A 56,765-nucleotide genomic window follows, 5' to 3' on the forward strand; every position below is an offset into this window, starting at 1 on the left:
TGACTATGTGATTTCTCGCATGGTCACTTGTGATGCTGATAATCTTTGTGACTATCAGTCCGTACTCACAAGCACCCACACGAATTGCTTGATTCAATTTGTTAAAGAGCGATGGTTAAGAGCTTTTCGTCTCAACCGAGGCGCGCATTCTACGCTTTCCTCATTTGCTGTCAAGCGTTTATTTTGAAGTTTTTTGCGAGAAACTCGTTTAGCTTCAAACACTTGACTCGCTGCGATCTCTCGTAGCGGGAGGCGAATCATACAGCGTTTAGAAGCGCTGTCAACCACCATCTTAACCGCTGACGATCTTTCGATCGGAGCACTTCAAACTTCGTCTTGACTATTTAACTCGTTGAATCTCAAGGAGTTTTTCGTTCCGACTACGCTGGAAGTGGGGCGCATTATAAGGGGATTCGAAACCGCGTCAACCCTTAATTCCAATAAACTTTGATATCGCCGAAAAGCAAAGCGGGGAGGCCTTCGGCCTCCCCGCTATTTCCTTGCTTTATATAGCCTTAAAGCACCCCGGCACTGCGCAAGCGGTGTACCGCCTCAGCATCCAGCCCCAATACATCACTCAATACCGCCCCGGTATGCTCACCCAGCAGCGGTGGCGCCCGTCGGTACTCCACCGGTGTCTCCGACAGCCGAATCGGGCTGGCCACCTGCGGCACGCTCCCCGCCAGCGGGTGCGCGATACTCACCGCCAAGCCACGCGCCACTACCTGCGGGTCCTGGAACATTTGCGCCAGGTCATTGATAGGCCCGCAGGGCACACCAGCCGTCTCCAGCTGGCTCACCCATTCTGCAGTGGTCTTGAATACCGTTGCCTGACGAATCAACGGAATCAGCTCACCACGATTGGCAACCCGCAGCTTGTTGGTAGCGAAGCGCGGGTCATCCGCCCATTGCGGCTGCCCCGCCACCTCGGCGAACTTGCGAAACTGACTGTCGTTACCCACGGTAAGAATGAAATCGCCATCGGCCGTGGGGAAGTCCTGGTAGGGCACGATGTTGGGATGCGCATTGCCCAGGCGCCGGGGCGGGTTGCCCGTAGTCAGGTAGTTCATGGCCTGGTTGGCCAGGCATGCCACCTGCACATCGAGCAATGCCATGTCGACATGCTGACCGATGCCGGTTTGATCCCGATGGGCGAGGGCGGCCAGGATAGCCACCGTCGAATACAGCCCAGTGAGGATGTCAGTCAGCGCCACGCCAACTTTCACCGGCCCCGCGCCTTCCTCGCCCTCAGGCCGCCCGGTCAGGCTCATCAGCCCGCCCAGCCCCTGGATCATGAAGTCATAGCCTGCGCGCTTGGCATAAGGCCCCGTCTGACCGAAGCCAGTAATGGAGCAATAGATAAGCTTCGGGTTGAGTGCCTTCAGGCTTCGGTAATCCAGCCCGTAGGCCGCCAGGCCACCTACCTTGAAGTTCTCGATGACGATATCCGACTTGGCCGCTAGCTCACGCACCAGGCGCTGGCCTTCAGGCTGAGTGAAGTCGATCGTCACCGAACGCTTGTTGCGGTTGGCCGAAAGGTAATAAGCCGCCTCGCTGGTGTTCTCACCCTGGGCGTCCCGGAGAAAGGGCGGGCCCCACGAACGGGTATCATCGCCACTGCCCGGGCGCTCGACCTTGATCACGTCAGCACCAAGGTCAGCCAGGATCTGGCCAGACCAGGGGCCGGCCAACACGCGCGAAAGGTCCAGCACCCGCAGATGTGATAGCGCGCCCATGGGCTGGCTCCTTATTAATAGAAGGCCTGGATGCCGGTCTGTGCACGCCCCAGGATCAGCGCATGCACGTCATGGGTACCCTCATAGGTGTTGACCACCTCGAGGTTGACCAGGTGGCGGGCCACACCGAACTCGTCGGAAATGCCATTACCCCCGAGCATGTCGCGCGCCATGCGGGCGATATCCAGAGCCTTACCGCACGAGTTGCGCTTCATGATCGAAGTGATCTCGACAGCCGCCGTGCCTTCATCCTTCATACGCCCCAGGCGCAGGCAGCCCTGCAGTGCCAGGGTGATTTCGGTCTGCATGTCGGCGAGCTTTTTCTGGATCAACTGGTTGGCTGCAAGCGGGCGGCCGAACTGCTGACGGTCCAGGGTGTATTGACGCGCGGTATGCCAGCAGGCCTCGGCGGCGCCCAATGCCCCCCAGGAAATGCCATAGCGCGCCGAGTTCAAGCAGGTGAACGGGCCCTTGAGGCCACGCACGTCCGGGAAGATGTTCTCTTCAGGCACGAATACGTTGTCCATCACGATTTCGCCGGTGATCGAGGCGCGCAGGCCGACCTTGCCATGGATCGCCGGGGCACTGAGGCCTTCCCAGCCCTTTTCCAGCACGAAGCCGCGGATGTCGCCCGCGTCATCCTTGCCCCAGACCACGAACACATCGGCGATCGGGCTGTTGGTAATCCACATCTTGCTGCCGGTCAGGCGGTAGCCACCGTCGACCTTCCGGGCACGGGTGATCATCGAACCCGGGTCGGAGCCATGGTTAGGCTCGGTCAGGCCAAAGCAGCCGATCCATTCACCACTGGCCAGTTTGGGGAGGTACTTCTGCTTCTGCGCCTCGGTGCCAAATTCGTTGATCGGCACCATCACCAGGGAAGACTGCACGCTCATCATGGAGCGATAGCCCGAGTCGATGCGCTCTACCTCGCGTGCAATCAACCCGTAGCACACATAATTCAGGCCGCTGCCGCCGTACTGCTCGGGAATGGTCGCACCCAGCAAACCGATTTCGCCCATTTCGCGGAAGATTGCTGGGTCGGTCCGCTCATGGCGGAAGGCCTCGAGCACGCGCGGCGCCAGCTTGTCCTGGGCAAACTGATAAGCGCTGTCACGCACCATGCGCTCTTCTTCAGTGAGCTGCTGATCCAGCAACAGCGGATCGATCCAGTGGAAGCTTGCTTTACCGGCCATGAGCGAAATCCTCGATATAGAGAGAGCAAATTCTTGTGCCCTTGAGCCTAGGCCTGATCGGCTGCCGGGACAAACGAGGATTGCGCACGGATTAGTGATAATTTATCACTCCGTAAATCGGCAAAACGCCACATTGACAGCCTTACAAGTGAGGTTGACGTACATGCGCCGCAAGATCCCCAGTACCGCCGCCTTGGTCTGCTTCGAGGCGGCGGCGCGTAACGAGAGCTTTACCAAGGCTGCGCAAGAGCTTGCGCTGACCCAGGGCGCCGTTTGTCGGCAGATCGGTGGCCTGGAGGCCTTCCTTAATGTCGAACTGTTTCGTCGCTCACGGCGTGGGGTAAAGCTGACCGAGGCGGGCCTGTCTTATAGTCGCCAGGTCGCCGCGCAGCTGGATGCCGTTGAGCGCGACACCCTGTCGGTGATGCGCCAGCAAGGCGCCAACGTGATCGAACTGGCCGTGGTGCCGACCTTTGGCACCCAATGGCTGCTGCCCAGGCTCAAGGACTTCCAGCAGGGCCACCCGGACGTCACCGTCAACCTGACCAACCGCACCCGCCCGTTCCTATTCGCCGACACCGCCTTTGATGCCGCCATCTATTTCGGTGATGCCGACTGGTCAGGCACCCAGTCGCACCGGCTGATGGGCGAGAACCCTGTACCCGTGTGCAGCCCGGCCATGCTGGACGGGCAGGGCATGCTCGACGCCCGGCGCATTGCGCAACTGCCCTTGCTGCAGCAGACAACACGCCCGTATGCCTGGCGACAGTGGTTCGCCAGCCTGGGCATGAACGTGGAGCGCGACATGACAGGCCCACGCTATGAACTATTCTCCATGCTCGCGCAGGCGGCGATGCACGACATGGGCGTCGCGCTGATCCCACCCTTCCTGATCCAGCGTGAGTTGCAGGAGGGTAGGTTGGTGGTCGCTAACAGGCATGCCCTGAGCAGCGACAAGGCCTACTATCTGATGATTCCCGAGCGCAAGGTTGAGTCCGCTTCGCTGCGCGCCTTCCGCGACTGGCTGGTAGCACAAGCCAAGCAATACACGGCATCAACGTAGGAATACGGGGCAACCTGACCCCGTAGTCAATTATTTTAAACACCTACAGATATATGTATTTGTCGCATATACGTAAACTGTTATGCAAGCCTGATAATTCCCTTTAACCCTGCTGACTACGCGGCTTTCAGGGCGAAATTGCGACACTCAGCAAGTCGTAAGCGAATTACGGCCATTTTTTTTGATTTTTTCTCCTAATCTCCCAATAGCCCATGTTTGACGGGCTGCGACGGTAGGCTTGCGACATACGGTCACAGGGTGACTTGTAGTTTTAACTTCGTTTCGCTCCATAACCGGTTGTAGGCCCCCGGGTTCATCTGCAAAATGCCTGGCCCGCCTAGGACTCGGCGGGTTGACGCTCAACGACCGCACCAGCGCACCACCCGAAGTACGCTGGCTTCCACAAAGACAAAAGGTCACCGCAGGAGATAAAGTCGTGCACATTGGTGTTCCTCTCGAGACGCAGACGGGTGAGACAAGGGTCGCCGCGACCCCTGAAACCATCAAAAAACTGGTTGCTCAAGGCCATCAGGTCACCGTCCAACGGGGGGCAGGGCTAAACGCCAGCATTCCGGACAGTGCCTATGAGGCCGTGGGCGCCTCCCTGGGAAGCGCCGCCGACGCCTATGGCGCGCAACTCGTACTGAAAGTGGTCGCGCCCAATGATCAGGAGCTCGCGCTGATCAGCAGTGGCAGCCTGCTGGTGGGGATGCTCAACCCGTTCAACGGCGAACTGATCGGCAAGATGGCCGACCGCGGCATCACTGCCTTCGCCCTGGAAGCAGCGCCACGTACCTCACGTGCGCAAAGCCTCGACGTGCTGTCGTCGCAGGCCAACATCGCCGGTTACAAGGCAGTGCTGCTGGCCGCTCACTACTACCCGCGCTTCATGCCCATGCTGATGACCGCTGCCGGCACCGTTAAGGCTGCCCGCGTGCTGATTCTGGGCGCCGGCGTTGCAGGGCTGCAGGCCATTGCCACGGCCAAGCGCATGGGCGCCGTGATCGAGGCCTCGGATGTGCGCCCCGCCGTCAAGGAGCAGATCGAGTCGCTGGGCGCCAAGTTCATCGATGTGCCTTACGAAACCGACGAGGAGCGTGAGTGCGCCGAAGGCGTGGGTGGCTATGCGCGGCCGATGCCGGCCAGCTGGATGCAGCGCCAGGCCCAGGCCGTACACGAGCGCGCCAAGCAGGCCGATATCGTCATCACCACGGCACTGATCCCGGGCCGCAAGGCGCCGACCCTGCTCAGCGCTGAAACCGTCGCGCAAATGAAGCCGGGCTCGGTGGTCATCGACCTGGCGGCAGCCCAAGGCGGCAACTGCCCGCTGACCATTGCCGACCAGGTGGTGCTGGAAAACGGCGTGACCATCGTTGGCCCCACCAACCTGCCAGCCCAGGTGGGGGCCGATGCGTCGGCGCTGTACGCACGCAACCTGCTGGACTTCATGAAGCTGTTGTTCGACAAGGACAACGCGCTGGTCATCAACCTCGAAGACGATATCGTCGCGGCCTGCCTCATGTGCCGCGACGGGCAAGTCGTCCGCAAGAACGGCTAAGGAGCACGACAATGGAAGACATGCTGATTTCCCATGGCATCTACAACCTGATCATCTTCGTGCTGGCCATCTATGTGGGCTACCACGTCGTGTGGAACGTTACCCCGGCACTGCACACGCCGCTGATGGCGGTCACCAACGCCATCTCCGCCATCGTCATCGTCGGCGCCATGCTGGCCGCCGCGCTGACCGTGACACCGGCCGGCAAGGTGATGGGCACGCTCGCCGTGGCCTTGGCCGCGGTCAACGTATTCGGTGGCTTCCTGGTCACCCGTCGCATGCTTGAGATGTTCAAGAAGAAAGCCAAGAACGAGGCGAAGAAGTAAGCATGAGCATGAATCTGGTAACGCTTCTCTACCTGGTCGCCTCGATCTGCTTCATCCAGGCGCTCAAGGGCCTTTCGCACCCGACCACGTCACGCCGCGGCAACCTGTTCGGCATGATCGGCATGGGCTTGGCCATCGTCACCACCGTTGGCCTCATCTATAAGCTGGGCGCAGAGCTTGCCACCGCCGGCATCGGCTATGTGATCGTCGGCCTGCTGGTCGGCGGCACCGCTGGCTCGGTCATGGCCAAGCGTGTCGAGATGACCAAGATGCCGGAGCTGGTCGCCTTCATGCACAGCATGATCGGCCTGGCTGCGGTATTCATCGCCATTGCCGCCGTGCTTGAGCCCCAGTCGATGGGCATCGTCGCCGCCATCAGCGACCCGATCCCCACCGGCAACCGCCTGGAGCTGTTCCTCGGTGCAGCCATTGGTGCCATCACCTTCTCGGGTTCGGTCATCGCCTTCGGCAAGCTGTCGGGCAAGTACAAGTTCCGCCTGTTCCAGGGCGCACCGGTACAGTTCGCCGGCCAGCACAAGCTGAACCTGATCCTTGGCCTGACCACCATCGCCCTTGGCCTGCTGTTTACCTTCACCGGCCATTACAGTGCCTTCACCCTGATGCTGGCCCTGGCCTTCATCATGGGCGTACTGATCATTATCCCGATCGGTGGCGCGGACATGCCGGTGGTGGTGTCGATGCTCAACAGCTATTCGGGCTGGGCCGCTGCGGGTATCGGCTTCTCGCTGAACAACTCGATGCTGATCATTGCAGGCTCACTGGTCGGCTCCAGCGGTGCGATCCTCTCGTACATCATGTGCAAGGCGATGAACCGTTCGTTCTTCAACGTCATCCTCGGCGGCTTCGGTGGCGCGACGGATGTTGCAGGCCCAGCGGGCGCCCAGGAAGCTCGCCCGGTAAAATCCGGCTCGGCCGACGACGCCACCTTCCTGCTCAGCAATGCCGACACGGTGATCATCGTGCCTGGCTACGGCCTGGCGGTTGCCCGTGCCCAGCACGCGCTGAAAGAACTGACCGAGAAGCTGACCCACAACGGCGTGACTGTGAAGTACGCGATCCACCCGGTGGCAGGCCGTATGCCAGGGCACATGAACGTGCTGCTGGCCGAAGCCGAAGTGCCTTACGACCAGGTGTTCGAGATGGACGACATCAACGCCGAGTTCGGCCAGGCCGATGTGGTACTGGTGCTGGGCGCCAACGACGTGGTCAACCCGGCAGCGAAGAACGACCCCAAATCGCCGATTGCCGGCATGCCGATCCTTGAGGCGTTCAAGGCCAAGACCATCATCGTCAACAAGCGCTCCATGGCCAGTGGCTATGCAGGCCTGGACAACGAACTGTTCTACCTGGACAAGACCATGATGGTATTCGGTGATGCCAAGAAGGTAATCGAGGATATGGTCAAAGCAGTGGAATAACCCCACCGCGGTAAACCGTGCGCTATATAAGAAGCCCCGCCGAGAAATCTGCGGGGCTTTTTGCATTTGCCTGATCCAGATCAACGGCTCTACTTCCGGGCTTCTCATACGACCATGGTCGTGGGACGGCAACCGGCGAAATCTCTAGACTGCGCTCCAGTAGCTTCAGTAGCCTGAGATAACAATCCATGTACCGTGATCGTATCCGCTTGTCCTCCCTGCACAGCAAGGTAATGAGTGCGGCTGATGCCGCTGGTCTGATCGAGGACGGCATGACTGTCGGCATGAGCGGTTTCACCCGCGCCGGCGAAGCCAAAGCCGTACCCCATGCCCTGGCCGAACGTGCCAAGCAGTCGCCACTGAAAATCAGCTTGATGACCGGCGCCAGCCTGGGCAATGACCTGGACAAGCAGCTGACCGAGGCCGGCGTGCTGGCCCGCCGCATGCCCTTCCAGGTCGACAGCACCCTGCGCAAGGCCATCAACGATGGCCAGGTGATGTTCATCGACCAGCACCTTTCGGAAACCGTCGAACAACTGCGCAACCAGCAGCTCAAGCTGCCGGACATCGCGGTTATCGAAGCAGTGGCCATTACCGAGCAAGGCCACATCGTGCCGACCACCTCGGTGGGCAACTCGGCCAGCTTCGCGATCTTCGCCAAGCAAGTGATCGTCGAGATCAACCTGTCGCACAACGCCAACCTCGAAGGCCTGCACGACATCTATATCCCGACCTACCGCCCGACCCGCACACCGATCCCGTTGGTCAAGGTCGATGATCGCATCGGCAGCATGGCCATCCCGATCGACCCGGCCAAAATTGTCGGTATCGTCATCAGCGACCAGCCGGACTCGCCGTCCACCGTGTTGCCGCCTGACCACGAGACCCAAGGCATCGCCGACCACCTGATCAACTTCCTCAAGAAGGAAGTCGACGCCGGCCGCATGACCAACAAGCTCGGCCCGCTGCAGGCCGGTATCGGCAGCATCGCCAACGCGGTGATGTGCGGTTTGATCGATTCGCCGTTCGAAGACCTGACCATGTACTCCGAAGTACTGCAGGACTCGACCTTCGACCTGATCGACGCTGGCAAGCTGAGCTTCGCCTCGGGCAGCTCGATTACCTTGTCGTCCCGCCGCAACGCGGATGTGTTCGGCAACCTGGAGCGTTACAAGGACAAGCTGGTGCTGCGTCCGCAAGAGATCTCCAACCACCCCGAGGTGGTACGTCGCCTAGGCATCATCGGTATCAACACCGCACTGGAGTTCGATATCTACGGCAACGTCAACTCCACCCACGTCTGCGGCACGCGGATGATGAACGGCATCGGCGGTTCTGGAGATTTCGCCCGTAACGCCCACCTGGCTGTGTTCGTCACCAAGTCGATTGCCAAGGGTGGTGCGATTTCCAGCGTGGTGCCGATGGTCAGCCACGTTGACCACACCGAGCACGATGTCGACATCCTGGTCACCGAGCAGGGCCTGGCAGACTTGCGCGGCCTGGCGCCACGCGAGCGCGCCCGGGCGATCATCGACAACTGTGTGCACCCGGATTACCGCGCAGCGCTTAACGATTACTTCGAGCGTGCGTGCCAACGTGGTGGCCATACCCCGCACATTCTGCGCGAGGCGCTGAGCTGGCACGAAAACCTGGAAGAAACTGGGCGCATGCTCGCCAGTTGATCGGTTGGGAGGGGGCTGCTGCACAGCAGCCCTTTCGCGACTCAAGGTCGCCCCACCAGTAGCCTTAATAAACTGTACTACTGTACTGGTCATCACGCTTCAATCCCGCCTTCACAAACCTCTCTCTACTCATTAACGCACCATAAAAGTGCAGACCAGTACAGTTGCGCCTATTTCGAGTGCAACAGTAGGGTTACACAGTTAACTGAACCATCGTAATGCAACAGAACTGTATCTACTGTTATGGACAAGAGAGGAGGATCATTGGCATCAGTTAAATCACTACCTAATCCCGCCATAAGCGGAAGGATGAAACATCATGGAACGTACACTCAGTTCCGGTCTGGTTTTTGAAAGCAACGCCCAGCAATCCAGCGCTTCGATGCCTCTGCGCGCTCTGTCCACCCTGCTGCTGTGGCAGCGTCGCATGGCCAGCCGCCGTCAACTGGCTCGCCTGGACTCCCGCCTGCTGGCTGACGCCGGTATCAGCGAGTCGCAGCGTTACGAAGAGCTGAGCAAGCCTTTCTGGCGCTAAGCTCCGGCTTGCCGGCTGCGGCCGGCACCGCGAATTCCAAACCCGTTGCAGGTGACTGCAACGGGTTTTTTGTGTCTGGCCCCGTGCTAGAGCACTTGGCAGTACAACAGGTACAGTTTATTTAAAATCATAAACACACCAGCACAGTTTGTGAGCACGCCGTTCATTAACATCCAGAAACACCGGCGCGTGATACGCTTGGCTTAACAGTCTGGTAGAACCAGATGTTGAAAAAGTACCGAGGCGCGCAGTGCGAGCGTCCGATTAGCAGAATCCCCAGGAGTCCACGATCATGTCCCGTAAACATCTGATTGGCGCCGCCCTGATGCTGAGCCTGGCGGGCACCGCCAGCGCCACCAGCTTCGTCGTCACCACCGACGCAGTCGTGGGCGCTGTAGCCGCCTCGACTGACGCCACTTCCGACGTGTCTTCGTCGTTCCGCGACGACAAGATCGTCCAGGCCGCCCGTGACGACGCCGCCAGCTTCGTCGGCAGCCAAGGCGCTATTCGCGGCGCCAAGCTGGAAAGCGCCTTCCTGCACATTCGTGGGCAAATGCCGACCCTGCAGGCCAGCGACGCACAGTTGGCACAGGCCATCCTGGCGCTCTGACCTGCAACTGAGCCGTGCGGCTCGCGGGGTTCGCCCGCACAGCCGCACGCGCCTTCACGCCCACGTTTCAAGCCTTTAGAAGCCCATGCGTTATCTTTTGCCGTTGTTGTTCGCCGCCGTTGGCGTGCCCCTGAGCATGGCAAGTGCCCATGCCATGGACACCACCACACAAAGCCTGGTCATCACCGGCTATGTCACCAGCCAAGTCACCACCGCGCCGTTTGACCGCAAGCTGGTCAGCCAGGCCCGTGACGATGCAGCAGCATTCGTCGCCAGCGATGGCATGATTCGCGGTGCGCGCCTGGAAGCGGCTCTCGATTCACTGCGCCACCACTGTGCACGGCAGGCTGTCGGCGACCTGGAACTGGCGCAGGCAATTCTCGTCCAATGACTACACCTGACTCCCTGTATTTTTCGGAGATGCTCCATGCGTAAACCGCTGATCGCCGCTACCCTCGGCATGCTGCTGCTGGCCGACCTGGCCCAGGCACAGACTCTGGTGGCCACCAGCAATATCATCGTGCGCGCCTTCGGCCGCTCGATCGATTTCACCTCAGACACCACAACATCGATCCGTGACTCCAAAGTCGTGCGTGAAGCGCACGACGATGCTGCCAGCTTCGTCGCCAGCAACGGTGACATCCGTGGCGCCCAACTGGAGGCTGCCTTCAACACCCTGCGCGAGCGCCTGCCTGAAGCGCGTGGCGCCAGCGACCAGGTACTGGCCGAAGCCATCCTGGCACTGTGAACCAGGTGCGTGCCTGGCTGCTCGGCGGCGCCCTGACGCTGCTCGGCACGCCCGCCCTGGCCGACCTGCAGCTGGTGCTGCAGGCTTCCGGCCTCGACCCTCAACAAACTCAAGCCAGCCAAGCACTGCTCGACGAAGCGCTGAGCAAGCTGCCGCCGCGCTTCAAACAGCAACTGGACCGGCGTGTGCTGGTCAGTTGGAGCGCGCGCATGCCTGCCGACGCGTATGGCCAGGCATCGCTGGTTTCCACCCTGGCACTCAACAGCCGCCTGTTGCCAGGGCTGGCTGATGGCAGCGCCGCCCACGAACGTACCGACCGCCCGCATGGCACCGTGCGGGAGGAGTTGTTGGCCACTGTGCTGCATGAGCTGACCCACATTTACGACCGCGCACGGCTATGGCCCGCTACCGAGCGCTCGCTGATCGCCCGCTGCAAGCGCCAGCAGGGCACCGTGGGCAAAGTCGGCCTGCCAGAGGCGTGCCGCGGCCAGGCCGAGCGGCGCTTCACCTTGAGCGATGACCCACGCCTGCTCGACCTTGCCGGCTGGCAGCAGTATGTCGGCCGCCGTGGCGAACGCGAGCAGCACAACGGCCAGTTCGTGCGCAGCCCCGACAGCTATGAGCTGAGCAGCCCCAAGGAATTCATCGCGGTCAACATGGAGTACTTCCTCCTCGACCCGAGCTATGCCTGCCGGCGCCCAGCCTTGAACCAGTACCTGCGCGACCACTTCGGCTGGGCCCCCGAGCAACAAGCCTGTGCCAAAGGCCTGCCGTTCCTCAATGCCGGCAGCGACTTCGCCCGCCAGCCGCTGGGCGAGATCGACCCCGAGCGCGTCTATGAAGTCGACTACCTGCTGGCCGAGGCCAATCAGAACTGGGTCAGCCGCTGGGGCCACAGCATGCTGCGCCTGGTCATCTGCAAGCCTGGCCGGCCGCGCGGCCCGGATTGCCGCCTGGACCTCGACCAGCACCTGGTGCTGTCGTACCGCGCCTTCGTCAACGATGTGCAGCTGTCCAGTTGGGACGGCCTGGTCGGCGCTTACCCGTCGCGGTTGTTCGTGCTGCCGTTGGGCCAGGTGATCGACGAATACACCAAGACCGAGCTGCGTAGCCTGGCCTCGATCCCGCTCAGGCTCGACCGCCAGGAAGTCGAGAACCTGGTGCGCCAGGCCGCAGAAATGCACTGGAGCTACGACGGCAATTACTACTTCCTGTCCAACAACTGCGCGGTCGAGTCGCTGAAACTGCTACGCAGCGGCACGGCTAACCCACGCCTGAACGACCTGGACAGCATCATGCCCAACGGCTTGCTGGAGGTGCTCAAAGGGCGGGGCATTGCCGATACCCGTGTGCTCGATGACCCACGCGAAGCGCTGCGCCTGGGTTACCGCTTCGACTCCTACCGCGACCGCTACCAGGCCATGTTCGACGTGCTGAAAAAGCAGCTGCCGATCAAGCAGGACAAGGTCGAGGACTGGCTGGCCCTGGATGCCGAGCAGCGCCGCAGCTGGTTCGCCCAGGCCGACCTGCGCACCAGCGCCGCCTTGCTGCTGCTGGAACAGGCCAGCTTGCGGCGCCAGCTGTTGCTGGCCCAGGACGAGGTCAAGCAGCGCTACCTGAACGCTGCTGCACTGAAGGATGGCAGCATCGACAAGGCCAACCAGACGCTGCAGCAGATGCTCGCCAACAGCGGTTTTCTCAGCCGCCCGGCAGAACTGCTGGATGCCAAAGGCTACGGCCTGCCGCAGCCTGATGAGCGCAAGCACCTGGAGCAGGTCAGCAGCGAGCGGCAGGCCCAGTTGCTGCGGCTGAGCACTGACCTGGACAAAGAGGTGAGGGCGCTGCTGGACCCGTCGCGGGCCAAGGAAATTGCCGCGATAGAGGCCAACGTGAAGCAAGTGGGCGAGCATTTGCGGGCATTGCACAAGGCCGCAGGTGGGCTGCAGTTGTAGGAGCGGCCTTGCCGGGGCGCCGGACCGGTCGGAACACAAAAAAACTGACAGTCCCAAATCCCGGGGCCGCTGCGCAGCCCTTTCGCGACGCAAGGCCGCTCCTACAAGCTTTCCTCAGCCTCGCCCGGCAAGTCCTCGTCCAGGTGCAACCAGGGCAGCCGGCTACCAATCCAGATATGCCGGTTGGCCCGCACCCGTTCCGGGTGGTCCAGCGTCGCCACCGTCACATCGATGCTGTGCGGGCTGTGCGCAGTAACCAGCGCCACATGCGCCCCGCAATGCCCACAGAAGTACCGGCTGCAACTGGCCGGTGCCACGTAGCAGTTCGGCTCGCCCGCCAACCATTGAAAACCCGAGCGGGGCAGAGTCAGCCAGGTCACCACCAAACCACCACTGACCCGCCGACAAATCGTGCAATGGCAGTGGGCAACATCCGTCAGCGCGCCCTCCAACCGATAACGCAAGGCGCCACAATGGCAGCCACCCTCGGTCACATCCTGCATCACCTACCTCCTGTCGCCTTTGTCTCAGCGAAAGCTGGCTGAAAGCTTGCCCTCATAGGATAGCGCCCACTACCGGCACAAGACCGGTCAGCCAGGGCATCCGGAATTTTCCGCGCCCGGCCCAATCAACAACAACAATGGTGATTCTGATGTATTCCTGTGCCCGCCTTCTCGTAGTGCCCCTTCGCAAGCTCCCTGCGCAGCGCCCGACGCGCTGATCCGCCAGAATCGACTGTCCTTTCGCCGCGCCACGCCTGGAGTATTGCCATGCTGACCTTCCTCGGCTTTGCCATGGTCATCACCTTCATGTACCTGATCATGACCAAGCGCCTGTCGGCCTTGATCGCGCTGATCCTGGTACCGATCCTGTTCGCCCTGTTCGGTGGTTTTTCCGCCAAAATCGGCCCGATGATGCTCGACGGCATCAGCAAGCTCGCGCCCACCGGCGTGATGTTGATGTTCGCCATTCTCTATTTCGCCCTGATGATCGACTCTGGCCTGTTCGACCCGGCCGTGCGCAAGATCCTCAAGCTGGTCAAAGGTGACCCGCTGAAAGTCTCGGTGGGCACCGCCGTGCTGGCCCTGGTGGTCTCGCTCGACGGTGACGGCGCCACCACCTACATGATCTGCTGCGCCGCCATGTTGCCGATGTACAGCCGCTTGGGCATGAGCCCGCGGATCATGGCCGGGCTGATCATTCTCGCCGGCGGCGTGATGAACATGACCCCGTGGGGTGGCCCGACCGCCCGCGCCGCCAGTGCCCTGCACGTGGACCCATCGGACATTTTCGTGCCGATGATCCCGGCGATGCTGTTCGGCGTGCTGGCGATCCTGGCCATTGCCTATATGTACGGCAAACGCGAGCGTGCTCGTCTGGGTGAACTGCACCTGCCGACCGACGACATCGACCACAGCGAAATCACCGTTTCGCAGTACCCGGATGCGCGTCGCCCCAAGCTCCTGTACTTCAACGGCGCCCTGACCGCAGCCCTGATGGTTGCCCTGATCGCAGGCGTACTGCCACTGCCGGTGCTGTTCATGATCGCCTTCAGCATCGCCATGATCGTCAACTACCCCTGCCTGCAACAGCAGAAAGATCGCATTGCCGCCCATGCCGGCAGCGTGCTGGCCGTCACCGGGCTGATCTTCGCCGCAGGTATCTTCACCGGCATCCTGTCGGGCACCGGCATGGTCGATGCCATGTCCAAGAGCCTGCTGGCGGTCATCCCCGATGCAATGGGCCCGTACCTGGCGGTGATCACCGCGATCGTGAGCATGCCGTTCACCTTCTTCATGTCCAATGACGCCTTCTACTACGGCGTGTTGCCGGTGCTTGCCGAAGCGGCCAGCCACTATGGCATCAGCCCGGTCGAGATGGCCCGTGCGTCGATCGTCGGCCAGCCGGTACACCTGCTCAGCCCCCTGGTACCCTCCACCTACCTGCTGGTGGCCCTGGCCGGCATCGAATTCGGCGACCACCAGCGCTTCACCTTGAAGTGGGCAGTTCTGGTGTGCCTGTGCATAATGCTCGCCGCATTGCTGATGGGCATTTTCCCGCTGTTCAGTAGTCTTTAATAAACACGTATTACACTACCGCGACGCGCCCCTTGTCCGGGCGCGTCGCCTTTATCGCTCGAAGGAATACACATGGAATGGCTGACCAGCCCGGAAATCTGGGTTGCCTTTTTCACCCTCACCGCGCTTGAGATCGTGCTCGGGATCGACAACATCATCATGATTTCGATCCTGGTCAGCCGCATGCCCAAGCACATGCAGCCACGTACCCGGATCTTCGGCCTGGCCCTGGCCATGGTCACGCGCATCCTCTTGCTGCTGTCGATCACCTGGGTCATGCGCCTGACTGCCGACCTGTTCGAGGTCTTCGGCCATGGCATCTCCGGGCGCGACCTGATCCTGTTCTTCGGTGGCCTGTTCCTGCTGTGGAAGAGCTCGCAGGAGATCTACCACGGCCTGGAAGGTGAAGACGAAAGCAGCGACGAGCCCAAAGGCGCGGGCGGCAAGTTCTTCTACACCATCATCCAGATCGCCATCATCGACATCGTGTTCTCGCTGGACTCGGTGATCACCGCAGTGGGCATGGTGTCCCATGTGCCGGTGATGATCGCCGCCATCGTCGTCGCCGTGCTGGTGATGATGCTGTGCGCCGGTGCCATCAGCAACTTCATCGACAAGCACCCTTCGCTGAAGATGCTCGCGCTGTCGTTCCTGATCGTGGTCGGTACGGTACTGATCGCCGAATCGTTCGACGTGCATGTGCCAAAAGGCTACGTCTACTTCGCCATGGCGTTCTCGCTGGCGGTGGAAGCGATCAACATCCGTATGCGCACTGCCTCATCACGCAAGGATGGCAAGGATGGCAAAGAGCATGATCCGGTGAAACTGCGCAAGGACATTCCGGGTCAATAAACCCAGGAAGCGCGTTGCAGAAAAGGGCCCTTCGGGGCCCTTTTTCGTTTATGCGGCCACAGTAATACAGGGCAATGATTGATGCGCGGTGTGTTTCAAATGAGTGACAGCCATGCGAAGCTGGCAACAACTGCACAAAACAACTAAAGCTTTGAGTGGGCACTGAAATTTCTCAAGCGCCCACGCTCCACTTCTTGGCCCGCATGGGCCATCGGCAACAGGGGGCTTCGCCATGCTGACCCTGCTCAACCTGCTCTCGGCCGTGACGCTATTGGTCTGGGGTACACATATCGTGCGTACTGGCATTCTGCGGGTATTCGGGTCCGACCTGCGCCGCATCATCAGCCAGAACATGAACAAGCGCCCCCTGGCGTTCATCGCCGGGATCCTCGTCACCGCCATGGTGCAGAGCAGCAACGCCACCGCCATGCTGGTCACATCCTTCGTCGGCCAGGGCCTGATGGCCATGACGCCAGCCCTGGCGATCATGCTCGGCGCCGATGTCGGCACCGCGCTCATGGCCAGGGTGCTGACCTTCGACCTGTCGTGGCTGTCACCGCTGCTGATTTTTCTAGGGGTGATCTTCTTCCTTTCCCGCAAGCAGACCCGGGTCGGCCAATTGGGCCGGGTAGGGATCGGGCTTGGCTTGATCATCCTGGCCCTGGAGCTGATCGTGCAGGCCGCTGCACCCATCACCCATGCCCAGGGGGTGAAAGTGCTGTTCGCCTCGCTGACCGGCGACATCTTGCTCGATGCCCTGGTCGGCGCGCTGTTTGCCATGATTTCCTATTCCAGCCTGGCGGCCGTGCTGCTCACCGCGACGCTGGCCGGCGCCGAACTGATCAGCCTGCCGGTGGCCATCGGCCTGGTGGTCGGTGCCAACATCGGTAGCGGCTTGCTGGCGTTCATCAGCACCAGCATGCAGAACGCCGCCGGGCGGCGTGTGGCCCTGGGCAGCTTGCTGTACAAGCTGATCGGCCTGGTGCTGATCATTCCGGTGCTGCACCCACTGGTGACGTGGATGGACACACTGAGCTTCAGCCCTCAGGAGCTAGTGATCGGCTTCCACCTGCTCTACAACACCTTGCGCTGCCTGATCATGCTGCCCACCGTCAAACCTATGGGCCGGCTGTGCAACAGCTTGCTGCCCGAACGCGAAAACGGCAACGGCCAAGTGCGCCCTCGCCACCTCGATGCCTCGGCGCTCGACACCCCCAGCCTGGCACTGGCCAATGCCGCCCGCGAGACCCTGCGCCTGGGCGATATTGTCGACAACCTGCTCGAAGCCATGCTGGGCGCCCTGCGCGGCACCCAGACAGCCCTGCCACAGCAGGTGCGCGCCTTGGCCGAGGACGCCGAGGCCTTGTACAGCGCCATCAAACTGTACCTGGCGCAAATGACGCGGGAGGACCTCAGCGAGCGCGACAACCGGCGCTGGGCCGAAATCATCGAACTGGCGATCAACCTCAAGCTGGCCTGCGACCTGGTCGAGCGCATGCTGCGCAAGGTCCAGCAGCAGAAAACCAGCCAACGCCGGGCGTTTTCCCAGGTCGGCCTGGAGGAACTGACCGGCCTGCAAGAACAGCTGTTGTCGAACCTGCGCCTCGGCCTGTCGGTGTTTCTCAGCGCAGACCCCGAGAGCGCACAGCTGCTGCTGCGTGAAAAACGCCGTTTCCGTGCGCAGGAAAGGCGCCTTGCCCACGCGCATGTCAGCCGCCTGCAACGCAAGGTGGTGCAAAGTATCGAGACCAGTTCGCTACACTTGGAGCTGATTGCCGACATGAAGCGGTTGAACTCTTTGTTCTGCAGCAGTGCCTATGTGGTACTAGGCGGTTCGGACACCGGCGGGCTGATGCTCGACACTGTGCCGGACGAAGCCCGCTTGCCGTGATTTCGCCTACCAGGAGAGCCAAGCTCGCCCATGCGTTGCCTGATGTTCGTTTGCCTGCTGATCTGCAGCCTGCCCACCCTGGCCCTCGACCGCTCGCGGGTAGAGGGGTACCTGTTGCCCAACGGTCTGCAGGTCATCCTCAAGGACGGCTATGAACGTGACCACGTGGCCATCCGCCTGGTGGTCGGGGTTGGCCTGGATGACTTCGACTGTGAGCAGAAGGAGCTGCCACACCTGCTCGAGCACCTGCTGTTCAGCGGTATCGACGAAACCGGCGAGGGCGGACTGGAAGAGCGCCTGCAAGCCTTGGGTGGCGAGTGGAACGCCTATACCAGCAGCGCCGACACCACGTTCGTGATCGAGGCACCTGCGCGTAACCAGCGTAAAGTGCTCGACCTGCTGCTGGCGGTGATCCGCGACACCCCTATCGACGCCAAGGCCCTGGCCACGGCGAAAAGGATCATCGAGCGCGAGGACGGCGGCCACTATGGTCACCTGCAACGCTGGTTGGACCGCCAGGACATCGGCCACCCTGCCAGTGACCAACTGGCGACCGAACTGGGCCTCAAGTGTGCCGAGCGCTCGAACATCGACGACATGACCCTGGAGCAGGTGCAGGCCTTGCGCGACCGCTGGTACGCGGCCAACAACATGACCCTGATCATGGTCGGCGGCCTCGACCGCCTGCTGCCGGCGTACCTGGAGCGCACCTTTGGCGAGCTGCCTGCCACCGAGCCGGAAGAGCGCCGCAACCTCGAAAGCATCAGCCAGCAGGCCGAGCAACGCCGCGACCTGACTCGCGGCTGGCTGGGCGACAGCGTCAAGCTGCACTGGCTGTTCATCGAGCCGGTGCTGGACAACGACCATCAGCCGACCCTCGACCTGCTGTCACGCTACCTGGATTGGGCGCTATACGACCAGCTGCGCCTGCGCAAGGGCTTGTCCTACGGGCCGTCGGTACAGCGCGAGAGCTTCGGTGACAGCGGCATGCTCAGCCTCAACGCCGACCTGGAACGCGACGACGTCGACCAGGCGGTCAAGGTGATGCAGGGGTTGTTCGACCACCTGCGCAAGGAAGGCCTCGACCCGGATACCTTCGCCCGCATCAAGGGCGCCAGCATGGCCCGGGAAAGCTGGAGCACCCAGGGCAACAGCGCCTTGGCCGACTACTACTGGGGGGCGTTGAACGACTACAACGACGGGCGCTTTGCCAACCCGGTGCGAAAGTTGCGGCAGGTCAGCCTGGCGCAGGCCAACGAAGCGTTGCAGGCACTGCTCAAGGACCAGGGCTACCTGCGCATCGAGAAGCCCCTGCTGGGTTATGACGAGCTGTACGGGTTACTCGCCTTGCTGCTGGGGCTGATCCTGGCGGCCGGGTTGCTGCGTTGGCGCCGGCATACCCCGCAACCACCGAGCGGTGCTACACGCAAAGCGTGATTCGGCGGTATCCTTTAGCCAGTACCGGCCTCTTCACGGGGTTGCCCGAAAAGAGGCCGGCACAGCCACCCTATCTCTCCCTGTTGTAGACCCATGCCCCCAATTCCCCGCATCGTCCAGCGCGTCATCGAACTGCTTAAACGCTACCCCGGCATCATCGCGCTCGGAGGCTTCCTCTCCGGCATCGGCAGCTTCATCCTGGTCGACCGCCAGGCCGGCCTGGCCAGCTGGGTGGCGATCCTGATGCTGGTCAGCTGGGTCTGGCTGATGCTGGAAAACACCCTCACCGGCCTGTTCGCCCGCACCTTCAACCGTGAGATCCCGCAACCGTTGCTGCGCTACGCGACGCAGATGATCCACCAGGAAACACTGTTCTTCGTCCTGCCGTTCTTCTTCATCACCACCACCTGGAACAGCGGCCAACTGGTATTCACCGGCCTGCTCGCCGCCGCCGGGCTGATCTCGATCGTCGACCCGCTGTACTACAAGTGGTTGGCGCCGCGGCGCTGGCTGTTCCTCGCGCTGCACACGCTGACCTTGTTCGCGGCGCTGCTCACCGCGCTGCCGATCATTCTTCACCTGACCACCGCGCAAAGCTTCAAGCTGGCGTTGATCATTGCCATGGCCCTGTCGTTCCCGAGCCTGGCCAGCAGCTTCCCGGTCAATACCTGGCGGCGCGGCGTGGCGCTGGTTCTGGTGACCCTGTCGGTGGGCGGCGGGGGGTGGTTGCTGCGCTCGTGGGTACCACCGGCGACGTTGTGGATGACCGAAGTGGCCGTCAGCACCGAAGTGCTCAATCGCCAGCCCGGCGAGTCACTGGACGAGATTGCCGCCAGCCGCATCAAGACCAGCGGGCTGTATGCGTACACCTCGGTCAACGCCCCCCGGGGCCTGAACGAGCGCATTTACCACGTGTGGCAAAAAGACGGCAAGGAAGTAGACCGGATTGCGCTGGATATTCATGGCGGGCGCAAGGAAGGCTACCGGGCCTGGACCCACAAGCAGAACTTCCCGCCTAACCCGGTCGGTAAATGGCAGGTGAGGGTACTGACCGAGGACGGCCAGGTGATCGGGGTGCTGCGGTTCAAAGTGGTCGACGATGCGCCGAGCCCATAGCTTCCTGGTTTGAGCACACAATCAATAAACCGCCCCATGCCCTCTGCGCTATGATCAGCCCCTAAGCCTTAGCGCCGAGTCAGTTGCATGGAGCCTATGACACCCCCCAGCGCCACCTTGGACACCAGCCACCAACCGCCCTGCCTGCGTATTACCGGTGACTGGACCCTGGCCCACTATGCCAGCCTCAAGCGCGACAGCGAACGCCTGCGTACGCAATGCAGCAACGACGCCGTTGCCGACCTCAGCCAACTGGGCCGCCTCGACACCGCCGGCGCCTCGCTGCTGGCCGAACTGCTCGGTGCCGAACGCCTGTCGCACTGCACCGATGGCCTGCCCGACGCCAGCCGTGCCCTGCTCAAGACCGTGTACTGCTCGGTGCAGGACTACTGCATTCCGGTCAAGGAGGCCGAACGCCCGGTGCTGCTGTTGCTGCTCGAGCGTATCGGCCGTGCCGTCAGCACCCTCTGGCAAGACACCCGGCAGTTGCTCGGCTTCGTCGGCCTGATTCTCGAAACCTTGCTGCGCCGGGCCTTCCAGCCCCACCGCTGGCGGCTTACGCCGGTCGTGGCGCACATCGAACAGACCGGCCTGGATGCTGCGCCCATCGTCGCCTTGCTGACCTTTCTGGTGGGCGCGGTGGTGGCGTTTCTGGGCGCAACGGTGCTGGCCGCATTCGGCGCGACCCTCTTCACCGTCGACCTGGTGGCGTTCTCGTTCTTGCGTGAGTTTGCCGTGCTGTTGACCGCCATCCTCATGGCCGGCCGCACGGCCAGTGCCTTCACCGCGCAGATCGGCTCGATGAAGGCCAACGAAGAAATCGACGCCATCCGCACCCTGGGCCTCAACCCCATGGAGCTGCTGGTGGTGCCACGGGTATTGGCGCTATTGATTTCGTTGCCGCTGCTGACCTTCCTCGCGATGATCTGCGGCATCGTCGGCGGCGCGGTGGTGTGTGCCCTGTCGCTGGATATCTCACCCGCCATGTTCCTGTCGCTGCTGCAGACCGACATCGGTGTGCAGCACTTCCTCGTCGGCCTGGCCAAAGCACCGTTTTTTGCCTTCCTGATCGCCGCCATCGGCTGCCTGGAAGGCTTCAAGGTCAGCGGCAGCGCGGAGTCCGTGGGCGCCCACACCACCTCGGCAGTGGTGCAGTCGATTTTCGTGGTCATCGTGCTGGATGCGGTGGCGGCACTGTTCTTCATGGAGATGGGCTGGTGAGCGGCCGGGAAACCGTGATCGAGGCACGGGGCATCTGTAACCGCTTCGGCAGCCAGAGCGTGCATGAAAACCTCGACCTGAACCTGTACCGGGGCGAGATCCTTGCCGTGGTCGGTGGCTCGGGTAGCGGCAAATCGGTGCTGTTGCGCAGCATCATCGGCCTGCGACGGCCTAACGAGGGGCAGATCAAGGTATTTGGCCAGGACCTGGCCGAGTTGCGTGAAGAACAGCGTTCGTTGGTCGAGCGACGCTTCGGCGTGCTGTTCCAGAAGGGCGCGCTGTTCTCGTCGCTGACCATCACCGAAAACGTCGCCTTGCCGCTGATCGAACACGCCGGCTTGTCCCGCGCCGACGCCGAGCACCTGGCCGGGGTCAAGCTGGCCCTGGCCGGCCTGCCCATCTCGGCTGCCGACAAATACCCCGCCTCGCTGTCCGGCGGCATGATCAAGCGCGCAGCGCTGGCACGTGCCCTGGCACTGGACCCGGACATCCTGTTCCTCGACGAGCCCACCGCAGGCCTCGACCCGATCGGCGCCGCCGCGTTCGACCAGTTGATCCTGACCCTGCGCGACGCACTCGGCCTGTCGGTGTTTCTCATCACCCACGACCTGGACACCCTCTACACCATCACTGACCGAGTGGCGGTGCTGTCGCAGAAAAAGGTCCTGGTGGCCGGCCCCCTGGCCGAGGTCGAGCAAGCCGACGACGCCTGGATTCAAGAATACTTTCACGGCCCACGCGGGCGCGCAGCCGAACAGGCCGCCGCCCGCCCGGGCCAGGAGCGCTGAACGATGGAAACCCGAGCACATCACGTCCTCATCGGCCTGGTCACCGTCCTGGTGGTGGCCGGTGCCATGCTGTTTGGCCTGTGGCTGACCAAGTCCAGTGTCGACGATGCCTTCAAGGATTACGAAGTGGTGTTCAACGAAGCCGTCTCGGGCCTGTCCCGCGGCAGCCCGGTGCAGTACAACGGCATCAAGGTGGGCGACGTGTCGACCCTGCGCCTGGACCCGAAGGACCCTCGCCGCGTGCTGGCCCGGGTACGGCTGAGCGGCGACACGCCGGTCAAGGAGGATACCCAGGCCAAGCTGACCCTGGCCGGGGTCACCGGCAACGCGTTCATCCAGCTCAGCGGCGGCACGCCGCATAGCCCCGAGCTCAAGGGCAAGGATGGCAAGCTGCCAGTGATCATCGCCTCGCCTTCGCCAATCTCGCGCCTGCTCAACGACAGCAGCGACTTGGTGACCAACATCAACCTGCTGCTGCACAACGCCAACCTGATGTTCTCGGAAGACAACATCGGCCACCTTAGCAGCACCCTGGCCAATCTCGACAAGACCACCGGTGCCTTCGCCGGCCAGCACGGCAGTATTGCCGAGGCCATCACGCAGCTGGTGCAGGTCGGCAAACAGGCCAGCGCCACCCTGGCCGAAACCCAGGCGCTGATGCGCAACGCCAACAGCCTGCTCGGCAGCGAGGGCAAACAGGCCATCGGCAGCGCCGAGCAGGCCATGCAGTCGCTGGCCGAAAGCACGGCGACCATCAATGCGCTGCTCAAGAACAACAGCGAGGCCATCGGTGACGGTGCCCAGGGCCTGAACCAGCTAACCCCCGCCATCCGCGAGCTGCGCGAAACCCTCAACGCACTCAAGGGCATTTCCCGGCAGCTGGAGGCCGACCCGAGCGGCTACCTGCTCGGACGCGACAACAACAAGGAGTTCCAGCCATGAAAGCATCGCTGCGCCTGTTGGCCCTGGCGGCCGCGGTGAGCCTGGCCAGTGCCTGCTCAATCCTGCCGCAAAGCGAACCTGTGGACCTGTATCGCCTGCCGGTGAACCAACCCAGCCGCGTTGCCGCGCCGCTGGACTGGTCGCTGCGGCTTAACAAACCGCTGGCCAGCGAAGTACTGGCCGGCCCACGGATCGCGGTGATCCCACAGGGAGACGTGGTCAGCAGCTACAAGGGCGCACGCTGGAGCGACGCCGCGCCAGTACTGCTACGCAACCGCCTGCTCGATGGCTTCCAGCGTGACGGCCAGGTTCAACGCCTGAGCGCCGATGACAGCAACCTGCAGGCCGACTACGAGCTGGCCGGCGAGCTGCAGGCGTTTCAGAGTGAGTACCGCCCGGACGGGGCAGTGGAGGTGGTGATTCGCTACGATGCGCGTCTGGTCCAAGGGCGCAGTCAGCGTATCCTCGCCAGCAAACGCTTCGAGATCCGCCAACCGCTGGCCGCCAGGGAGGTTTCGGCAGTGGTGGCAGGCTTCGGCGGCGCCAGCGACCAACTGGTCGGGCAGGTAGTCAGCTGGACCGTCGCCCAGGCCACGCAGGCCCAAGCTCAGGTCCAGGCTCAGCCGAAGAACCAGTAGCAGACCAAGATCGCCGCGACCACGCCGGAAAATTCGGCCAGCAGGGCGCAACCGACCGCGTGGCGTACCCGCTGGATGCCCACGGCACCGAAGTACACCGCCAGCACATAGAAGGTGGTCTCGGTACTGCCCTGAACGGTCGCCGCGACCAGTGCCGGGAAGCTGTCCACACCGTGGGTCTGCATGGTCTCGATCAACATGGCCCGCGCTGCACTGCCCGAGAACGGCTTGACCAGCGCGGTGGGCAGGCCTTCGACGAAGCGGGTATCCATGCCCATCCAGTTCACCGCATGGCGAATGCCGTCCAGCGCCAGCTCCAGCGCGCCCGAGGCGCGCAGTACGCCGACTGCCACGAGCATGGCCACCAGGTAGGGCAGCAGGCTCTTGGCCACATCAAAGCCTTCCTTGGCGCCTTCGACAAAGGCTTCGTACACCTTGACCCGCTTCAGCGCACCGATCACCAGGAACAGGATGATCACACCGAACAGCGTGAGGTTGCCCAGGATCGACGACAGGCCCGCCAGCGCAGCGGCCGACAAGGTGCCGAGAAAGGCCATGAAGCAGCCCAACAGCAACGCACCGGGGATCAGGTAGGCCAGCACCACCGGGTCCCACAGGCGCAGGCGCTGCATCACCGCCACCGACAGCAGGCCCACCAGGGTCGACACGCTGGTAGCCAGCAGGATCGGCAAAAATACCAGCGTCGGGTCGGTCGCGCCTTGCTGCGCGCGGTACATGAAGATGGTCACCGGCAACAGGGTCAGCGACGACGCATTGAGTACCAGGAACAGGATCTGTGCGTTGCTTGCGGTGCTGCTGCTGGGGTTCAGCTCCTGCAGCGCGCGCATGGCCTTAAGGCCAATCGGCGTGGCCGCGTTGTCCAGCCCCAGGCCATTGGCCGCGAAGTTCATGGTGATCAGGCCCAGGGCCGGGTGCCCCGGCGGCACCTCGGGCATCAGCCTGGCGAACAGCGGGCCGAGGACCTTGGCCAGCCACTCGACGATACCGGCCTTCTCGGCGATTTTCAGAAAGCCCAGCCACAGGGTCAGGGTACCGAACAACAGGACCATCACCTCCACCGACAGCTTGGCCATGGCGAAGATGCTCTCGACCATGGCGGCGAAGATGCCGGCGTTGCCGCCGATCAGCCACTGGGCCAGGGCGGAGACGGCCGCCACCAGGAAAAAGCCGAGCCAAAGGCCGTTGAGCATCCGATTGTTCCCCCTGAAAAGTGCCCGAATGATAACGGAGATTGCAGGCGCCCACGCAAGACGCAGTCCCTAGAAAGGGGCGCAACGCGCCCCCCACAATCCGCCACACAACAAAAAGCCCCGACAAGTCGGGGCTTTTTGTTCAACGCATCAGCTCAGCGCTTGGCGGCTTCGCCAACCACCACAGCTCCCTGCTTGTCGGCCATCAGCGAAGCATAGTACTGCTCGCCCTTGGCAGCGTCGTACATGCCTTCCCAGCGTGCGATGACCAGCGCGGCCAGGGCGTTGCCGACCACGTTCAGCGCAGTACGGGCCATGTCCATGATGCGGTCGACACCGGCGATGAAGGCCAGGCCTTCCAGCGGGATGCCCACGCTGCCCAGGGTCGCCAGCAACACCACGAACGACACGCCCGGTACGCCGGCAATACCCTTGGAGGTGACCATCAGGGTCAGCACCAGCAGCAGCTGCTGGCTCCACGACAGGTCGATGCCGTACAGCTGGGCGATGAAGATTGCCGCGATGCTCTGGTACAGGGTCGAACCGTCGAGGTTGAACGAATAGCCGGTCGGCACCACGAACGAGCAGATCGACTTCGGCGCGCCGTACTTCTCCATCTTCTCGATCACCCGCGGCAGCACGGTTTCGGAGCTGGAGGTGGAGTAGGCCAGGATCAGCTCATCTTTCATGATGCGCATGATCTTGATCACCGAGAAGCCAAACACGCGTGCCACCAGGCCCAGCACCATGAAGGCGAAGAAGGCGATGGCGAAGTACACCAGCAGCACCAGCTTGGCCAGCGGCAGCAGCGAGCTGAAGCCGAAGTTGGCGACGGTGACGGCGATCAGGGCGAACACGCCGATCGGGGCGTAGTTCATGATCATGTGGGTGACCTTGAACATGGTCTCCGACACGGCCTGGAAGGTACGCACCAGCGGGTCGCGCAGCTCTGCCTGAAGGCTCGATAGGCCCAGGCCGAACATCACCGAGAAGAAGATGATCGGCAGCATTTCGCCACGCATCAGCGCCGCGAAGATGTTCGACGGGATCAGGTTGAGCAGGGTTTCGATGAATGCATGCTCATGCTGCACTTCGGCCGCAGTGGCCTGGTACTTGGAGATGTCCACGGTACCCAGGGTGCTCATGTCGATGCCGGCACCCGGGTGGAACAGGTTGGCCAACACCAGGCCGACGACGATGGCGATGGTGGTCACCACCTCGAAGTAGATGATGGTCTTGAGGCCGATGCTGCCCAGTTTCTTCGCGTCGCCAACTCCGGCGATGCCCACGATCAGCGACGAGATCACGATCGGGACGACGATCATCTTGATCAGGCGAATGAAGATGTCACCAGCGGGCTGGAGGACGTTGCTGATCCACCATGCCTTTTCTGCACTGAAATGATTCAGTAGCGCGCCGATTGCAACGCCCAGGACCAGACCGATCACGATCTGCCAGGCGAGGCTCAGTTTTGCCTTCTTCATGTCTTTACCCTTTGTTCTAGTGGTCATGGGCGCCGGACGAAAACGCGCGTAACAGAGCCGTTGGCAACGTCACGGTGAGCGAAAAGCTTCCGTCCGGTGGCCTCATGTAAGGACACCGCGAGCGAGCGACTGGGCGCTCGGGCCAGCGAAAAGGCGGCAACTATTGCGATGGGAAAGGGGGAAATCTAATGCCTGAAACGTATACCCCATGCCGAAACTGCATAATGATTTACGCTAAAAATGGCATGTCGCAAGTGCTTGATTTATAACGTTCGGAATCCCGAACAAGACCAAAGCGCCATTTTTAGGCAGATTTGGCAGCGTCTTCGGAGGGGGCTAGATGGCTTGTTCGACAATCCGAATGGCCGAAATGCCACTTGCGAGGGGACCCTGGCGGGCGAAAAAAAGTTGATGTACGGTCGAGACAAAATGTGTCTTTGAGGGAAAAACACGCAAGAAGGGTAATTTGCCTGATTGCCTTGACTGTTCCTCGTTGGCTCCTCGGAAGTCAGGTCGGCACAGGGTATCCCTGATGACACCACCGACCTGAGGCTTCCGATTCCGCCTTTCCTGACCCGACCCATTGCTGGAGGCACTCCCTGTACCCCTAGGCCACTCCGACCCTGCAACAGTCAGAACAGCCCGGCCCCTTGGTCATGTGCTGCCCCTCCTCGGGGCGGCGCATCATAGAAGGCTGAAATATAAAAAGGTTCAGCTTCTATTACGTGACAGCGCATAACCGTTCATCGGTAACGGCTTATAAAAGCTCAGTACCACTTCGGGTCACGCTTGAGTTGCTCGCGCAACATCGCCTGCATGCCATCATCCGGTTCGCCAATAAAGCGGTATTGCGCATGACGGGTAGGCGACTTGTCGCTCGGCAAGGCTTCGGGCACCTCTACGAGCATCCCGTAGGCTTGGTCCTTGTCCCAGCTAAACGCCACGATCAGACGCTTGTAGGTGCAGTTTTGCGCCGTTTCACACAAGGGCCCGACCAGATACTGGTCGCCGTCCTCGGTGACTGCCGACATCTGCTCCTGGGCACTGCCGGTGAGGTTGACTACCCAATCGGGCAAGCGCTCCTCGCCCTTGATCGTGTCCTGCCAGGTTTCCTGGTATTCAGGGTCCGAGCCGAGCAACTGATCGACCCGGACCTGGCCGTCATTGGCCGCCATCGCCGCTGCACTGCCGCCCAGCAAGCAGGCGGCAGCCAGGGCTGTGCAAAGCTTCCTGCGCATCTTCAACCTCGACCACGTCCAAAGAAGAAGGAGGCTACGAACAGGACCAGGAAGACGATGAACAGGATCTTCGCGATACCCGTGGCCGCGCCAGCGATACCACCGAAGCCCAGTACGGCGGCGACAATGGCGATGATGAGGAAAGTGATAGCCCAACTCAGCATGGTGGTTCTCCTTTCTTTTTTGAAATCAATCCGGCTTTGGGGTACAGCACAGGCTCAGAACACCCAGCGATCCTGTGGTACGACGTTTTCCAAGGTGGCCGGTGAAGCGGTGGCATTGCTCGATGGCAGCGGGTCGGCCGCCTTCACGAGGCTGGTGGCACGGGTTGCCTGAATCTGCGTCAGAAGTGCGGTCTGTGCCGCCACTTGCTCCGCCAGACGCGCGGTCTGCCAGCTGTAGTAGAAGAGGCCAGCGGCCAAGGTCAGCAGCAGCGCCATCCCCAGTAACAGGAACTGGCGCAAAGGCAGTGCGACGTTCTGCGAGCGGTTGACGGATTGGCGGTTCATGCCGGCTCCTCCTGCTGTAATTGTTGTTCAAACCTGAACAGGTAATTGCAGCCTGCATGCCAGCCTTTGTATCAATAAAAAATCCTTTTAAATCAAACACTTAAACCAATCACACATTGCACCGAAGGACGTATCCTGCACGATGGCCCCTGGGGCGTCGTGCGAATTGCACGATCAGCCCTCGACCTTGGTCGCCACCTTGAGCAGATCGGCGTCCACACCGCGCACGCCAATGATCTGCCGGGCAATCTCGACAGCAATGGTTTTCTGCTCGCTGCTGACCACTTCGCCCGACAGCCGCACCAGGCCCTCCTCACTGGCGACCTTGAGGTTCAGGCCATCGAGGTTGCGGCTGAAACGGAAGCTGTTCTGGATCTTGTCGACGATCCAGCTGTCGCTAGGTTGCGGCCCGGTCGGCGCGCCTACCGGGTTGTCGCGTGCCTTGGCCATGGCGGCGGTGTCCAGGCTGACCAGGTTGTTGACCAGGTGCACACCGTCGGTGGTGCGCGCCACTACGCCGGCCAACTCCTTGGCCTCTGCGCTGTCGACCCTGCCGCGCAGCGTCACTACGCCTTCGCTGCTTTGCACTTCTATAGGCGCCTTCTCGGTGGTGCGGCTCCACAGCAGCCGTGCACGTATCACCGCCGCCAACGTTGCGTCCTCCAGCCGCTGGGCATAGGCCCGCAGCTCGAGCGGGCGTTCCACCAGCTGAGCATTGACCTGCAACTGGTTGTCGACCTGTTCGATGCCGCGGGTGGCCAAGGCGACATGCTCGGCCAACTGGCGCTCGACAGCGTTTTCGACCTCACCCGATAGCCGCGCCTGCTTGCCATCCACCACCACCTCGATACGAAAGGGGTTGAGCATGCGGTTGAGCGACAGGGCGGTTTGCAGTGAGCCCTCCAGGCGGGCGTCCTGCACAGGGTCAGCAAATGCCGGGGTCAAGACCGGCAGCAAAGTGGCCGCCAACACGGCCAGTCGTGGGAAAAAGGGCATGGCTATGCCTCCTTTGTTGGCAAAAACAGAAAATAGTCGCAACCAATGTGCCATCGCGCACCTCTAAGCAAATCATCGAGATATCGCGGCTCAAGGGCATTGTTTGGCCATTGGCTAGCATGCAAAGGACAGAATCCTTCAGAATTGACCATGCAACTTGCCCGATTTTTCCCACACTAATTGAAGATCTATCCTAAGGAGCGCAGGAAATGGAATCAGCCCAGGACAAGCAAGGCCGCATTCTGCTGGTGGATGACGAGTCCGCGATCCTGCGCACCTTCCGCTACTGCCTCGAAGACGAAGGCTATAGCGTGGCCACCGCCAACAGCGCCGCGCAGGCCGAAACCCTGCTGCAACGCCAGGTGTTCGACCTGTGCTTCCTCGACCTGCGCCTGGGCGAGGACAACGGCCTCGACGTGCTGGCCCAGATGCGTATCCAAGCCCCGTGGATGCGAGTGGTGATCGTGACCGCGCATTCGGCGATCGACACGGCGGTGGATGCCATCCAGGCCGGTGCCGCCGACTATCTGGTCAAACCCTGCAGCCCCGATCAACTGCGCCTGGCGACCGCCAAGCAGCTGGAAGTGCGCCAACTGTCGGCGCGCCTCGAAGCCCTTGAAGGCGAGGTGCGCAAGCCCAAGGACGGCCTCGACTCGCACAGCCCGGCCATGATGGCGGTGCTGGAAACCGCGCGTCAGGTGGCCACCACCGACGCCAACATCCTCATCCTCGGCGAGTCCGGCACCGGCAAGGGTGAACTGGCCCGTGCCATTCATGGCTGGAGCAAGCGGGCGCGCAAAGCCTGCGTCACCATCAACTGCCCGTCGCTGAATGCCGAACTCATGGAAAGCGAGCTGTTCGGCCATACCCGCGGCGCCTTCACCGGCGCCAGCGAGAGCACCCTTGGTCGCGTCAGCCAGGCCGACGGGGGCACGCTCTTCCTCGATGAAATCGGCGACTTCCCGCTGACCTTGCAGCCAAAGTTGCTGCGCTTCATCCAGGACAAGGAGTATGAGCGTGTCGGCGACCCGGTCACCCGCCGGGCCGATGTGCGCATTCTCGCCGCCACCAACCTCAACCTTGAAGAGATGGTGCGCGAAAGCCGCTTCCGCGAAGACCTGCTGTACCGCCTCAACGTCATCACCTTGCACCTGCCGCCCCTGCGCGAACGCAGCGAAGACATCCTGACCCTGGCCGATCGTTTCCTGGCCCGCTTCGTCAAGGAATACTCCAGGCCCGCCCGTGGTTTCAGCGATGAGGCCAGGGCTGCCCTGCTCAACTACCGCTGGCCCGGCAACATTCGTGAACTGCGCAACGTCGTGGAGCGCGCCAGCATCATCTGCCCGCAGGAACGCGTGGAGATCAGCCACCTGGGCATGGGCGAACAGCCGGCAGGCAACGCACCCCGCGTGGGCGCGGCATTGAGCCTGGATGAGCTGGAGCGCGCGCACATCGGCGCCGTGCTGGCCGCCAGCGATACCCTCGACCAGGCCGCCAAGACCCTGGGCATCGATGCCTCGACCCTGTATCGCAAACGCAAGCAGTACAACCTATGAAGTGGCAGATGAAGCTGCGCACGCGGCTTTTCCTCAGCATTTCGGCGCTGGTCACAGTGGCCCTGCTGGGCCTGATGCTGGGGCTGGTCAGCGTGCTGCAGATGGCCACGGTGCAGCAGCAGCTGGTACGGGACACCACCCACGCGCTGGAAGTGGGACTGAAACTGCGGCAAAACCTCGGCGAACAGCTGACCCTGATACTCGATGAGAACACCGCGCCGCAGAACCTGCGGCTGTTGCAGGACAACTTCCAGGCGCTGCTCGACCAAGGGCTCGAACAAGGCGGTGAACGCACCGGTTTCAGTAAGGCCAGCAGCAATTACCAGACCTTCCTCCAGGCCTACCGCGACAGCCCAGCACCTGCGCGCAGCATGGGCAGCGACGAGCCACTGGGGGCAGCCTTCAACCAGCTACGCACCGACCTCATCGATTCGCACAAACAGGCGCTGGAACACATCACCCGCAGTGAAGAACGTACCCGTGATCGCGCCTTGCTGATCAGCGGCGTGCTCGGCCTGATGGGCTTGGCGATACTGGTATTGGGCTTTGTCACCGCGCACAACATCGCGCGACGCTTCGGCCAACCGATCGAAGCCTTGGCCAAGGCGGCCGACCAACTCGGCAAGGGCAACTTCGACGTCACCCTGCCAGTCACCCAGGCCAGCGAGCTCAACCAGCTGACCCGTCGCTTCGGGCTGATGGCCGACGCCTTGCGCAAGCACCAGGCCACCAACGTCGATGAGCTGCTGGCCGGCCAGCAACGCCTGCAGGCCGTGCTCGACAGCATCGACGATGGCCTGCTGATCATTGACCGGCAGGGCCGCCTGGAACACCTCAACCCTGTGGCCCAACGCCAGCTGGGCTGGAACGACAGCCGCCTTGGCAGCACCCTGGCCGAAGCCTTGCAGCGCCCGGAGCTGGAGCAGCAACTGCGCCAAGTGCTGCGCGGTGGCAGCCTCGATCGCCCGCCAGACGACCTGAACATCGACGTCGATGAAGAAACCCGTCTGCTGACCTATAGCCTGACACCGGTCAGCCACCCTCAGGGGCCGATTCTGGGCGCGGTGATGGTGCTGCACGATGTGACCGAGCAGCGGGCCTTCGAGCGCGTGCGCAGCGAGTTCGTTCTGCGCGCCTCGCACGAACTGCGCACACCGGTCACAGGCATGCACATGGCGTTCGGCCTGCTGCGTGAGCGGGTGAAGTTTCCACCCGAGGCGCGCGAGTACGACCTGCTCGAAACCATCGGCGAAGAAATGCAGCGCCTGACCCAGCTGATCAACGACCTGCTGAACTTCTCTCGTTACCAGAGCGGCTTGCAGAAGCTCGAACTCGCCCCTTGCGCCATCGATGAGCTGCTGGAGCGCGCGCATCTGCGTTTTGCCGAACAGGCCGCACACAAGCAGATCGAGCTGATCAAGGAACTGGAGCTGCCGCTGCCTCGCATCCAGGCCGATGTCGCCCAGCTCGACCGGGTACTGGACAACCTGCTGCACAACGCCGTGCGCCATACCCCCAGTGGTGGCCGCATACGCCTGCACGCAAGGCGCCATGTCGAGCGCGTGATTATCAGCGTCGAGGACAACGGTGAGGGCATCGCCTATGGGCAGCAGGGGCGTATCTTCGAGCCCTTTGTGCAGGTGGGGCGCAAGAAGGGCGGTGCAGGGCTGGGCCTGGCGTTGTGCAAGGAGATCGTGCAACTGCACGGCGGCCGAATGGGCGTGTTTTCCCGCCCGGGGCAGGGCACCCAGTTCTACATGGCGTTGCCGGTGTAGCCAGCGGGGCGGGCCTCAGGACTCATCGTCGGCCCGCCGTCCAGCCCCCTCGCGCCGGCCGCGGGTGACCAGTTCGGCAAACTGGCGGGCATTCAACGGGCGGGCGAACAGCCAGCCCTGGCCATAGTTGACCCCTTCGCTGTTGAGCAGTACTGCCTGGTCTTCGCATTCGATGCCTTCGGCAATCACCCTCAGGTGCAGGTCATGGGCCATGCGGATGATGTGCGGGGCCACGCCGCTGCTGGCGGCGTCATGCCCCAAGGCATCAATGAAGGCCTTGTCGATCTTCAGGCAGTCGACGGGCAAGGTCTGCAGATAGGCCAGGCTGCAATAACCCGTGCCGAAATCGTCGATCAACACCTGATGGCCCAACGCACGCAGGGCCTGCAGGTTGTCACGGGCCACCACCACGTCGATCAGGCCGCGCTCGGTGACCTCGAAAGCGATCTGGCTGGCCGAGACCCGGTGCTGGGCCAGCAACCGCGCCGCGACCCGGCCGATACGAGGGACCATCACGTCGCACGCTGCAAGGTTCACCGAGATGTACAGGTTGCGGTGCGAACGCAGCAACTGGCCAAGCTGTTCGAGCACACGTTGCAGGACAAAATCGGTGATCTGGCGGATTTGCCCGGTATTTTCGGCCAGGGGTATGAACAGGTCCGGGCTGGTCAGGGTGCCGTCAGGGCGGCGCCAGCGCACCAGGGCTTCGGCGCCGACACAGCGCCGGGTGTCGAGCTCGATGATCGGTTGGTACAGCACCTGCAGCTCGCCTCGGCGCAGCGCGTTCTGCAACTCCGAGCTCATCGACCGGCGCTGCAGAATCAACTGCAGCACCAGCCAGCCGATGCAACAGGCGGCCAGCACGCTGCCGGGGAACAACAGCCAGAGCATGCCGTTCATGCGCAAGGGCAGGCTGGCACGCGGCGCGATCAGCACCAGTTGATAGTCCGGTGATTTGGTTGGCATGCGGTAGATGAGGCGGTCGCTCAGCTCCAGCAGCGACTTGTGGCTGGCCGTCCAGGCCGAGGGCGGGGGCCAGACCTGCGGTGGGCCCAGTACCGGGATTGCCCGCGTACCGTTGTCCAGCACAACCACCAGGCTGCCGCCGGGCGGCAGGTGGACCACATCGGTCAGGTGCCCGCGCGAGGTGGACACCACGAAATTGCCACGCCCTAGCATCAAGGCCGCCAGGTTTTCGTTGGGTTCGGTAGTGGTATTGAGCCAATAGCTGTAGGTCGGGCCCTTGATGTCAGGCGCCCGCAGGGGTTCGAACGCCCGCTCATCACCCCGGTTGGAGCAGGCGACATTGGCATCCACGTAGGCCGCCTCATAAATGAAGCGCGAGCTCAGGCCAACTTGCTGCAACGCCGCCAGCATCTGCGGGCTGCAACCTCGCAAGGGCTGCGCCTGCAAGATATCCACCCCTTCACGCAACTGGCCGAACACCTGTTCGAGGCGTTCGAGAAAGCGCTCTCCCCGGGCATTCATCTGTGCGCTCTCGCTTTGCTTCATCTGCTGCAGGGCAATGCCGATGCTGGCGGTCAGCAACAGCGCGGCGCTGGCCAGCGCCGCCAGTGAGGCCAGCATCCAGGGACGGTAGAAAATTTGGCGCAGCGTGGAGATGAGGGCTGACATCAAGGGCATCCAGTTGATTACTAAGGTATAGCAACTGGATCAGGAATCGCCCTCGCCGTTGGGCGCCTCAGCTCAACGCATGCGGTTGAGCACCTGCAGCATGGCGGCCGTTTGCGCGTCGGGCATGCCATCGAAGCGTTGTGGCCGGAAACGCATCTGGAACGCGGCGATCACATGCCGCGTGGCAACGTCCAGCTCACCGGTTTGCGCGATGGCGTAGCCGAACCGCGCCAGTTCCTGCTGATACCAGCCCACGCTTGGCGGGTTGACGCTGAAGAAGGCTTGTTGACGGGCGACGGCGTTAGCCTCGGGCCAGATACCGATGCCGGCATCAGCCAAACGCTTCCACGGGAACAACGGGCCCGGGTCGAGCTTGCGCAAAGGTGCGATATCGCTATGGCCAACGATGTGCCGGGGGTCGATCTTGTTGCGCGTGACGATGTCCTTGAGCAGTGCGATCAAGGACTGCACCTGGGCTTCGCTGTAGGGGTGCCAGACCCGGCCATTGGGAGTGTCGGTGAACCCTGGGTTGACGATTTCGATGCCAATAGAAGTGGAGTTCAACCAAGTGCGCCCCTGCCACTGGCTGTCACCGGCATGCCAGGCACGGCGGCTTTCATCCACCAGCTGATAGACCGTGGCCGGGCCGTCGCCAATCAGGTAATGGCTGCTGACCTCGCCGTGGGTCAACAGCGCCAATGAGCGCTCAAGCGAGGCATTGGTGTAGTGCAGGACGACGAACTGGATACGGTTGTCCTGGTTGACCGAAGGGTGGCTGCGGTCGATGCGCAGGCCCGTCGAGCAGCCGGTCAATATCATCAGTAAAAGCGTTGCTAAAAGGGTCTTCATCGAAAGGGCACGTCAACGTGAATAGATAAGTTAGCCACAGTATAACGAGCCCCTTTCAGACGGCGCGGCTCAAGCAGCCTCAACGCATGCACATCAGCATGAACGCCAGCGAATTGTCTCCACTGGCGCCGTTGACGTCTATCAGCTGGGTGTTAATGGTAACGCCCCCGTCAACACTCGGCATACCAACAACTTTGGCGTGGCCATGCAACAAGCGGGTCTGCGTGCTCCCATCAATCGGCGAAACAGAACAAAACCTGGGGTCCTGCTGAACGATGTGCTTGTTGAGGTGCATCTTGTACTGCGTGAAGTAATTGGATTGCGGTGTCTTTTCTACTTTTTCGATCCATTTCGGCCAAGATCGCAGTACTTCACCCTCGGCGCTGATATGCGCCGTCCAGTGATCATCTGCGGCCATGGCACTGACATGGAATGTCAGGCTCACTATCAGTGGCAGTGTCCATCTGGTCATTTTCGACTCCTGAGTAAGTAGTTCAATCGACCGCTGCTGGTGATTCAGCATCACGGCAAGCCAGTCTCGAACACTTCTCAGCCCGCAACGCGGTACATATTTACCCCTGCTCCACTCGATTTCGCCCCAAATCCTTGGCCCGGTACAACGCGGTGTCGGCGCGCTTGAGCACCTGGTCGCCGCGCTCGCCCGAGCGAAACGCGCCCAGCCCGATAGAGGCGGTGATCACCACGCGTTCACCCTTGAAGTGGAACGGGCACGCTTCGATGGTCGCACGCAGTACCTCGGCCATCTGGGCGGCGGCCGCTGGCGAGGTCTGCGGGAACAGCAGCACGAACTCCTCACCGCCGTAGCGCGCGATGAAATCGCGCCCTCGCAGGCGTTTGCGCAGCTGGTCGGCGACGATCTTCAACACCTTGTCCCCCGCCAGGTGCCCATAGTTGTCGTTGATGCGCTTGAAGTGGTCCAGGTCGAGGATCGCCATGGCCAGATGGCCGCCACTTTCATGCCAGTCGAGCATCTCGCGTTCCAGGTGCTCGCTCCAGGCCGCGCGATTGGGCAGGCCGGTCAGCGGGTCCAGCAACGCCTTTTGCCGCTGCTCTTCGAGGTGCTCACGATAACCGAGCGCCTCGTGTTCCATGTTCGCCACCCGCTCGGACAGGCCTTGCAGGCGCCCGGCGAGCTCCTGCTCGCGACGATCACGCTCGTGCTTGTGTTCGTCCATGGTTACCAACAGGCCTTCGAGGCGGTTTTCCAGGATGTGCTTGAGGCTGTCCACATCGGCGGCACCTTGCACACTGCTCTGCAGCCCATCGACCTGCTTGCGCAGCTGGGTATCGAGCGCCTGGGCGGCGCTGCTGTTGTCGGCATGCCCGGCACTGGCTTCGTGCAGGTGACTCTGGAAGCTTTCCAGGCGCTCGTTGATCTGTTGCAGGTAGGTCTCGAATTCGTGCTGGCCGCTATCGGTTATCGCCAACATCAGCACCGCTAGGTCATCCAGCACCGGGATCAGCTCATACCAATTCAGCCCACGCGCCACCCGCCCGCGCATTTCCTGGGCCTGGGCCTTGTGCCGTTCGGGCAGGCTGAGGTCGTCGAGCAGACCGATCAGGGTCTGTTCGATGTGTGCGGCCACTTGGCTGTAGGGCGGCTCTACCGCATAGGGCAGGGCATAGGGGCCGTCTTCGCCGAAGGTGTCTTCGAGCGCCTGCGCAGGTTCTGCCTCAGCCGCGGGAGAGATGAGGGTAGTAGCCAGCTCGGGCGCCTCGTCCGGCAAGGACTCAGGTTGTGGCGTGGCCGGCGTGTCTGTGGTTTCGATCAGCGCCGGGCCCTCGGGCGCCTGTGCCTCAGTCAGCGGGGCTGGCAACGGCAGCAGGGCGTCCACATCGTCGGGCTGCGGGTCCTCGGCTGTGCGCTGTACGGGGGCTGCTGCCGGCTGCGGCACTGCGTCTGCCATCACGCCCGCAGGCGCTGCTACCAGCGTAGCCTCGGCGTCGGCGTCAGCTTCGCCGGGTTGCTCGTTCTCACGCCCGCCAAACAAACGCTGCAAAAAGCCCGGCCGCTCTTCCTCGGGCTTGCCCAAGGCAGAGAGTGCGCGGCCTTGCAGGCCACTCAGCTCGCCCAGCAGCGGGGGCAGTTCACGTGACTGGGCGACCCCAACATCAAGCTTCTTCGCCAGCTTTTTCAGCGGCCGCGAGATGTCGCTCGGCAACGGCAGGCCTTGCAGCTGGCTCACCAGCGATGTCAGCGCATCACTGACCTGGTTCATGCGGGTTTCACGGCGCTGCTCGGAGTCCAGCACCGCCTTTTCCAGGCGCGGGATCAGCCCGGCAAGGCCCGCGTCCATATTGTCGCTGCGGATGACCTCGCGCATTTCCTTCATGCACGCGTCCACCACCTTGTCGCTACCTTCGGCGGCCAGGGTGCTGCGCACGAGCCCGCGACGCAGCAGGTCGAGACGTGCGTCCCAACGGCGCTCAAGCTTCTCTTGCTGCTCGATGCTCTTAAGGTATTTCTCTTTCCAGCGCTCAGCGTCGTCAGTCATGCCCAGGTCCGCAAACGGTGATGGCAATTAGCTCAAAACCGGCAGCGTATCCACAGTCAATGCATCAGGCAATCGAATCTCGACGGCAACGGGAAGGTGATCGGAAATTGGCTGCGCCAACACCTCGACACGCTCAAGCGTAAGGGTTGGGCTGAGCAGGATATGGTCCAGGCAACGCTGCGGTCGCCAGCTGGGGAAGGTGGCCTCGACCTGAGGGGCAACCAGGCCCAGATCGCGCAGGGGCGAACGCTCCAGCAGGTCGGTGGCATGGGTGTTCATGTCACCCATCAACACCTGATGGCGGTAGCCGCCGATCAGCTCGCGAATATAGCTGAGCTGCAGGGCACGGGTCTTGGCGCCGAGTGCCAGGTGCATCATCACCACGATCAGCGCATCTTCACCTTCGCCGAAACGCACCAGGATTGCACCGCGACCGGACGGGCCGGGCAAAGGGTGGTCTTCAAGGTGTTGCGGCTTGAGGCGGCTGAGCACGCCGTTGCTGTGCTGGGCAAAACGCCCAAGGTTGCGATTGAGCTGCTGGTACCAATAGGGGAAGGCACCCAGGTGAGCCAGGTGTTCGACCTGGTTGATGTAGCCTGAGCGCAGGCTGCCACCATCGGCTTCTTGCAGGGCCACCAGGTCGAAGTCACCGAGCAGTTGGCCGATCTTCTGCAGGTTGCCGGCACGCCCGGTATGCGGCAGCAGGTGCTGCCAGCTGCGGGTCAGGTAGTGCCGGTAGCGTTCGGTGCTGATGCCGACCTGAATGTTGAAACTGAGCAGCCGCAGGCGACCATCCTCTGGCAGGCCGGGAGCCTGCAGGTGATGCTCGTTGACCTGCGGCTGGTGCAGGCCAATGCCACGCGTGGTTCTGAAGCGGGGCATGGGTACGCCGCTTACTTAGCGGCGCGCTCCTTGTCGATCAGCTGGTCGGCCACTTTAAGCACGCCTTCAGGCCCGCCTGCAGTGCCCAGGTCGAAGCGGTACTTGCCGTTGACGACCAAGCTCGGTACGCCGGTGATTTCGTACTTCTTCGCCAGTTCCTTGGCCTGGTTGACCTGGCCTTTGATGGCGAAGGAGTTGAAGGTGGCGAGGAACTTGTCCTTGTCCACGCCTTGAGTGGCGAGGAAGTCGGCCATGTCCTCTGGGTCGGTCAGGCGTTTGTTCTGGTTCTGGATGGCATCGAACACTGCCGCGTGAACCTTGTGCTCGACGCCCATGGCTTCGAGGGTCAGGAACATCTGGCCGTGTGCGTCCCACGGGCCACCGAACATGGCGGGTACGCGCTTGAAATTGACGTCTGCTGGCAGCTTTTCGGCCCACGGGTTGATGGTCGGCTCGAAGTGGTAGCAGTGAGGGCAGCCGTACCAGAACAGCTCGACCACTTCGATCTTGCCGGGCACGGAAACCGGAACAGGGTTGCTCAGCTCGATATATTCCTTGCCGGCAACAGGCTCGGCGGCCTGAACGGCGGTCATACCGAATACGCTGGCGGCGACCAACGCAGCGCTGAGAATCAGTTTACGCATGCTTTACTCCTGAGCATTCATGGGTCGCCTCGACGCGACCTGTACCTGAGACAGGTCGGGCCAGGCCCGAGTTCTGTAGTGTAACGGCTGCGGACGCAAAAAAGGGCGGTCCGGCCGCCCTTTCATCTTTGGCTTACAACATTAACCGAATGTTAATGCGCCAATTTCTTCGCGGGTTCAGCCGCGAAGAAATCGACAACCACCTCAGTGCAGGCCCTGGATGTAGCTGGCCAACGCTTCGATATCGTGGTTGCTGAGCTTGCCCGCGATGGTGCGCATGGTCGTGGCGTCGCCATCGTTGGTACGCACGCCTTCACGGAACTCGGTCAGCTGCTTGGTCACGTACTGCGCGTGCTGCCCGCTCAGGTGCGGGAAGCCGGCCAAGGCGATACCTGCGCCGTTGGGCGAGTGGCAGCCGGTACAGGCAGGCAGGCCTTTTTCCAGGTCGCCGCCGTTGAACAGGGCACGGCCACGTTCGACCAGCTTGGGGTCGGCCGCCCCGACGCTGCCCTTCTGGCTGGCAAAGTACGCGGCGATATCGGCCAAGTCCTGGTCACTGAAGGCGGCCAGCATGCCGGTCATCTCCAGCACGGTGCGCTTGCCGGACTTGATATCGTGCAGTTGTTTTTCGAGGTAGCGCTGGCCCTGGCCTGCCAGTTTCGGGAAGTTCGGTGCCAGGCTATTGCCGTCGGGGTTGTGGCAGGCACCACAGACGGCCGTCTTGGCCTGGCCGGCGGCGGCATCGCCTTTGATAGGTTGCGCAGCAGTGGCCGCACCTGCGACACCCATGGTCAACAGCAGACTCACGACTAGTTTGTTCATCAGCTAATCCAACACGGCTAAGGGTGAAATGTTATGTATCGGGACTGCCGCTCATCCAAAGGATGACCAAACGGTAGTCCTCGGCACTGCAGTCCATGCACAATCCACGCGGCGGCATAGCCTTGAAACCCTGGGTCACATGCCTCACGAGTACATCCACACCTTGCGCCAGCCTTGGCTCCCACGCTGCCCGGTCACCCCGCTGGGGGGCCTGTGGCAACTGCCCGGCGTGACAGGCCGCACACGTGCGGTTGTACAACACCTCGGGATCCTGTGTAGCCTGTGCGCTGAAAAACGGCAGGAACATACCGACAGCAAGCAGCCATTTCGCCATGCGGAACGACCTTCAGGGTTGGGGGCCGCGCTGCGTTCTGATGCGCGAGCTATTGTTCGACACCCCATGCTCGCTCTCCTTCGCTGGGAGAATGAGCACACAAAAACTGGGGCATTATATACTTCCGCCATCCAAACGGAAACGACACCGCTTGCCAGGCTCGAGCCTTCAGAGTCAGGCAACACCCACATCGGATATCCCATGCAAGTCAAGAACCCCATCCTCGGCCTCTGCCAGAAAGCCACATTCGCCCTCAGCGCTGCCAAGGTCGAACAATGCCCGGACGACCAGGGTTACGAGGTGGCTTTCGCCGGCCGCTCCAACGCCGGCAAATCCAGCGCCCTCAATACCCTGACTCATGCCAGCCTGGCGCGTACCTCGAAAACCCCGGGGCGCACCCAGCTATTGAATTTCTTCAGTCTGGACGATGAACGGCGTTTGGTCGACCTGCCGGGCTACGGTTATGCAAAAGTACCGATTCCGCTCAAGCAGCACTGGCAGCGCCACCTGGAAGCCTACCTGGGCAGCCGCGAGTGTCTGCGCGGGGTGATCTTGATGATGGACGTGCGCCATCCGATGACCGACTTCGACAAGATGATGCTCGACTGGGCCAAGGCCAGCGGCATGCCGATGCACATTCTACTGACCAAGGCCGACAAGCTGACCCACGGCGCGGGCAAGAACACCTTGCTCAAGGTGCAGTCCGAGATCCGCAAGGGGTGGGGCGACGCGGTGACCATCCAGTTGTTCTCGGCGCCCAAGCGCCTGGGGCTCGAAGAGGCCTACCGCGTGCTGGCGGGCTGGATGGAACTGGAAGACAAGCCTGCGGAATAAAGGCTGATCACTGATCCTGGAGCCTTGCCGAAAGGCCGCTCCAGGGATCGTAGGGTGGTCAAATCCCAGGCAAAAAAAACCCCGGACTTCGTATGGGGAGGGGGAAGTTCGGGGTCCAAGTCCGGACCGCTAGGGCGGGGTCCAGATATCTGCCAACACTTAACACAACATAGGAGCATCGAAGGGCTTCACCAGCCATTCAGTTACTCTGAGTTCCGCTTCACCGGTTTAGTTCCGAGGCCTTGAAAACTATTTGCGATAGTTTCATGAAACCCCAGCACTAATGGCATCTAGCCATGCCAGGATCCGCGTCACTACGTCGCAGATCCTACACAGCTTTGCAGGCTCAATCAGTGAGCTTCGTCCCAATTCGCGCCAATTCCTGCTTCGACCAACAACGGCACATCCAGCTGCGCGGCACGGCTCATGTGCAGGCGGATTTCATCTTTCACCTGCTCGACCAACTCCTCACGCACCTCCAGCACCAGTTCATCGTGCACCTGCAGGATCACCCGGGCATCCAGGCCGCTCTCGGTCAGCCAGTTGTCCACGTTGACCATCGCCCGCTTGATGATATCGGCCGCAGTACCCTGCATCGGGGCGTTGATCGCCGTCCGCTCGGCGCCTTTGCGCAGGGCCGGGTTCTTGGCGTTGATATCCGGCAAGTACAGCCGGCGGCCGAACAGGGTTTCGACGAAGCCTTGCTCGGCCGCCTGGGCGCGGGTGCGCTCCATGTAAGCCAGCACGCCTGGGTAACGGGCGAAGTAACGGTCGATGTAGTCCTGGGATTGCTTGCGGTCGACGCCAATCTGCTTGGCCAGGCCAAAGGCACTCATGCCGTAGATCAGGCCGAAGTTGATGGCCTTGGCGCTGCGGCGCTGGTCGGTGGTGACATTTTCCAGCGCCACACCGAACACTTCGGCAGCAGTGGCGCGGTGCACGTCGAGGTTGTTGCGGAAGGCATGCAGCAAACCTTCGTCCTTGGCCAGGTGGGCCATGATGCGCAGTTCGATCTGCGAATAGTCCGCCGCCAGCAGCTTGTAACCGGGGCTGGCCACGAAGGCCTGACGGATACGCCGACCTTCGGCGGTGCGGATCGGGATGTTCTGCAGGTTCGGGTCGCTGGACGACAGGCGCCCGGTGGCGGCCACTGCCTGCTGGTAAGAGGTGTGAATGCGCCCGGTGCGCGGGTTGATCTGCCCCGGCAGCTTGTCGGTGTAGGTGCTCTTGAGCTTGCTCAGGCTGCGGTACTGCATCAGTACCTCGGGCAGCGGGTAGCCTTGCTCGGCCAGCTCGTCGAGTACCGCCTCGGCGGTGGACGGCTGGCCCTTGGCAGTCTTGCTCAGCACCGGCATGCCCAGCTTGTCGTAGAGGATCGCCCCCAGCTGCTTGGGCGAGCCAAGGTTGAACGTCTCGCCAGCCAGTTCATAGGCCTGGCGCTCCAGTTCAGCCATTTTCACGCCCAGTTCGCCGCTTTGCACGTGGAGCAGTTCGGCATCCACCAACGCGCCTTGGCGCTCGATCTTCGCCAGCACCGGCACCAGCGGCATCTCGATGTCCATCAGCACCGGTTGCACGCTTGGGGTCTTGGCCAGGCGCAGCTGCAGTGCCTGGTGCAGGCGCAGGGTGATGTCGGCATCTTCGGCAGCATATGGGCCGGCCTTGTCCAGCGGGATCTGGTTGAAGGTCAGCTGTTTCGCGCCCTTGCCGGCAATCTGCTCGAAGGTGATGGTGGTGTGGTCGAGGTACTTCTGCGCCAGGCTGTCCATGTCGTGACGGGTGGCCGTGGAGTCCAGCACATAGGACTCGAGCATGGTGTCGTAGGCCACGCCGCGCATCTGGATGGCCGGGGCGCCGTTGGCCAGGATGTTGATATCGTACTTGGCGTTCTGCCCGACCTTGGCTTTGGCCGGGTCTTCCAGCAGGGGTTTGAGCGCCAGCAGCACGGCCTCGCGGTCCAGCTGGACCGGGGCGCCTTCGTAGTCGTGGGTCAGCGGTACATACGCCGCCTCATGCGGCTCGACCGCGAACGACAGGCCGACCAGCTGCGCCTGCTGGGCATCGAGGCCGGTGGTTTCGGTGTCGAACGCGAACAGCGGGGCCTGGCGCAGCTTGGCCAGCCAGGCATCGAAGCGGGCCTGGTCGAGCACCGTCTCGTACTTGGGTTCGACCTTGGCTGCCGGCGCGTCCTCCGGCACGGTCACGGTCGCCCCGGCCCTCGCGGCTTCGCGCTGAACGTCGGCGACCCAGCTCTTGAATTCCATCTCGGTGTACAAGGCCAGCAGTGCATCACGATCTGGCTCGCCGCAGACCAGCGCCTCGACTTCGATATCCAGCGGCACGTCGAGCTTGATGGTGGCCAGCTCATAGGACAGGAACGCCGCCTCACGGTGCTCTTCAAGCTTGGCCGGCAGGGTCTTGGCGCCGCGGATGCTCAGGGTCGGCACCTTGTCGAGGTTGTCGTAGACCTCGCGCAGGCCGCCACCAATACCTGTCAGCAGGCCGGCAGCGGTCTTCTCGCCCACGCCCGGCACGCCGGGGATGTTGTCGACCTTGTCGCCCATCAGGGCGAGGAAATCGATGATGTGCTCAGGGCCGACACCAAACTTTTCGTGCACCCCGGCAACATCCATCACGCTACCGGTCATGGTGTTGACCAGGGTGACATGCCCGTCCACCAACTGCGCCATGTCCTTGTCGCCGGTCGAAATGATCACCGACCGGCCCTGCGCCGCACTGCTGCGCGCCAAGGTGCCGATGACATCGTCGGCCTCCACGCCCTCGACGCACAGCAGCGGGTAGCCCAAGGCCTTGACGCTGGCATGCAACGGTTCGATCTGCACCCGCAGGTCGTCAGGCATGCTCGGGCGGTTGGCCTTGTACTCGGCGAACATGGCATCGCGGAAGGTACCGCCCTTGGCGTCGAACACCACCGCAAACAGGCTGTCGGGGTATTGCTTGCGCAGGCTCTTGAGCATGTTCAGCACACCCTTCACCGCGCCGGTAGGCATGCCCTTGGAGGTGGTCAGCGGCGGCAATGCGTGGAAAGCGCGGTAGAGGTAGGAGGAACCGTCCACCAGGACGAGGGGCGCTTGGCTCATGAGCAGAATCAACCTTTTCGGCGGGTCCGGAGCTAGAATAGCCGGATCAATGACGACAAAGGGACAAGGTTATCATGCGTACACTCAATCGCCTGTTACTGCTCGGTCTGTTGGCAACCATGCCAGTCGTCACCCTGGCGGCGGACGACGCCCCCTCGGCCGATCCCGAGGTGACCATTCGCACGGAAGGCGATAAAACCATCCAGGAATACCGCCAGAACGGCTTCCTGTATGCGATCAAGATCACGCCGAAAAACGGCAAGCCTTATTTTCTGGTACGCGCCGATGGCACTGATGCCAATTTCATTCGTTCCGACCAGCCGGACATGCTGATTCCGTCCTGGAAGATCTTCGAGTGGTAAGCTGACGCGTATCGTTCACATCAACCCGGCACTTCCCGGCGGAAGTGCCCGTATGGGCATTTTTTCATCATGTCAGTCTTCACCCCTGTGACCCGGCCTGAGCTGGAAACCTTTCTGGCGCCGTACCAGCTGGGCCGTCTGCTCGATTTCCAGGGCATCGCCGCCGGCACCGAAAACAGCAACTTCTTCGTCAGCCTGGAACAGGGTGAGTTCGTCCTGACGCTGATCGAACGTGGCCCGAGCGAAGACATGCCGTTCTTCATCGAGCTGCTCGACGTGCTGCACGCCGCCGACATGCCGGTGCCCTACGCCCTGCGTGACCGCGACGGCAATGGCCTGCGCGAACTGTGCGGCAAGCCTGCACTGCTGCAGCCGCGCTTGTCGGGCAAGCACATCAAGGTGCCGAACAACCAGCACTGCGCGCAGGTAGGCGAATTGCTCGCGCACATTCACCTGGCTACCCGTCACCACGTCATCGAGCGCAAGACCGACCGCGGCCTGGACTGGATGCTGGCCTCGGGAGCCGAGCTGATGCCGCGCCTCACGGCCGAACAGGTTGCGCTGCTGCAGCCTGCGCTGGACGAAATCAACGCGCACAAGGCGCAGATCCTGGCCTTGCCACGGGCCAACCTGCACGCCGACCTGTTCCGCGACAACGTGATGTTCGAAGGTACCCACCTGAGCGGGGTGATCGACTTCTACAACGCCTGCTCGGGCCCGATGCTGTATGACATCGCCATCACCGTGAACGACTGGTGCATCGATGAGCAGGGCGCGCTCGATGTGCCACGGGCCCAGGCGCTGCTGGCGGCCTATGCGGCGCTGCGGCCGTTCACCGCAGCCGAGGCCGAATTGTGGCCGGAAATGTTGCGGGTCGGCTGCGTGCGCTTCTGGCTGTCGCGCCTGATCGCGGCGGAGTCGTTTGCCGGGATGGATGTGATGATCCATGACCCGAGCGAGTTCGAGGTGCGCCTGGCGCAGCGCCAGCAAGTGGCGTTGCACCTGCCGTTCGCGCTCTAGAACCTCGCCGGCTTCTTCGCGGGGCAAGCCCGCGAAGAAGCCGCTACAGGTTTACAACTGCTCCAGGCACCCGGCCAGATCACCCCCCAGCTTCTCCAGCAAGCGCTCATAGCCCTTGCCGTCCACCGGGTCGGTGCCGCCCAGGGCATCCAGCTCGGCCAGGCGCACCGGCAGCCCGGCGGTCAACGTCTCGGCCAAGCGCGGGCGCAGCGGCGGTTCGCTGAACACACAGGTCTTGCCCACTTCCTGCAGGCGTTTGCGCATGGCCGCCACATGCTGGGCGCCCGGCTGCACCTCCGAAGCCACGCTGAATACCCCGGCGTGCTTCAGGCCATAGGCGGCCTCGAAGTAGTCGAAGGCTTCGTGGAACACGAAGTACGGCTTGTCGGCGATGCCGGCCACACGTGCCTTGATGCGCCCATCCAGAGCATCCAGGCGCTCGACGAATGCCTTCAGGTTGCTCTGATAGCGCGTGGCATTGGCCGGGTCGACCTCGACCAGGTCCGCCGCCATCTTCGCCGCGATCACCCGGGCATTGACCGACGACAACCACAGATGCGCATCCAGGCTACCGGGGCGGTGGTCGTGATCATGGTCGTCCTGGTCGGTTTCTTCATGCGAGTGGCTGTCTTCGCCAAAATGCCGCAGCTGCATGCCGGTCAGCGACTGAACCGCGATGGTGGCCTTGTCTCGGCCTTTGAGCACCCTGGGCAGGAAGCTCTCCATGTCCGGGCCGATCCAGTACAGCAGGTCGGCGTCCGCGACGCGCCGTACGTCGGAGGGGCGCAGGGCGTAATGGTGCGGCGAGGCGCCAGGCGGCAGCAGCACATCCGGGCTGCCGACCCCGTCCTGAACGGCGGCGGCGATCTGCTGCAGCGGTTTGATGCTGGTCAGCACACGCACGTCGGCCTGGGCTGAAAATGCGATGAAAGCGACAAAAAGGGCTAGGAATCGGGACACGGTGAATACTCGGCTCGCCAGAAACAGGTAACATAATAACGTCTCCATCCAGAACCGTCGCTGCCCATGTCCATCACGCCGCTGGCCAACCGCCCCCACGATCACTCCCATTGCGTACACAGCGCACTGGCCGAAGCCGATGCCTTGTGCACCCGCCAAGGGTTGCGCCTGACTGCGCTGCGCCGCCGTGTGCTGGAGCTGGTATGGCAAAGCCACAAACCGCTGGGCGCCTACGACATTCTTGCCGTGCTCAGCGAGCAGGACGGCCGCCGCGCCGCACCGCCAACCGTGTACCGCGCTCTGGACTTCCTACTCGACAACGGCCTGGTGCACCGCATCGCCTCACTCAATGCGTTCATTGGCTGCAGCCACCCCGAGCACGTGCACCAGGGCCAGTTCCTGATCTGCCGCGCCTGCCATGTGGCCATCGAGCTGGAGCAGGCCAGCATCAGCGACGCCATCATCAACAGCGCCAAGGGCGTCGGCTTCAGCGTCGAAACCCAGACCGTGGAAGTGGTAGGCCTGTGCGGCAGCTGCCGGAGCGCGGCATGAGCGACGCGCTGATCCGCCTGGAGCAGGTCGGTGTGACCTTCGCCGGCGAAGCGGTGCTCGACAGCATCGACTTGTCGGTGGCGCCGGGCCAGATCGTCACCCTGATCGGCCCCAACGGGGCAGGCAAGACTACCCTGGTACGCGCCGTGCTGGGGCTGCTCAAGCCGCACCGGGGCAAGGTATGGCGTAAACCGCGCCTGCGCATCGGCTACATGCCGCAAAAAATCCAGGTCGACGCCACGCTGCCGCTGTCGGTGCTGCGCTTCTTGCGCCTGGTACCGGGCGTCGACCGGGCAGCGGCGCTGTCGGCGTTACAGGAAGTGGGCGCCGAGCACGTTATCGACAACCCGATCCAGACCGTTTCCGGCGGCGAAATGCAGCGCGTGCTGCTGGCCCGGGCCCTGCTGCGCGAGCCGCAACTGCTGGTGCTCGACGAACCGGTACAAGGCGTCGATGTGGTCGGCCAGACCGAGCTGTACAACCTCATCACCCGCCTGCGCGACCGCCACGGCTGCGGCGTGCTGATGGTCTCCCACGACCTGCACCTGGTCATGAGCACCACCGACCAGGTGGTCTGCCTCAACCGCCACGTGTGCTGTTCCGGCCACCCGGAGCAAGTCAGCGGCGACCCGGCCTTCGTCGAGCTGTTCGGCCAGAACGCGAAAAGCCTGGCCATCTATCACCACCATCACGACCACAGCCACGACCTGCATGGCTCGGTGGTCGCCCCTGGCACCCATGTTCACGGAGAGCACTGCAAGCATGGCTGATTTTCTTCTCTACGCCCTGCTTGCCGGTCTGTCCCTGGCGCTGGTGGCCGGCCCACTAGGGTCTTTCGTGGTGTGGCGGCGCATGGCCTATTTTGGCGACACCCTGTCCCACGCCGCCTTGCTCGGCGTCGCCCTGGGTTTCGCGCTGGACGTCAGCCCAGCCCTGGCAGTGACCGTGGGCTGCCTGCTGCTGGCGATCCTGCTGGTGACTTTGCAGCAACGCCAACCGCTGGCCTCCGACACCCTGCTCGGCATCCTTGCCCCCAGCACGCTTTCCCTGGGCCTGGTGGTGCTGAGCTTCATGCACGACGTGCGCATCGACCTGATGGCCTATCTGTTCGGCGACCTGCTGGCCATCAGCACCACCGACCTTGCCTGGATCCTCGGTGGCAGCGCAATGGTGCTGCTGTTGCTCGCCGCACTGTGGCGGCCCTTGCTGGCGGTGACCGTGCACGAGGAACTGGCCATGGTCGAGGGCTTGCCCGTGGCGGGCCTGCGCCTGGCATTGATGCTGTTGATTGCGGTGGTGATTGCCGTGGCGATGAAGATCGTCGGCGTGCTGCTGATCACCTCGTTGCTGATCATCCCGGCCGCTGCGGCGCAGCGCCACGCCCGCTCGCCCGAACAGATGGCCCTGGGTGCCAGCCTGCTGGGGGTGACCGCGGTTTGTGGCGGCCTGGCCATGTCCTGGTTCAAGGACCCCCCAGCCGGCCCTTCGATCGTGGTCTGCGCGGCAGTGCTATTCTTGCTGAGCCTGGCCTTGCCGAAACGCTGAAAGCCAGGGCGCCCGAAGGCGCGCCCTGCAACCTTTTCACGGGTAAAGGGTCTGTAAGACTTGTTTTCGAGCGTGCGCACCTGGGTGTAGACTTGCTCGCTTTTTGCGCAAATAGAGAGTCGCAGGAATGAAGCCGTTCGCCTCCCGTTATCTGCTTGTTGCCGCGTTTTCCCTGTTCCTGGCTGCCTGTTCCAGCGCACCGGTCGAACAAGCCGATGCACCTGCTCAAGCCGATGCCTGGCAGCAGTTGCAACAAAACATTGCCAGCAATGAGCTGGCCACCGCCGAAGACCAACTGGCTGCATTGCAGGCACAGTCGCCGGTAGACCCGCGCCTGGAGCAATACCAGCGGCAGTTGGCCGAGGCGTATCTGCAGCGCAGCCAGATCGTCCTGCAGAAGGGCGATGTCAACGCTGCGGCCACCGCCCTGGCCCGCGCCCGCGCCCTGATGCCGCAAGCCCCGGCAGTAACCGGTGGTGATGCCGTCAGCCAGGCGCGCAAAGCCGAGCTGGAGAAAGCCGAGGCGGCGTTGAAAGCTGCCGAGGCCAAGCCCCAGGCGCGGGTCATCGACCCGACTGCGCCAAGCACGGTGATTGCGCTGAAGACTACGGACATGGCTGCCATGCGCCGTCAGCTCGATGAAATTGCCAAGGACGTGGTCAATTACCAGTGCGAGGTGGTGTTTCAGGTACCACGCACCGAGGACGCGCCTTGGCTGAAGACCCTGCTGGAAAAGCGCGTTCACAAGCTCGACAGCAGCTTTGCGCTGAAGCAGAAGCATGAAATCCAGCGCAAATTGCCGGCGCAGGTGGTACTGGTCCCGCACCAGCGCTGAATGCTTCGCGGGGCAAGTCGGATTGCCCCGCGAAGCGGCCCTGTCAGGCTGGTACTGCTTCAGCAGCCGCCTCCCGCTCCCACACCCGATGCCCTTCAACCGCTTTCACAAAGGCATCCACGGTCTTCTGGTCATCCCCCAGCAGCAGGCCCTTGTCTTCCTTGAGCCCCAAGCTGTCCAGCAACGCCTTGCCTTCCTTGGCCAGCGCGATCGCCTTCAGATGCTTGTAACCCTCTAGCAGGAAGTGCTTGGCCAGCCCACTGGCACCCAACGCATCCAACGACGCCTTGCCAGCCGGCACCACAATGCCGTCGAACATGATCGATGGCATGCCCTCCATCGACGCATCCACCGGCAGTGGCTTGCCTTGGGCGGTTTTAACCGGCGCCGACGTAGGCCCGAGCACCATGATGCGAGCACTGTGCGCTTCCAGCGCCTTGACCTGTTGATCGACGCTGGCACCGTCCACGCCGTCAGCCACCAGCACGGCAATCTTGCGGCCCTTGATGCCTACATCGCCGGGGTGGTTCATCTGGCTCAAGGCGGGCGATTTCGCCAGCTTGCTGCCTTTGACCTGAACCGTGCCGGCCTTGGGCGCAGGCAGGCCGAGGTTGGCCGCCACGGCCGCAGCCAGTTTCAGGTCGATGTTGGCCAGAATCTCATTTACCTCACGCACCCGGATATGCTCACGCTCAACCTTGCCCAGCTCGAAGCTGTAGGCCTTGATGATGTGCTGCTGCTCATTCGGGCTCATGCTCTGGAAGAACAACCGCGCCTGCGAGAAGTGATCACCGAACGACTCGCTTCGTTGGCGTATCTTCACCGCATCGATACGCTCCTGGTAGCTCTCGAAGCCGCCATCCTGGGCTGCGGCAGGGGTTTCTTTCGGCCACCCGCCATCGATCGAGTTCGGCTCGTACGAGGCGCGGCCCTTGTGGATAGTCTGCCGGTGCAGCGCGTCACGTTGGTTGTTATGGTTCGGCGCAACCGGGCGGTTGATCGGGATTTCATGGAAGTTAGGCCCGCCCAGGCGGCTCAGCTGGGTGTCGGTATAGGAGAACAACCGCCCCTGCAGCAGGGGATCGTTGGAGAAGTCGATGCCAGGCACGATATGCCCAGGGCAGAAGGCAACCTGCTCCACTTCGGCAAAGAAGTTGTCGGGGTTGCGGTTGAGCACCATCTTGCCCAGCGGCGTGACCGGCACCAGTTCTTCGGGGATGATCTTGGTGGGGTCGAGCAGGTCGAATTCGAACTTATGCTCGTCGGCTTCGGGCACGATCTGCACGCCCAACTCCCACTCTGGGTAGTCACCCATCTCAATCGCTTCGCTCAGGTCGCGGCGGTGGAAGTCGGTGTCCTTACCCGCCAGTTTCTGCGCCTCATCCCACAATACCGAGTGCACCCCTTGGCGTGGTTTCCAATGGAACTTGACGAAGCTGGCCACCCCTTCGGCATTGATCAGGCGGAAGGTGTGGATCCCAAAGCCTTCCATCATCCGCAGGCTGCGGGGGATGGCGCGGTCGGACATGGCCCACATGACCATGTGCGCAGACTCTGGCACCAGCGAAACGAAGTCCCAGAACGTATCGTGGGCCGAGCCGCCCGTAGGCATCTCGTTGTGTGGCTCGGGTTTGACCGCATGCACGAAGTCGGGGAACTTGATCGCGTCCTGGATGAAGAACACCGGCATGTTGTTGCCAACCAAGTCGAAATTGCCCTCATCGGTGTAGAACTTCACCGCGAAGCCACGTACATCTCGCACGGTGTCGCCCGAGCCGCGTGGGCCCTGCACGGTTGAAAAACGCACGAATACCGGGGTGATCTTCTCTGGGTCCTGCAGGAAACCGGCCTTGGTCAGGGCAGCATGGTTGCCGTAGCTCTGGAAATAGCCATGGGCACCGGTGCCGCGTGCGTGGACGATCCGCTCCGGGATGCGCTCATGGTCGAAGTGGGTGATCTTCTCGCGCATGATGAAGTCTTCGAGCAGCGAAGGCCCGCGGTCACCGGCCTTGAGCGTGTTCTGGTTGTCGGCGATGCGCACGCCTTGGTTGGTCCGCAAAGCCTGGCCCGTCGCATCGCTGCGCACAGCCTCGAGGCTCTGCAGTTTGGCATTGGTATTGGCCTTGTCGGGCGTCTGGGTACCGGCGGCCTGGCTCTCTTTGGGCGCGTCCGTTTTCTTGCTGGGCATGGTCAGCTTTCCTCATCAGTCTTCAGGCTTGCCCGTGTGGGCTTGTTCTAGTAGTGACTGGAGCCCGATTGGCTACGTTCAATAAGCTTTACCGGTTGTCGCGTTATGCCCGCTGGGTTGGTGCATGACGAAATAAATGCTAAGAACAGCTATGGGAAAAGGCTAAAATGCGCGACCCCAGCTAACCGCTGACCCAAAATTCCATGCGCCCCACAAGGTTCGCTACGTGATCGAGTTCCAACATGTCCATAAGACCTACCGCGTCGCCGGTAGGGAAATCCCCGCCCTCAACCCGACCAGCCTGACCATCGAAGACGGCCAGGTGTTCGGCCTGATCGGCCATTCCGGCGCCGGCAAAAGCACTATGCTGCGCCTGATCAACCGCCTCGAAGAGCCCTCGGGCGGCACGATCATCGTCGATGGCGAGGACGTCACTGCGTTCAACGCCAACCAACTGCGCGGCTTCCGCCAGCAGGTCGGGATGATTTTCCAGCACTTCAACCTGCTGGCATCCAAGACCGTGGCCGACAACGTCGCCCTGCCGCTGACCCTGGCCGGCGGGCTGTCGCGCAGCGAGATCGACAAGCGCGTCACCGAGCTGCTGGCCCGCGTCGGGCTATCCGACCACGCCAAGAAGTACCCGGCGCAGCTGTCCGGCGGCCAGAAGCAGCGCGTGGGCATCGCCCGTGCCCTGTCCACCAACCCGAAGATCCTGCTGTGCGACGAGGCCACCAGCGCCCTCGACCCGCAGACCACCGCGTCGGTGCTGCAACTGCTGGCCGAGATCAACCGTGAGCTGAAGCTGACCATCGTCCTGATCACCCACGAAATGGACGTGATCCGCCGGGTCTGCGACCGCGTGGCGGTCATGGACGCCGGGCAGATCGTCGAGCAGGGCTCGGTGGCCGATGTGTTCCTGCACCCGCAGCACCCGACCACCAAGCGTTTCGTCCAGGAGGACGAACAGGTCGATGAAGGCGAACAGCGCGACGACTTCGCCCACGTACCGGGGCGCATCGTGCGCCTGACCTTCCAGGGCGAGGCGACCTACGCACCGCTGCTGGGCACCGTGGCCCGCGAGACCGGCGTCGACTACAGCATCCTGGCCGGGCGTATCGACCGCATCAAGGATGTCCCCTATGGGCAGCTGACCCTGGCCGTCACCGGCGGCGACATGGAAGCGGCGTTCGACCGCTTCAAGGCAGCTGACGTACATATGGAGGTACTGCGTTGATGGACGCCCTGAATTTCTTCGCCAACGTCGACTGGGCCGAAATCTGGCTGGCCACCGTCGACACCATGGTCATGCTGTTCGGCTCGTTGTTCTTCACCGTGCTGCTGGGCCTGCCGCTGGGCGTGCTGCTGTTCCTTTGCGGCCCACGCCAGATGTTCGAACAGAAGGGCGTGTACGCGCTGCTGTCGCTGGTGGTCAACATCCTGCGCTCGCTGCCGTTCATCATCCTGCTGATCGTGATGATCCCGTTCACCGTGCTGATCACCGGCACCTCGCTGGGCGTTGCCGGGGCCATTCCGCCGCTGGTGGTAGGGGCCACGCCGTTCTTCGCGCGCCTGGTCGAAACCGCCCTGCGCGAGGTCGACCGCGGCATCATCGAGGCCACCCAGTCGATGGGCGCGACGACGCGCCAGATCATCACCAGTGCCTTGCTGCCGGAAGCCCGCCCGGGCATCTTCGCAGCCATCACCGTCACCGCCATCACCCTGGTTTCGTACACCGCGATGGCCGGTGTGGTGGGCGCAGGCGGCCTGGGCGACCTGGCCATCCGTTTCGGCTACCAGCGCTTCCAGACCGATGTCATGGTCGTGACCGTGGTGCTGCTGCTGGTGCTGGTTCAAGTCCTGCAAAGTGTGGGCGACAAACTGGTCGTGCATTTTTCCCGTAAGTAACCCCAATGGGGTCGGCCTGGCCGACCCGTTCGGGGGCCGTCGCGGCCCTCACAAGGAGTGATTCATGAAGAAGCTGCTTGCTGTCGCTGCCGCTGTCGCGGCCTTTTCGGCCCACGCCGATACCCTGACCGTTGCCGCCACCCCGGTGCCGCACGCCGAGATCCTCGAGTTCGTCAAACCACAACTGGCTAAAGAAGGCGTGGACCTGAAGGTCAAGGTATTCACCGACTACATCCAGCCGAACGTGCAGGTCGCCGAAAAGCGCCTGGACGCCAACTTCTTCCAGCACCAGCCGTACCTGGATGAGTTCAACAAGGCCAAGGGCACCGCCCTGGTCAGCGTTGCCGGCGTGCACATCGAGCCGCTGGGCGTGTACTCGTCCAAGTACAAGAAGCTCGCCGAGCTGCCTTCGGGCGCCACCGTGGTCATTCCCAACGACGCCACCAACGGCGGCCGTGCTTTGCTGCTGCTGGCCAAGGCCGGCGTGATCACGCTCAAGGACAACAGCAATATCCTGTCGACCGTGAAGGACGTTGCCGAGAACCCGAAGAACATCAAGTTCCGTGAGCTGGAAGCGGCCACCATCCCGCGCGTGCTGACCCAGGTCGATGCTGCCCTGATCAACACCAACTACGCGCTGGAAGCCAAGCTGAACCCTGCGAAGGACGCGCTGGCCATTGAAGGCAGCGACTCGCCTTATGTGAACATCCTGGTTGCCCGCCCGGACAACAAAGACTCGGATGACATGAAGAAACTGGCGGCTGCACTGCACTCGCCAGAGGTGAAGCAGTTCATCAACGAGAAGTACAAGGGCGCTGTAGTACCCGCTTTCTGATCCGAAATCCATGGGGCCGCTTTGCGGCCCTTTCCGACCGGTCCGGCGCCCCGGCAAGGCCTGCGCAGCAGGCCCAAAATCTCAATCCCGCTTCACCAGCCCGGACAACTGCGCCAGCAGCTTCTGGTTGTTGAACGGCGCACGAATGAACCCACGCTGACGCCCATCCGGCCCGACAATCGCCAGGTTACCGCTGTGATCCACGGTATACCCCGGCTTGCTGGTATCCGCCGGGATGAACGGAATGCTCAAGGCATTGGCCAGCTTCTGGGTGTCCTCGATCGAGCCCGCCACCCCGACGAAATCCTTGTCGAAGTAACCCAGGTACTGCTTGAGCTGGTTCGGCGTGTCGCGGTTCGGGTCCACGCTCACCAGCACCACTTGCAACCGGTCCACCGCCTCCTTGGGCAGTTCGCTCTTCACCTGGCGCAACTGGGCCAGGGTGGTCGGGCAGATGTCCGGGCAGTAGGTGTAGCCGAAGAACAGCAGCGACCACTTGCCCTTCAGGTCATTCAGCGCCACCGGCTGGCCGTCCTGGTTGGTCATGGTCACATCTGCCACCGTGCGGCTCTGCGGCAGCAGGATGATGCCGGCGTCGATCAGTTCGGTGGGGTTGGGCTGGTCGCGGCCATTGAGCACCTTGTTGACGGTCAGGCCCAGGATCAACGCGACCAGGGCGACGAGGATGAAGACGGTTTTCTGGGTTCGGGTCATAGATTCAGCAACAGGTAGTGGTCAAGGAGCAACGCGACGAACAGCGCGAACAGGTAGCCGATAGAGTACTTGAAGGTGCCGATTGCCGCGTGCGGGCGGCTGCCACGGTACAACACCCAGGCCCAATGCAGGAAGCGCAGGCCCAGGGCCAGGGCACAGGCCAGGTACAACGGGCCGCTCATGTGGATGGCATAGGGCAGCAGGGTGACGGCCAACAGTATCAGGGTGTAGAGCAGGATGTGCAGCTTGGTGTAGCGCTCGCCGTGGGTCACCGGCAGCATCGGGATATCGGCCTTGGCGTATTCCTCCTTGCGGTGGATGGCCAGGGCCCAGAAGTGCGGTGGCGTCCAGGCGAAGATGATCAGCACCAGTAACAAAGGCTCGGCGCTGACATGGCCGCTGACCGCCACCCAGCCAAGCAGCGGCGGCGCCGCGCCGGCCAAGCCACCAATCACGATGTTCTGTGGTGTTGCACGCTTCAGAAAGCCGGTGTAGAGCACCGCATAGCCCAGCAGCGAAGCCAGGGTCAGCCAGGCGGTGAGAGCGTTGGTGAACACCAGCAACAGCGCCATGCCCAGCAACGCCAGGGCCAAGGCAAAGGCCAGCGCCGGCAGCGGCGCGACCCGGCCTGCAGCCAACGGCCGTTTGTGGGTGCGCGCCATCAAGGCGTCGATACGCCGGTCCACCACATGGTTGACCACCGCAGCACCGCCCGCGCACAAGCCAATGCCCAGGTTGCCGAACAGCAGTACGCTCCAGGCAACGCCTGCGCGGCTGGCGAGGAACATCCCTGCAAGGGAAGTGATCAGCATCAGCACCACCACCTTGGGCTTGGTCAGCTCCAGATAGTCGCGCCAGCCTGCCCGTTGTGCGCCTAGAAGCGTCGCCACGAATCGTTCCTCATTGGGTGCGAGATATCCACGCCCACCACCGGCGTCAGGCGCCAGCCGTGGCCGACGCGCACTTTGTCGACCACGCGGATGCGGTAGTTCACCAGCACCATGCTCAGTAACAGCATGGCCCCGCCAGCGTTATGGGCCACTGCCACGCCAAGCGGCAGGTGGAACAGCACGTTGCTGATGCCTAGCCCGACCTGCACCGCCAGGGCCAACAGCACCAGCCGCGCCAGGCCAGCGAGGCCACAGCGGTAAAGCTTGAAGCTCAGCATCAGCAGCACGGCACTGACCAGCAACGCACCCAACCGGTGGCTGATGTGGATGGCCGTGCGCGCATCGCTGTCCAGTTGCCCGCCCAGGTAGTTGGGGCCGACGTGCTGGGTCAGGTGGAAGCCGTTGCTGAAGTCCGCCGCCGGCCACCACTGGCCATGGCAGGTGGGCAAATCGATACAGGCGACCGCCGCATAATTGGCGCTGACCCAACCGCCCAGGGCGATCTGGCCGACCACCACCAGCAGCGCCAGAGCCGCGATGCGGCGTAGGCTCAGCGGTAGCTTAGGCAGCGGCGCAAAGGCCCGGGACAGCCGCAGGCACAGCAGAAACAGCAGGCTCAAGGTGGTGAACCCACCCAGCAGATGCGCGGTGACGACTTGCGGCCAGAGTTTCAGCGTCACTGTCCACATGCCAAACGCCGCCTGGGCCAGCACCACCGCCAGCAACAGCACGGGCAAGCGGTAGGGCTGGCCATCACGCGCATGG

General features: G+C 62.6%; 54 protein-coding genes and 1 pseudogene (1 of these 55 running past the window's edge). 32 read left to right on the plus strand and 23 right to left on the minus strand.

What is annotated here, in order from left to right:
* A pseudogene (locus tag HU770_RS27045) lies at positions 1-187 on the plus strand (hypothetical protein); the annotation flags it as partial.
* 328 nt (positions 188-515) lie between these two features.
* Here HU770_RS27045 and HU770_RS10930 read toward each other — a convergent pair.
* Both HU770_RS10930 and HU770_RS10935 read right to left on the minus strand, forming a co-directional pair.
* The gene (locus tag HU770_RS10930; RefSeq protein WP_186663667.1) at positions 516-1,736 is read right to left on the minus strand and encodes a CaiB/BaiF CoA-transferase family protein; all 1,221 of its coding nucleotides are present in this window, start codon (positions 1,734-1,736) and stop codon (positions 516-518) included.
* A 14-nt stretch (positions 1,737-1,750) separates the two neighbouring features.
* Positions 1,751-2,932, minus strand: a complete 1,182-nt coding sequence (locus HU770_RS10935) for an acyl-CoA dehydrogenase (RefSeq protein ID WP_047583850.1) — start codon at positions 2,930-2,932, stop codon at positions 1,751-1,753.
* A 163-nt stretch (positions 2,933-3,095) separates the two neighbouring features.
* Here HU770_RS10935 and HU770_RS10940 point away from each other — a divergent pair, with 163 nt between their 5' ends.
* From HU770_RS10940 to HU770_RS10985, 10 genes are all read left to right on the plus strand, one after another.
* Positions 3,096-3,995 carry a LysR family transcriptional regulator gene (locus HU770_RS10940; RefSeq protein ID WP_033702564.1) on the plus strand — a complete coding sequence of 300 codons (900 nt, stop codon included), beginning with the start codon at positions 3,096-3,098 and terminating at the stop codon, positions 3,993-3,995.
* Between the two features lie 436 nt (positions 3,996-4,431).
* Positions 4,432-5,553, plus strand: coding sequence for a Re/Si-specific NAD(P)(+) transhydrogenase subunit alpha (locus tag HU770_RS10945; protein ID WP_186661716.1), 1,122 nt, complete (start codon positions 4,432-4,434; stop codon positions 5,551-5,553).
* 11 nt (positions 5,554-5,564) lie between these two features.
* Positions 5,565-5,879, plus strand: coding sequence for an NAD(P) transhydrogenase subunit alpha (locus tag HU770_RS10950; RefSeq protein ID WP_033702562.1), 315 nt, complete (start codon positions 5,565-5,567; stop codon positions 5,877-5,879).
* 2 nt (positions 5,880-5,881) lie between these two features.
* On the plus strand, positions 5,882-7,318 hold the full coding sequence (locus HU770_RS10955) for an NAD(P)(+) transhydrogenase (Re/Si-specific) subunit beta (RefSeq protein ID WP_186661708.1): 1,437 nt from the start codon (positions 5,882-5,884) through the stop codon (positions 7,316-7,318).
* Positions 7,319-7,506: 188 nt separating this feature from the next.
* Positions 7,507-9,000 (plus strand): acetyl-CoA hydrolase/transferase family protein, encoded by a 1,494-nt coding sequence (locus tag HU770_RS10960; protein WP_033702560.1) that lies wholly within the window; start codon positions 7,507-7,509, stop codon positions 8,998-9,000.
* A 319-nt stretch (positions 9,001-9,319) separates the two neighbouring features.
* Positions 9,320-9,535, plus strand: coding sequence for a DUF1127 domain-containing protein (locus HU770_RS10965; protein ID WP_186661706.1), 216 nt, complete (start codon positions 9,320-9,322; stop codon positions 9,533-9,535).
* Positions 9,536-9,827: 292 nt separating this feature from the next.
* Positions 9,828-10,145: a DUF2388 domain-containing protein gene (locus tag HU770_RS10970; protein WP_033702558.1), complete on the plus strand. Its 318-nt coding sequence runs from the start codon at positions 9,828-9,830 to the stop codon at positions 10,143-10,145.
* 85 nt (positions 10,146-10,230) lie between these two features.
* Positions 10,231-10,536, plus strand: a complete 306-nt coding sequence (locus HU770_RS10975) for a DUF2388 domain-containing protein (protein WP_186663668.1) — start codon at positions 10,231-10,233, stop codon at positions 10,534-10,536.
* Between the two features lie 36 nt (positions 10,537-10,572).
* Entirely contained in the window at positions 10,573-10,893 is a 321-nt protein-coding gene (locus HU770_RS10980) for a DUF2388 domain-containing protein (RefSeq protein ID WP_027591949.1), read from the plus strand.
* On the plus strand, positions 10,890-12,845 hold the full coding sequence (locus tag HU770_RS10985; protein WP_186661702.1) for a DUF4105 domain-containing protein: 1,956 nt from the start codon (positions 10,890-10,892) through the stop codon (positions 12,843-12,845). Before HU770_RS10980 ends, HU770_RS10985 begins: the two co-directional genes overlap by 4 nt.
* A 101-nt stretch (positions 12,846-12,946) precedes the next feature.
* Here HU770_RS10985 and HU770_RS10990 read toward each other — a convergent pair whose 3' ends face one another.
* Entirely contained in the window at positions 12,947-13,348 is a 402-nt protein-coding gene (locus HU770_RS10990; RefSeq protein ID WP_033702555.1) for a GFA family protein, read from the minus strand.
* Between the two features lie 267 nt (positions 13,349-13,615).
* Here HU770_RS10990 and HU770_RS10995 point away from each other — a divergent pair, with 267 nt between their 5' ends.
* The 9 genes from HU770_RS10995 to HU770_RS11035 all read left to right on the plus strand — a co-directional run bounded on the left by HU770_RS10995 (position 13,616) and on the right by HU770_RS11035 (position 23,808).
* Positions 13,616-14,923, plus strand: a complete 1,308-nt coding sequence (locus HU770_RS10995; RefSeq protein WP_186655266.1) for a CitMHS family transporter — start codon at positions 13,616-13,618, stop codon at positions 14,921-14,923.
* A gap of 72 nt (positions 14,924-14,995) precedes the next feature.
* Entirely contained in the window at positions 14,996-15,775 is a 780-nt protein-coding gene (locus HU770_RS11000; RefSeq protein ID WP_186655270.1) for a TerC family protein, read from the plus strand.
* Positions 15,776-16,007: 232 nt separating this feature from the next.
* The gene (locus HU770_RS11005; protein WP_186663669.1) at positions 16,008-17,666 is read left to right on the plus strand and encodes a Na/Pi cotransporter family protein; all 1,659 of its coding nucleotides are present in this window, start codon (positions 16,008-16,010) and stop codon (positions 17,664-17,666) included.
* Positions 17,667-17,696: 30 nt separating this feature from the next.
* A complete protein-coding gene (locus tag HU770_RS11010; RefSeq protein ID WP_186663670.1) occupies positions 17,697-19,103 on the plus strand; it encodes a pitrilysin family protein in 1,407 nt (468 codons plus the stop codon).
* A gap of 93 nt (positions 19,104-19,196) precedes the next feature.
* Positions 19,197-20,219 carry a DUF5924 family protein gene (locus HU770_RS11015; protein ID WP_186655278.1) on the plus strand — a complete coding sequence of 341 codons (1,023 nt, stop codon included), beginning with the start codon at positions 19,197-19,199 and terminating at the stop codon, positions 20,217-20,219.
* A gap of 87 nt (positions 20,220-20,306) precedes the next feature.
* Positions 20,307-21,440 (plus strand): MlaE family lipid ABC transporter permease subunit, encoded by a 1,134-nt coding sequence (locus HU770_RS11020; RefSeq protein WP_186655280.1) that lies wholly within the window; start codon positions 20,307-20,309, stop codon positions 21,438-21,440.
* Complete coding sequence (locus HU770_RS11025; RefSeq protein ID WP_186655291.1) at positions 21,437-22,228, plus strand: ATP-binding cassette domain-containing protein; 792 nt, start codon at positions 21,437-21,439, stop codon at positions 22,226-22,228. Before HU770_RS11020 ends, HU770_RS11025 begins: the two co-directional genes overlap by 4 nt.
* Before the next feature lie 3 nt (positions 22,229-22,231).
* Entirely contained in the window at positions 22,232-23,170 is a 939-nt protein-coding gene (locus HU770_RS11030; protein WP_033702547.1) for an MlaD family protein, read from the plus strand.
* Entirely contained in the window at positions 23,167-23,808 is a 642-nt protein-coding gene (locus tag HU770_RS11035) for an ABC-type transport auxiliary lipoprotein family protein (protein WP_095065507.1), read from the plus strand. The genes HU770_RS11030 and HU770_RS11035 overlap by 4 nt, the downstream gene beginning before the upstream one ends.
* Here HU770_RS11035 and HU770_RS11040 read toward each other — a convergent pair.
* The 6 genes from HU770_RS11040 to HU770_RS11065 form a co-directional block, all read right to left on the minus strand.
* Entirely contained in the window at positions 23,790-25,019 is a 1,230-nt protein-coding gene (locus tag HU770_RS11040; protein ID WP_033702545.1) for a spore maturation protein, read from the minus strand. The two genes, HU770_RS11035 and HU770_RS11040, sit on opposite strands and share 19 nt — an antisense overlap.
* A gap of 155 nt (positions 25,020-25,174) precedes the next feature.
* Positions 25,175-26,503, minus strand: coding sequence for a glutamate/aspartate:proton symporter GltP (gltP, locus tag HU770_RS11045; RefSeq protein WP_186655293.1), 1,329 nt, complete (start codon positions 26,501-26,503; stop codon positions 25,175-25,177).
* 767 nt (positions 26,504-27,270) lie between these two features.
* Complete coding sequence (locus HU770_RS11050; RefSeq protein ID WP_186655295.1) at positions 27,271-27,741, minus strand: inhibitor of vertebrate lysozyme family protein; 471 nt, start codon at positions 27,739-27,741, stop codon at positions 27,271-27,273.
* Between the two features lie 2 nt (positions 27,742-27,743).
* Entirely contained in the window at positions 27,744-27,905 is a 162-nt protein-coding gene (locus tag HU770_RS11055) for a DUF1328 domain-containing protein (protein ID WP_003252966.1), read from the minus strand.
* 54 nt (positions 27,906-27,959) lie between these two features.
* A complete protein-coding gene (locus tag HU770_RS11060) occupies positions 27,960-28,250 on the minus strand; it encodes a hypothetical protein (RefSeq protein ID WP_033702541.1) in 291 nt (96 codons plus the stop codon).
* A 174-nt stretch (positions 28,251-28,424) separates the two neighbouring features.
* On the minus strand, positions 28,425-29,246 hold the full coding sequence (locus HU770_RS11065) for a BON domain-containing protein (protein ID WP_186663671.1): 822 nt from the start codon (positions 29,244-29,246) through the stop codon (positions 28,425-28,427).
* Positions 29,247-29,455: 209 nt separating this feature from the next.
* Here HU770_RS11065 and algB point away from each other — a divergent pair, with 209 nt between their 5' ends.
* Positions 29,456-30,802, plus strand: a complete 1,347-nt coding sequence (gene algB / locus HU770_RS11070; protein ID WP_186655300.1) for a sigma-54-dependent response regulator transcription factor AlgB — start codon at positions 29,456-29,458, stop codon at positions 30,800-30,802.
* Positions 30,799-32,577, plus strand: a complete 1,779-nt coding sequence (locus HU770_RS11075) for a KinB sensor domain-containing domain (protein ID WP_186663672.1) — start codon at positions 30,799-30,801, stop codon at positions 32,575-32,577. Before algB ends, HU770_RS11075 begins: the two co-directional genes overlap by 4 nt.
* Before the next feature lie 15 nt (positions 32,578-32,592).
* On the opposite strand, the gene HU770_RS11080 is transcribed toward HU770_RS11075, so the two are convergent.
* The 8 genes from HU770_RS11080 to HU770_RS11115 form a co-directional block, all read right to left on the minus strand.
* Positions 32,593-34,212 carry an EAL domain-containing protein gene (locus HU770_RS11080; RefSeq protein ID WP_186663673.1) on the minus strand — a complete coding sequence of 540 codons (1,620 nt, stop codon included), beginning with the start codon at positions 34,210-34,212 and terminating at the stop codon, positions 32,593-32,595.
* A 72-nt stretch (positions 34,213-34,284) separates the two neighbouring features.
* A complete protein-coding gene (locus HU770_RS11085; RefSeq protein WP_186663674.1) occupies positions 34,285-35,061 on the minus strand; it encodes an N-acetylmuramoyl-L-alanine amidase in 777 nt (258 codons plus the stop codon).
* Between the two features lie 79 nt (positions 35,062-35,140).
* Complete coding sequence (locus HU770_RS11090; protein ID WP_033702535.1) at positions 35,141-35,533, minus strand: hypothetical protein; 393 nt, start codon at positions 35,531-35,533, stop codon at positions 35,141-35,143.
* Positions 35,534-35,633: 100 nt separating this feature from the next.
* Positions 35,634-37,577 carry a GGDEF domain-containing protein gene (locus HU770_RS11095; RefSeq protein WP_186655328.1) on the minus strand — a complete coding sequence of 648 codons (1,944 nt, stop codon included), beginning with the start codon at positions 37,575-37,577 and terminating at the stop codon, positions 35,634-35,636.
* Positions 37,578-37,604: 27 nt separating this feature from the next.
* On the minus strand, positions 37,605-38,459 hold the full coding sequence (locus HU770_RS11100; RefSeq protein ID WP_033702533.1) for an endonuclease/exonuclease/phosphatase family protein: 855 nt from the start codon (positions 38,457-38,459) through the stop codon (positions 37,605-37,607).
* A gap of 11 nt (positions 38,460-38,470) precedes the next feature.
* Positions 38,471-39,103: a thiol:disulfide interchange protein DsbA gene (gene dsbA / locus HU770_RS11105; RefSeq protein WP_186655330.1), complete on the minus strand. Its 633-nt coding sequence runs from the start codon at positions 39,101-39,103 to the stop codon at positions 38,471-38,473.
* Between the two features lie 204 nt (positions 39,104-39,307).
* A complete protein-coding gene (locus tag HU770_RS11110; protein WP_033702531.1) occupies positions 39,308-39,925 on the minus strand; it encodes a c-type cytochrome in 618 nt (205 codons plus the stop codon).
* A 31-nt stretch (positions 39,926-39,956) separates the two neighbouring features.
* Positions 39,957-40,259, minus strand: coding sequence for a c-type cytochrome (locus tag HU770_RS11115; RefSeq protein ID WP_186655332.1), 303 nt, complete (start codon positions 40,257-40,259; stop codon positions 39,957-39,959).
* A gap of 201 nt (positions 40,260-40,460) precedes the next feature.
* Between HU770_RS11115 and yihA the strand changes: the two genes are divergently transcribed.
* The gene (gene yihA / locus HU770_RS11120) at positions 40,461-41,093 is read left to right on the plus strand and encodes a ribosome biogenesis GTP-binding protein YihA/YsxC (RefSeq protein WP_033702529.1); all 633 of its coding nucleotides are present in this window, start codon (positions 40,461-40,463) and stop codon (positions 41,091-41,093) included.
* Between the two features lie 350 nt (positions 41,094-41,443).
* On the opposite strand, the gene polA is transcribed toward yihA, so the two are convergent.
* Positions 41,444-44,194, minus strand: a complete 2,751-nt coding sequence (gene polA, locus HU770_RS11125; RefSeq protein ID WP_186655334.1) for a DNA polymerase I — start codon at positions 44,192-44,194, stop codon at positions 41,444-41,446.
* A 74-nt stretch (positions 44,195-44,268) separates the two neighbouring features.
* Between polA and HU770_RS11130 the strand changes: the two genes are divergently transcribed.
* Together HU770_RS11130 and HU770_RS11135 are read left to right on the plus strand one after the other, a co-directional pair.
* The gene (locus HU770_RS11130) at positions 44,269-44,556 is read left to right on the plus strand and encodes a DUF2782 domain-containing protein (protein ID WP_010951520.1); all 288 of its coding nucleotides are present in this window, start codon (positions 44,269-44,271) and stop codon (positions 44,554-44,556) included.
* 69 nt (positions 44,557-44,625) lie between these two features.
* A complete protein-coding gene (locus tag HU770_RS11135) occupies positions 44,626-45,576 on the plus strand; it encodes a homoserine kinase (RefSeq protein ID WP_033702527.1) in 951 nt (316 codons plus the stop codon).
* Between the two features lie 51 nt (positions 45,577-45,627).
* On the opposite strand, the gene HU770_RS11140 is transcribed toward HU770_RS11135, so the two are convergent.
* Entirely contained in the window at positions 45,628-46,584 is a 957-nt protein-coding gene (locus HU770_RS11140) for a zinc ABC transporter substrate-binding protein (RefSeq protein WP_186655350.1), read from the minus strand.
* An 18-nt stretch (positions 46,585-46,602) separates the two neighbouring features.
* Between HU770_RS11140 and zur the strand changes: the two genes are divergently transcribed.
* The 4 genes from zur (at position 46,603) to HU770_RS11160 (ending at position 49,468) form a co-directional block, all read left to right on the plus strand.
* Complete coding sequence (zur, locus tag HU770_RS11145; protein ID WP_033702526.1) at positions 46,603-47,088, plus strand: zinc uptake transcriptional repressor Zur; 486 nt, start codon at positions 46,603-46,605, stop codon at positions 47,086-47,088.
* Entirely contained in the window at positions 47,085-47,858 is a 774-nt protein-coding gene (gene znuC / locus HU770_RS11150; RefSeq protein ID WP_033702525.1) for a zinc ABC transporter ATP-binding protein ZnuC, read from the plus strand. The genes zur and znuC overlap by 4 nt, the downstream gene beginning before the upstream one ends.
* On the plus strand, positions 47,851-48,633 hold the full coding sequence (znuB, locus tag HU770_RS11155) for a zinc ABC transporter permease subunit ZnuB (RefSeq protein WP_186663675.1): 783 nt from the start codon (positions 47,851-47,853) through the stop codon (positions 48,631-48,633). The genes znuC and znuB overlap by 8 nt, the downstream gene beginning before the upstream one ends.
* Positions 48,634-48,760: 127 nt before the next feature.
* On the plus strand, positions 48,761-49,468 hold the full coding sequence (locus HU770_RS11160) for a PA5502 family lipoprotein (RefSeq protein WP_033702523.1): 708 nt from the start codon (positions 48,761-48,763) through the stop codon (positions 49,466-49,468).
* Between the two features lie 43 nt (positions 49,469-49,511).
* Here HU770_RS11160 and katE read toward each other — a convergent pair whose 3' ends face one another.
* Complete coding sequence (katE, locus tag HU770_RS11165; RefSeq protein WP_033702522.1) at positions 49,512-51,656, minus strand: catalase HPII; 2,145 nt, start codon at positions 51,654-51,656, stop codon at positions 49,512-49,514.
* A 226-nt stretch (positions 51,657-51,882) separates the two neighbouring features.
* Here katE and HU770_RS11170 point away from each other — a divergent pair, with 226 nt between their 5' ends.
* From HU770_RS11170 to HU770_RS11180, 3 genes are all read left to right on the plus strand, one after another.
* Positions 51,883-52,890, plus strand: coding sequence for a methionine ABC transporter ATP-binding protein (locus HU770_RS11170; protein ID WP_033702521.1), 1,008 nt, complete (start codon positions 51,883-51,885; stop codon positions 52,888-52,890).
* A complete protein-coding gene (locus HU770_RS11175; protein ID WP_033702520.1) occupies positions 52,890-53,561 on the plus strand; it encodes a methionine ABC transporter permease in 672 nt (223 codons plus the stop codon). The genes HU770_RS11170 and HU770_RS11175 overlap by 1 nt, the downstream gene beginning before the upstream one ends.
* A 64-nt stretch (positions 53,562-53,625) precedes the next feature.
* Complete coding sequence (locus HU770_RS11180; protein ID WP_033702519.1) at positions 53,626-54,396, plus strand: MetQ/NlpA family ABC transporter substrate-binding protein; 771 nt, start codon at positions 53,626-53,628, stop codon at positions 54,394-54,396.
* 81 nt (positions 54,397-54,477) lie between these two features.
* On the opposite strand, the gene HU770_RS11185 is transcribed toward HU770_RS11180, so the two are convergent.
* The 3 genes in view from HU770_RS11185 to HU770_RS11195 are tightly spaced (each overlapping or abutting the next) and all read right to left on the minus strand, a layout consistent with a single transcriptional unit that may run on beyond the window.
* Entirely contained in the window at positions 54,478-55,110 is a 633-nt protein-coding gene (locus HU770_RS11185) for an SCO family protein (RefSeq protein ID WP_186663676.1), read from the minus strand.
* On the minus strand, positions 55,107-56,000 hold the full coding sequence (cyoE, locus tag HU770_RS11190) for a heme o synthase (RefSeq protein WP_033702517.1): 894 nt from the start codon (positions 55,998-56,000) through the stop codon (positions 55,107-55,109). The genes HU770_RS11185 and cyoE overlap by 4 nt, the downstream gene beginning before the upstream one ends.
* Positions 55,985-56,765: the 3' portion of a COX15/CtaA family protein gene (locus tag HU770_RS11195; protein WP_047583839.1), read on the minus strand. 293 nt of this gene lie beyond the right edge of the window; only the last 781 of its 1,074 coding nucleotides appear in the window; the start codon falls outside the window, past its right edge; it ends in the stop codon at positions 55,985-55,987. Before HU770_RS11195 ends, cyoE begins: the two co-directional genes overlap by 16 nt.

The sequence above is a fragment of the Pseudomonas sp. SWRI68 genome, from assembly GCF_014269165.1.
In the GTDB taxonomy this organism is placed as follows: domain Bacteria; phylum Pseudomonadota; class Gammaproteobacteria; order Pseudomonadales; family Pseudomonadaceae; genus Aquipseudomonas; species Aquipseudomonas capeferrum.

Bases quoted from the DNA above. Each gene is read 5' to 3' on its own strand.
- HU770_RS11005 (WP_186663669.1), top strand. From the start codon at position 16,008: ATGCTGACCCTGCTCAACCTGCTCTCGGCCGTGACGCTATTGGTCTGG.
- HU770_RS11020 (WP_186655280.1), top strand. From the start codon at position 20,307: ATGGAGCCTATGACACCCCCCAGCGCCACCTTGGACACCAGCCACCAA.
- HU770_RS10975 (WP_186663668.1), top strand. From the start codon at position 10,231: ATGCGTTATCTTTTGCCGTTGTTGTTCGCCGCCGTTGGCGTGCCCCTG.
- znuC (WP_033702525.1), top strand. From the start codon at position 47,085: ATGAGCGACGCGCTGATCCGCCTGGAGCAGGTCGGTGTGACCTTCGCC.
- HU770_RS10980 (WP_027591949.1), top strand. From the start codon at position 10,573: ATGCGTAAACCGCTGATCGCCGCTACCCTCGGCATGCTGCTGCTGGCC.
- HU770_RS11010 (WP_186663670.1), top strand. From the start codon at position 17,697: ATGCGTTGCCTGATGTTCGTTTGCCTGCTGATCTGCAGCCTGCCCACC.
- HU770_RS11015 (WP_186655278.1), top strand. From the start codon at position 19,197: ATGCCCCCAATTCCCCGCATCGTCCAGCGCGTCATCGAACTGCTTAAA.
- HU770_RS11050 (WP_186655295.1), bottom strand. From the start codon at position 27,741: ATGCGCAGGAAGCTTTGCACAGCCCTGGCTGCCGCCTGCTTGCTGGGC.
- HU770_RS11060 (WP_033702541.1), bottom strand. From the start codon at position 28,250: ATGAACCGCCAATCCGTCAACCGCTCGCAGAACGTCGCACTGCCTTTG.
- HU770_RS11160 (WP_033702523.1), top strand. From the start codon at position 48,761: ATGAAGCCGTTCGCCTCCCGTTATCTGCTTGTTGCCGCGTTTTCCCTG.
- katE (WP_033702522.1), bottom strand. From the start codon at position 51,656: ATGCCCAGCAAGAAAACGGACGCGCCCAAAGAGAGCCAGGCCGCCGGT.
- gltP (WP_186655293.1), bottom strand. From the start codon at position 26,503: ATGAAGAAGGCAAAACTGAGCCTCGCCTGGCAGATCGTGATCGGTCTG.
- HU770_RS10935 (WP_047583850.1), bottom strand. From the start codon at position 2,932: ATGGCCGGTAAAGCAAGCTTCCACTGGATCGATCCGCTGTTGCTGGAT.
- HU770_RS10990 (WP_033702555.1), bottom strand. From the start codon at position 13,348: ATGCAGGATGTGACCGAGGGTGGCTGCCATTGTGGCGCCTTGCGTTAT.
- HU770_RS11100 (WP_033702533.1), bottom strand. From the start codon at position 38,459: ATGCCCCGCTTCAGAACCACGCGTGGCATTGGCCTGCACCAGCCGCAG.
- HU770_RS10930 (WP_186663667.1), bottom strand. From the start codon at position 1,736: ATGGGCGCGCTATCACATCTGCGGGTGCTGGACCTTTCGCGCGTGTTG.
- HU770_RS11040 (WP_033702545.1), bottom strand. From the start codon at position 25,019: ATGCTCAACGGCCTTTGGCTCGGCTTTTTCCTGGTGGCGGCCGTCTCC.
- HU770_RS10965 (WP_186661706.1), top strand. From the start codon at position 9,320: ATGGAACGTACACTCAGTTCCGGTCTGGTTTTTGAAAGCAACGCCCAG.
- HU770_RS11135 (WP_033702527.1), top strand. From the start codon at position 44,626: ATGTCAGTCTTCACCCCTGTGACCCGGCCTGAGCTGGAAACCTTTCTG.
- HU770_RS10995 (WP_186655266.1), top strand. From the start codon at position 13,616: ATGCTGACCTTCCTCGGCTTTGCCATGGTCATCACCTTCATGTACCTG.
- HU770_RS11130 (WP_010951520.1), top strand. From the start codon at position 44,269: ATGCGTACACTCAATCGCCTGTTACTGCTCGGTCTGTTGGCAACCATG.
- HU770_RS11030 (WP_033702547.1), top strand. From the start codon at position 22,232: ATGGAAACCCGAGCACATCACGTCCTCATCGGCCTGGTCACCGTCCTG.
- HU770_RS10955 (WP_186661708.1), top strand. From the start codon at position 5,882: ATGAGCATGAATCTGGTAACGCTTCTCTACCTGGTCGCCTCGATCTGC.
- HU770_RS10960 (WP_033702560.1), top strand. From the start codon at position 7,507: ATGTACCGTGATCGTATCCGCTTGTCCTCCCTGCACAGCAAGGTAATG.
- yihA (WP_033702529.1), top strand. From the start codon at position 40,461: ATGCAAGTCAAGAACCCCATCCTCGGCCTCTGCCAGAAAGCCACATTC.
- HU770_RS11095 (WP_186655328.1), bottom strand. From the start codon at position 37,577: ATGACTGACGACGCTGAGCGCTGGAAAGAGAAATACCTTAAGAGCATC.
- HU770_RS10950 (WP_033702562.1), top strand. From the start codon at position 5,565: ATGGAAGACATGCTGATTTCCCATGGCATCTACAACCTGATCATCTTC.
- HU770_RS11175 (WP_033702520.1), top strand. From the start codon at position 52,890: ATGGACGCCCTGAATTTCTTCGCCAACGTCGACTGGGCCGAAATCTGG.
- HU770_RS11085 (WP_186663674.1), bottom strand. From the start codon at position 35,061: ATGAAGACCCTTTTAGCAACGCTTTTACTGATGATATTGACCGGCTGC.
- dsbA (WP_186655330.1), bottom strand. From the start codon at position 39,103: ATGCGTAAACTGATTCTCAGCGCTGCGTTGGTCGCCGCCAGCGTATTC.
- algB (WP_186655300.1), top strand. From the start codon at position 29,456: ATGGAATCAGCCCAGGACAAGCAAGGCCGCATTCTGCTGGTGGATGAC.
- HU770_RS11000 (WP_186655270.1), top strand. From the start codon at position 14,996: ATGGAATGGCTGACCAGCCCGGAAATCTGGGTTGCCTTTTTCACCCTC.
- znuB (WP_186663675.1), top strand. From the start codon at position 47,851: ATGGCTGATTTTCTTCTCTACGCCCTGCTTGCCGGTCTGTCCCTGGCG.
- polA (WP_186655334.1), bottom strand. From the start codon at position 44,194: ATGAGCCAAGCGCCCCTCGTCCTGGTGGACGGTTCCTCCTACCTCTAC.
- HU770_RS11065 (WP_186663671.1), bottom strand. From the start codon at position 29,246: ATGCCCTTTTTCCCACGACTGGCCGTGTTGGCGGCCACTTTGCTGCCG.
- zur (WP_033702526.1), top strand. From the start codon at position 46,603: ATGTCCATCACGCCGCTGGCCAACCGCCCCCACGATCACTCCCATTGC.
- HU770_RS10940 (WP_033702564.1), top strand. From the start codon at position 3,096: ATGCGCCGCAAGATCCCCAGTACCGCCGCCTTGGTCTGCTTCGAGGCG.
- HU770_RS11140 (WP_186655350.1), bottom strand. From the start codon at position 46,584: ATGGAGACGTTATTATGTTACCTGTTTCTGGCGAGCCGAGTATTCACC.
- HU770_RS11110 (WP_033702531.1), bottom strand. From the start codon at position 39,925: ATGAACAAACTAGTCGTGAGTCTGCTGTTGACCATGGGTGTCGCAGGT.
- HU770_RS11055 (WP_003252966.1), bottom strand. From the start codon at position 27,905: ATGCTGAGTTGGGCTATCACTTTCCTCATCATCGCCATTGTCGCCGCC.
- HU770_RS11035 (WP_095065507.1), top strand. From the start codon at position 23,167: ATGAAAGCATCGCTGCGCCTGTTGGCCCTGGCGGCCGCGGTGAGCCTG.
- HU770_RS11090 (WP_033702535.1), bottom strand. From the start codon at position 35,533: ATGACCAGATGGACACTGCCACTGATAGTGAGCCTGACATTCCATGTC.
- HU770_RS11180 (WP_033702519.1), top strand. From the start codon at position 53,626: ATGAAGAAGCTGCTTGCTGTCGCTGCCGCTGTCGCGGCCTTTTCGGCC.
- HU770_RS11080 (WP_186663673.1), bottom strand. From the start codon at position 34,212: ATGTCAGCCCTCATCTCCACGCTGCGCCAAATTTTCTACCGTCCCTGG.
- HU770_RS11185 (WP_186663676.1), bottom strand. From the start codon at position 55,110: ATGACCCGAACCCAGAAAACCGTCTTCATCCTCGTCGCCCTGGTCGCG.
- HU770_RS10970 (WP_033702558.1), top strand. From the start codon at position 9,828: ATGTCCCGTAAACATCTGATTGGCGCCGCCCTGATGCTGAGCCTGGCG.
- HU770_RS11075 (WP_186663672.1), top strand. From the start codon at position 30,799: ATGAAGTGGCAGATGAAGCTGCGCACGCGGCTTTTCCTCAGCATTTCG.
- HU770_RS11115 (WP_186655332.1), bottom strand. From the start codon at position 40,259: ATGGCGAAATGGCTGCTTGCTGTCGGTATGTTCCTGCCGTTTTTCAGC.